The sequence below is a fragment of the Streptomyces sp. NPDC057424 genome, from assembly GCF_042803315.1.
GTDB lineage: Bacteria > Actinomycetota > Actinomycetes > Streptomycetales > Streptomycetaceae > Streptomyces.
The window spans coordinates 56,972-110,397 of sequence record NZ_JBHVCP010000002.1; the positions used below are offsets into that span (position 1 = coordinate 56,972).

A 53,426-nucleotide genomic window follows, 5' to 3' on the forward strand; every position below is an offset into this window, starting at 1 on the left:
TCAGAGGGCTCCCGCAGCAGGTCGGCTACGTCCCGGGCCGCCGCCCCCACACGAACACCCGGTCGCCCTTCCTGAGCACGCCCCACAGCCTCCGCGCGTCACCCACGGTGAGATTGACGCAGCCCATCGAGCCGACGGCGGTGTGGAGAGAGCCGTAGACGCCGTGGAAGGCCTGCCCGCCGCTGAAGAACTGGGAGTACGGCATGGGCGTGTTGTACAGCGTGGACCAGTGGTTCTTGTGCCGCCAGTAGACCTTGTGCCACCCGGCCCGGGTCCGGTACCCGGCCCGCCCGCTGCGGATGGGCACCGCCCCGAACACCACCTGCCGGCCCTTCTGCACCCACATCAGCTGGCGGCCGAGATCCACACAGGCCACGGGATGGGCCCGCACCGGGCAGTTCCCGGCGGCATTCGGATTCCGGCGGGCCGACAGGTACTGCATCCGTGACCACGTGACCGGCCCGGCGAAGCCCATCGCCGGCTTGATCCCCTGCTTCACCTGGAACGCCCGGATCACCCGGCAGTCGCCCGCCGACTGTCTCCCGTCCGCCCGCAGCCCGAGCCACCGCTCGACCTGCCGCTGGTACGGCCCCGTCTTCGCGGTGCAGCTCACCCGCGCGACCGCCTCAGCCAGCGGCACGTACTCGACGAGCGCGTACGTCCCCGCCACCGCGCTCCGCGGCTCGACCGCTTCCTCCTCGGCGGACGGCGTGTACACCACGGGCGGGAGAGCCTGGTCGGGCGTGTCGAGCGACCAGGGCTGCGCGGGCCCCGGCGCGACCCCGGGCACCAGCTCGGCGGGCGGCCCGGGAGCCGGCGGCACGGGAGCGGCCCCGGCGGCGCCGACGGGCAGCACGGCGACGACGGCGAGCAGAAGGGCGACGGCACGCCCGGCGGTACGTCTGCGGGTCATGCGCCCAGACAAGCGCGGGGTACGGTCCGGGCCGGGGTTGCCGCGCGGCGGAGGTCACCCGGAGGCATCAGCCGCACACCCGACGACACCAGTCAGCCATCCACCAGCCCGTTCCGGCACATCCGACGACACCGCTCAGCCACCGACCGGCCCGTCCGGCGCTTGAGGACGAGGCCGTCAGGCCGAAGCGGGGACCCCGGGGGCGGCAGCCCCCGGACCCGGGACGGGAAGGGGCGAAGGGGGCGACCCACCCCCACAGCAACCCCCACCGACCCACAGCCGACGGCCCCGGCCCGACCCACCCCCGGCCCACCCGCCTCAGCCCAGAACATTCCGCCAAGCCTCCGGCACCGCATCGGCCACATCATGCGCCCCCACCGGCGCCCCCTCCGCCGCCAACCGCCCGGCCAGCCCGTGCACATACGCCCCCACACTCCCCGCGTCCACCGCGGACAGCCCCGCCGCCAGCAACGACCCGCCCAGCCCCGACAGCACGTCCCCGCTTCCGGCCGTGGCCAGCCACCCCGTCCCCGTCGGATTCACCCGCACCGCCCCGCCCCCGGAGTCGGCCACCAGCGTCGTGGACCCTTTCAGCAGCACGGTCGCCCCGTACCGCCGCGCCAGCTCCCGCACCGCCGCCAGCCGACCGCCCTCGACCTCCCCCCGCTCCACACCCAGCAGCGCCGCAGCCTCCCCGGCGTGCGGCGTCATCAGCGTCGGTGCCCGCCGCCCCCGTACGACCTCCGCTTCGGCCAGCCGCAGCCCGTCCGCGTCGATCAGCACCGGCACCTCCGCCGCCAGCACCTCCGCCACCGTCGCCGCGTCGTCCCCGGCCCCCGGCCCGACGACCCACGCCTGCACCCGCCCGGCGTGCTTCGGCCCCTGATCCGACACGAGCGTCTCGGGAAACCGCGCGATGACGGCGTCCGCGGCCGGCCCGACGTACCGCACGGCCCCCGCCCCACCGCGCAGCGCCCCCGCGACGGCGAGCACAGCGGCCCCCGGATACCGCGCCGAGCCGGCGGCGATCCCGACCACGCCCCGCCGGTACTTGTCGCTCTCCGCCCGCGGGACCGGCAGCAACCAAGCCACATCCCGGTGCTGCAACGCCTCCAGCTCCGGCTCGGCCGGCAGCTCCAGCCCGATGTCGACCAGCCGCACCGTTCCCGCGTACTCCCGCGCGGGATCGATCAGAAGCCCCGGCTTGTGCGTCCCGAACGTCACGGTCAGGTCGGCCCGCACGGCAACCCCGTGCACCTCCCCGGTGTCGGCATCGACACCGCTCGGCAGATCGACGGCGACCACGGCCCCCCGCGACCGCCCGGCGGCAGCGGCCAACGGCACGGCGTCCGGCCGCAGCCCGCCCTGTCCCCCGATCCCGACGATCCCGTCGACGACCAGGTCCGCGCCCTCGACGAGCGCCTCGCGCCCACCGGCCCCGGCGACCCGGCCCCCGGCCCGCCGCAGCGCCGCGAGCCCGGCAGCGTGGGCCCGCTCCGGCGCGAGCAGCACCGCCGTGACACCGGCCCCGCGCCGGGCCAGCCGGGCCCCGGCGTACAGGGCGTCACCCCCGTTGTCACCGCTGCCGACCAGCAGGACGACCCTGCTCCCGTACACCCGCCCCAGCAGGCCGGCGCAGGCCGCGGCGAGCCCGGCGGCGGCGCGTTGCATCAGCGCCCCCTCCGGCAGCCGCGCCATCAGCTCCCGTTCGGCGTTCCGGACCGTCTCCACGCTGTACGCAGTACGCATGCGGTCGAGTTTCCCGTACGGCCGCTGGGCCACTCCCCCTCACACGCCTCCGGCATGTCCCCCATCTGCGAACCGTGTCGCGTCCATTGACGCTGTGCCGCCCCTTTGCCAGACTCCCGGCCGCGCAGAAAGCGCTTGCGCACTCCCCCACGTTCGACGAAACCGAGGCCCCCATGGGACGCAGAGCCGCATTACTGGCCGCCGCCGGTGCCACCGCCCTCCTCACCGCCGCCGGCACCCTGACCGCCCCCGCCGCAGCCGCCCCCACGCGCGCACTGGCCTGTGGAGACGGCTCCTACCAGGCCGAGGCCGTGCAGAGCGGCGGCAACTGGACCGCCCGGCGCGGCGGCAGCACGGTCCACACCGGCACCGACATGCGCGCGGCCGTCCAGGCGGCCGTCAACAGCCTCACCGCCGGGCGCACATCGAAGGAACGGGTCGTGGTCCGCGGCTCGGGTTCGGTCTCGGCGGGCTCCCGCATCTCGCTGCCGAGCTACACCGTCCTCGACGTCTGCGGCACGATCAACGTCACCGGCAGCGGCTCGGGCGACCAGGCGCCGGTCTACTCGCGCGGCACGCGTGACGTGGAGGTCCAGAACCTCAAGCTCACGGGCACGCCGCTGTACGGCATCTTCCTGCGCAACGTGCAGAACGTGGTGCTCGGCCAGATCGACATGCGCCTCTCCCGCGGCCTGGGCGTCCGCATCGACAACCGCGGCGACACCAGCCAGTGGACGCGCAACGTCCGCATCGACAACGTCTACGTCTCCGGCGCGTCCAGCCACGCGGTGGAGACCTACGGCGTCGACGGCCTCACCATCGGCACGGTGACGGCCCGCAACGTCGGCGAGTCGGGCCTGCTGCTCAACCAGACCATCAACGCCAGGGTGACCAGGGTGGACGCGGAGAACGCCGGTACGGGCACCGGCTACGCCGCCTTCCGCATGGCCAACCGCAACGGCCGGGTCGGCAGCGGCTACCCCACCAACATCCGCGTCGGCGAGGTCATCGCGCGCGGCGGCGGACGCGGCGTGTTCTGCGTCTCGGAGAGCGGCGGGGCCGTCATCGACAAGGTGACGCTGTCCGGTACCGGCAACAACTCGGTCCTGATCGAGAACTGCTACAACGTCAGTCTCGCGGCGCAGAGCGGCACGATCACGGGCGGCGGCGAACTGCGGCTGGCCGCGCGCTCGGAGTTCCCCAACAACAAGGACATCACCATCCAGAACCTGACGGTCACCAACTCGGCCATCAGGGAGAGCCCGTGCGGCGAGAACACGACGTTCCGCAACATCACGCGGGTGAACAGCAGCCAGTCGATCTGCTGACGGAACCCCCGAGACCCCCACGCTCCGAAGCCCCCGGCCCCAGACCGGGGGCTTCGGAGCCTCGTTCCCCCCGGACCACGCCCCAGGCGTATGATCGAGCCGTGTTTTGAACTTGTTCAAAAAGGGGATCGATGAGACATGACCAGCCCGACAGCACCCGAGGACACAGACAGCCCCGCCACCGCCCTGGGCCCTACGGCCCTGGTCCTCGGCGCCTTCTCGGCCGTGGGCACCTGGGCGTTCCTGATCCCGTGGACGGTGCTGGCCGGAGCGCTCGCGGTGACCTTCGGGACGATGGGCCTCCACTACGCCGGCCGGGGAACGGGCCGGCTGTGGTCGGCGGCGGCCGGTACGACCCTGGGCGCGATCGGCCTCATCGGCACGGTCACGCTGATCTGGTCCCTGTCCTAACAGGTGCCCGAGTCGCTTCTCACCCCTCGGCGATGACCACGGCGGAGGCGACGCCCGCGTCGTGACTCAGCGACACATGCCAGGACCGCACGCCGAGCTCGGCGGCCCGGGCGGCCACCGTCCCGGTCACCCGCAGCCGGGGCTGCCCACTGTCCTCGACGCAGACCTCGGCGTGGGTCCAGAGCAGCCCGGGCGGAGCGCCGAGCGCCTTGGCCAGCGCCTCCTTGGCCGCGAACCGCGCGGCGAGCGAGGCGACCCCCCGCCGCTCCCCGCTGGGCAGCAGCAACTCCCGCTCCACGAACAGCCGCTCGGCCAACGCGGGCGTACGCTCCAGTGAAGCCGCGAACCGCTCGATCTCGGCAACGTCGATGCCGACCCCGATGATGCTCATGGGCAGCACCCTACGGGCCGTCCGGCGCCCGCGGGCTCGGCTCCCCGGCGACCAGGTCGGCTTCGTGAGTCGCGGTGACGGCACGGTCGAGAAAGCGGGTGAGCCTGTCCGCGTCGGAACACAGGTGGAGACCGCGGTGGAGGTGCTTCGAGAACTCGACACCGCGCGCCTCCAGGACACGCAGGACCGCTGCGGCCCAGGCCGAGTGGTATCCGGCGGTGAAACCCGCCGCCCACCGCTCGGGGTGTTCGGCCTCCCCCGCCGCGCGTGCGTGCACGAGGGCCAGGTCCTCCAAGGGGACGACTCCGCTCTGTCTGAGCCCCTCCAGCCCGAACCGGAAATCCCCCGCCACCTTGTGCGGGGGAATGCCCAGCGCAAGGCACACAGCCGTAAACCTGTACAGGTCGAGCAGCTCTGAGGGCCCGTCCTGCTGACTGTCCTGCTCGTCGGCCAACGCTAGGCCCGTCCGGGTCCGGTCCCCGGGACCTCCGGGTCCTGGACGAACAGGTCCTCCGCGCGCGCGACGGTGCGGGAACGCTCCAGCCACGCATCAAGACGCCCCAGGTCCGTGCAGGTCGTGATGCGCTCGCGCACGGAGTCCGGTACGGGGATACCGCGCACGTCCAGTACGTACAGGATGCCCTTGGCCTCCCCCTCGGCCTTGCCTTCCGCCTTGCCTTCCGCCTTGCCTTCCGCCTTGCCTTCTGCTTTGCCTTCTGCCTTGCCTTCGAGGTAGGCCGTCTCACGGACCGTCCCCCGGCCGGGGAAGTAGTTGACGAACGACATGATTTCCTTCAGTTTCTTTCCGGCTGGGCTGTTGCCCAGGCTGATTTCCAGGAAGTCGTAGAAGTAGTCGGCGGTTTCAGGGTCCGTTGTGCGCGTCTCATGAAGGGCGGTTGTCAGCGCCTTCAGTATGGCGTCGGAATCGGCACTACGGGCATGCGCCAGGGCGGAGAGTACGGCCAGCGCGAGGTTCTTCGCCGCGGTCCGGGCGTCGGTGATCACCGGCAGGTTCTCCGGCCCGACGACCAGCGGGTGGGTCCGCTGCGCCGTCCAGCCCCGCGCGCCGCAGTCGAAGGGACCGGCCGCCCACTTGGCTGTGACTCTGTCCTGACAGACCACGAGAAGCAGGACGGGCAGGCCGTACTTCGCCTGGAGGAAGGCGACGTAGTACGCCCAGCTCCGCTCCTTGCCCGCGACCTTGCCCGACTGCGACTCGATGGCGAGCAGGAAGTCCTCGCCATCGGACGGGCCGACGCGCAGCACTGTGTCCACGCGTCGCTCCAGCGGCCGGGCCTCCGTCACGTCGGTCGTGACCGCGTCCACGGTCGCCTTCGCGGATAACGGGACACCCAGTACCCCGAACACGGGAGCCAGGATCTCGGGCCGCTCCTGGAAGATGCGGTGCATGCCCTCGTGAGCTGATGTGACCATGTGTGCAACCTAGTTGGATCAAGGGGTGATTTATCCGGGTGAAGGCAGTACGTTCACCCTTTCGAGGGGCGGTAAGACGTTCACGCCGCCGAGGTCAGCTCGCACCACACGTACTTGCCCCGGTTGCCGTCTCTCGTCAGCGGCTGCCAGCCCCACAGGTCGGAACACGCCCGGACCAGCGCGAGCCCCCGCCCCTCCTCGGAGTCGCCGGCCTGCTCGAACGACCCTGGCGGTTCGGGCGGCTCCGGGTCGGCGTCCCACGCTCCGATCCGCAGCACCCCGGCCGACCATCGCACGCGCAGGGCGGCGGGCCCTTTGGTGTGACGTACGGCGTTGGAGACCAGCTCGGCCGCCAGCAGTTCGGCCACATCGCCCAGGCGGATCAGCCCGTGCATCGTGAGGATCAGGCGGAGGGTACGACGACTGACCGTGACGGCACGCAGGTCGTTCGGGATGTACAGGGTGTACTCCCAGGGCTCGTCGGACTCGCGTTCGGGCATGCGTGAACTCCCGTTCTACAGTGAGGGGTTGATGTCACGGGGCGGTGTCATTGCCGCAGCCGTCACGGCAGGACGGGGCGGTGCGCTTCCGGAGCCCCCGGCAATCCGCAGCGTGTGCGTCGCATCACCGACGGTAGGTCTTACTGTTTAAGTTCTGCAACCCGATCGCATACCCTGACACCCGAACGAGTCGCCCTGACAGGCGCATTGAGAGGCAAGCGATGGCATTGAGGAGCGAGCCAACCGCGCGACAGATGCGCCTGGCCCTCGAACTGCGAAGACTCCGCGACGCAGCGGGCCTCACAGCCCGCGAGGCGGCGGCCCTACTCGGGGTCAGCGCCCCGCAGATCAGCCAGATCGAGGCCGGCCTCGCCGGGGTGAGCGCAAAGCGCCTGCGCCGCCTGGCGGCCCACTACGTGTGCACGGACGAGGTCTTCATCGACGCCCTGGTTGCTGTGGCAACCGATCGGACACGCGGTTGGTGGGAGGACTACCGGGGACTGCTGCCCACACCGTTTCTCGCCCTCGCCGAGTTGGAGCACCACGCCACGTTCCTACGGGAGGCTCAGTTCCTGTACATCCCAGGTCCGCTCCAGACTGAGGCCTACGCTCGCGCCGTCTACGCCTACAGGGTTCCCGAACTTCCGGAGGAGGATCGCGAGTTGCGCGTCCGACACCGGATGCAGCGCAAGGTGATCCTCAAAGGCCCTACTCCCAAGCCTTACGAAGCCGTCGTCCACGAGGCGGCCTTGCGCATCATGGTCAGTGACCGCGCCACCTCACGAGCCCAACTCGTTCACTTGCTCGAACTCTCCGAAGCGGCCGACGTCACCGTGCGCGTCATCCCCTTCGACCTGGAGGACTTCGCCGGAGCCGCGAGCGCCATGACGTACGCAGGCGGCGCCGTTCCCAAGCTCGACACAGTCGTACGTGACGGGCCGCAGGGTGCCGCCTTCATCGACTCCGAAGCCCAGCTTGCCGCCTTTCGAACGCTCTTCCGTAAAGTGGAGGCGGTGTCGCTCGACGCCGAGCGGTCCCGCGAATTCATCCACAGGTTGGCGAAGGAACTGTGAGGCGCCCGATGGACACCACCGGCAACTGGCGAAAGTCATCCTATTCAGGGCCTGGCGACGGCGACTCCTGCGTGGAGATCGCCCCGGCCCCCACCCACATAGCCATCCGCGACTCAAAAGCCCCGGCCAGGGCAACCGTCACCGTCCCGACCAGAGCCTTCGCCGCCTTCGTCGACGCCCTCAAGGGCGACTACTCCACCGTCACCGACTTCGCCAGGTTCCGGGGCTGATCCACCTCGTTGCCCCGGGCCGTGGCCAGCTCACAGGCGAACACCTGCAACGGCACGGTCGCCACCATCGGCTGGAGCAGCGTCGGAGTGACCGGGATCCGGACCAGATGGTCGGCGTACGGAACCACCGCCTCGTCCCCCTCCTCCGCGATCACGATCGTCCGCGCACCCCGGGCCCGGATCTCCTGGATGTTGGACACGATCTTGTCGTGCAGCACCGACCGCCCACGCGGCGAGGGCACGACCACGACGACCGGCAGGTCCTCCTCGATCAGGGCGATCGGCCCGTGCTTCAGCTCCCCGGCCGCGAACCCCTCCGCGTGCATGTAGGCGAGTTCCTTGAGCTTCAGCGCGCCTTCGAGCGCCACCGGATACCCCACGTGCCGCCCGAGGAACAGCACCGTCCTCTTCGAGGCCAGCGTGCGTGCCAGCTCCCGTACCGGCTCCATCGTGCCCAGCACCTGCTCCACGGCACCGGCGATCGAGGACAGGTCGCGGATCACCGCCCGGATCTCGTCGCCCCACTTGGTGCCACGCACCTGGCCCAGGTACAGGGCGACCAGGTAGCACGCCACGAGCTGCGTCAGGAACGCCTTGGTCGAGGCGACGGCCACCTCCGGACCGGCGTGCGTGTACAGCACCGCGTCCGACTCACGCGGAATCGTCGAACCGTTGGTGTTGCAGATCGCCAGCACCCTGGAGCCCTGCTCACGGGCGTGCCGCAACGCCATCAGCGTGTCCATGGTCTCTCCGGACTGGGAGATGGCGATGACGAGCGTCTGCGCGTCCAGGATCGGGTCCCGGTAGCGGAACTCGCTCGCCAGCTCCACCTCGCAGGGGAGCCGCGTCCAGTGCTCGATCGCGTACTTGGCGATCATCCCGGCGTGGAAGGCCGTACCGCACGCGACGATGACGACCTTGTCGATCTCCCGCAGCGCCCCCGCAGGGATCCGCACCTCGTCCAGCGTGAGCGAACCGGAACCGTCGATCCGGCCCAGCAGCGTGTCGGCGACCGCCTTGGGCTGCTCGGCGATCTCCTTGAGCATGAAGTAGTCGTAGCCGCCCTTCTCGGCGGCCGAGGCGTCCCAGTCGACGTGGTACGACCGCACGTCGGCCGGGCGCCCGTCGAAGCCCGTCACCGTCACGCCGTCCCGGCGCAGCTCCACCACCTGGTCCTGTCCGAGCTCGATCGCCGACCGTGTGTGGGCGATGAACGCGGCGACGTCCGAGGCGAGAAAGGCCTCGCCCTCACCGACGCCCACCACCAGCGGCGAGTTCCGCCGCGCGCCCACCACCACGTCCGGCTCGTCGGCGTGCACCGCGACCAGCGTGAACGCGCCCTCAAGGCGCCGGCACACCAGCCGCATCGCCTCGGCCAGGTCCGCGCACGACGAGAACTCCTCGGCGAGCAGATGCGCGACGACCTCGGTGTCCGTCTCGGAGCCCAGCTCGTGACCCCGCTCCGCCAGCTCGGCGCGCAGCAGGGCGAAGTTCTCGATGATGCCGTTGTGCACCACCGCCACCCGGCCCGCGTTGTCGATGTGCGGGTGGGCGTTGGTGTCCGTCGGCCCGCCGTGCGTGGCCCAGCGGGTGTGCCCGATGCCCGTCGCGCCGGCCGGGAGCGGCCTGCCGTCCAGCTCCTTCTCCAGGTTGAGGAGCTTGCCGGCCTTCCTGGCCGTCGCCAGCCCGCCGTCGGCCAGGACGGCGACGCCCGCCGAGTCGTACCCCCGGTACTCCAGCCGCTTCAGCCCGGCCATCACGACCTCGAGCGCGGACTGCGGCCCCACGTATCCCACGATTCCACACATGGGCGGCAGCTTAGGGTCGATTCCCGTACCGAACCGGCCGAAGCGTGCCCGAAATCGGAAATTCCCACCAGGGTACGAACCCAGGATCCCTGAGGCGCTTGGCCGGTTTCCTCCCGAAAAGGGGCGAGTAAAGGACCCGCGTGACGGATCCCACCTCACCATCCGTTCGTACGCCCGTAACAATGGACTGTGATCTCTCCGGTCTCCTCGATACCCCGGAGCGCCCACCGGCCCCGCCCGGAGGCGACTCCCTACGTCGACCTCACCCGAGCCGAGTGGAGCGCGCTGCGTGACAAGACGCCGCTGCCGCTGACGGCCGAGGAGGTCGAGAAGCTGCGCGGTCTCGGCGACGTGATCGACCTCGACGAGGTGCGGGACATCTACCTCCCGCTGTCCCGCCTCCTCAATCTCTACGTCGGAGCCACCGACGGTCTCAGAGGCGCGCTGAACACGTTCCTGGGCGAACAGGGATCCCAGTCGGGCACCCCGTTCGTCATAGGGGTGGCCGGCTCGGTCGCCGTGGGCAAGTCGACGGTCGCCCGCCTTCTGCAGGCCCTGCTCTCACGCTGGCCCGAGCACCCACGCGTCGAGCTGGTCACCACCGACGGCTTCCTGCTCCCCACCCAGGAGCTGCAGGCCCGCGGCCTGATGTCCCGCAAGGGCTTCCCGGAGTCCTACGACCGCCGCGCCCTGACCCGCTTCGTCGCCGACATCAAGGCCGGCAAGGACGAGGTCACCGCGCCCGTCTACTCCCACCTGATCTACGACATCGTCCCCGACAAGAGGCTCACGGTCCGCCGCCCCGACATCCTGATCGTCGAGGGCCTGAACGTCCTCCAGCCGGCCCTGCCCGGCAAGGACGGCCGCACCCGCGTCGGTCTCGCCGACTACTTCGACTTCAGCGTGTACGTCGACGCCCGCGTCGAGGACATCGAGCGCTGGTACCTCAACCGCTTCCGTAAGCTGCGCGCGACCGCCTTCCAGAACCCGTCCTCGTACTTCCGCAAGTACACCCAGGTCTCGGAGGAGGAGGCGCTCGACTACGCCAGGACGATGTGGCGCACGATCAACCGGCCCAACCTGGTCGAGAACATCGCCCCCACCCGCGGCCGCGCCGCCCTCGTCCTGCGCAAGGGCCCGGACCACAAGGTGCAACGGCTCAGCCTGCGCAAGCTGTGACAGGGGCGCGGGGAACTGCGCGACGAGTCACGGCCGACCCGCAGCCCCCACCCCCAGCCCGTTCGTCAACCGAGCGCGGACTTCACCGCATCGGCCAGCCGCCCCGCGACGGACCGAGCCTGCTCGATGTCGGCGGCCTCGACCATCACCCGGACCAGCGGCTCGGTCCCGGAGGGCCGAAGCAGCACCCGCCCGGTCGCCCCGAGCTCCCGCTCCGCATCGGCGACAGCCACCGACAGCTCCGCAGACGTCCCCACCCGCGTCCTGTCGACATCCGGCACATTGATCAGCACCTGCGGCAACCGCTCCATGACGGCGGCGAGCTCCCGCAGCGGACGCCCGCTCTGTGCCACCCGCGCCGCCAGCAGCAGCCCGGTCAGCGTCCCGTCCCCGGTCGTCGCGTGGTCGAGGATGATCACGTGCCCGGACTGCTCGCCCCCGAGGGCGAACCCGTGCTCCTTCATCTCCTCGAGCACGTACCGGTCACCGACAGCGGTCTGCACCAGCCGGATGCCCTCGCGCTCCATGGCGAGCTTGAACCCGAGGTTCGACATCACCGTGGCCACGACCGTGTCGGACCGCAGCGCGGAGCGCTCCCGCATCGCCAGTGCGAGCACGGCGAGGATCTGGTCCCCGTCCACCTCCGCGCCGGTGTGGTCCACGGCGAGGCACCGGTCGGCGTCTCCGTCGTGCGCGATGCCGAGATCGGCCCCGTGCTCGACGACGGCGGCCTTGATCTTGTCCAGGTGCGTCGAACCGCACCCGTCGTTGATGTTGAGCCCGTCCGGCTCGGCCCCGATCGTGACGACCTCGGCACCGGCGCGCTGGAACGCCTCGGGCGAGACCCGGGCGGCGGCGCCGTGCGCCTCGTCGAGGACGACCTTCAGCCCGTCGAGCCGGTTCGGCAGGACACTCAGCAGATGCGCGACGTACCGGTCGGAGCCCTCCTCGTACGCGCGCACGCGGCCCACTCCGGACCCGGTCGGCCGGTCCCACGGGGCGCCGGTGCGGTGCTCCTCGTAGACGGACTCGATCCGGTCCTCCAGCTCGTCGGCGAGCTTGTGCCCACCACGGGCGAAGAACTTGATGCCGTTGTCCGGCATGGCGTTGTGGCTCGCGGAGAGCATCACACCGAGGTCGGCACCGAGCTCCCCGGTCAGGTACGCCACGGCGGGCGTCGGCAGCACGCCGACCCGCAGGACGTCCACGCCGGCGCTGGCGAGGCCCGCGACCACGGCGGCTTCCAGGAACTCCCCGGACGCACGGGGGTCACGCCCGACCACGGCGGTCGGCCGGTGCCCCTCGAAGGTGCCCGCCTCGGCCAGTACGTGCGCCGCGGCCACGGAGAGGCCCAGGGCCATCTCCGCCGTCAGATCCACGTTGGCCACACCGCGCACGCCGTCCGTGCCGAAGAGTCGTCCCACAGTGGTGTCCTCCGAATTGCTGAAGAGAATGCGGCTCACATCCCCGAGTACACCCCCTGAGACTGTCCGGGGGCTGTAGGAGTTGTGTAAACGAACCGCCCCGGCAGCACAACCGTGCCGCCGGGGCGATCGATGCAGGAACAGCGGACGCGATTAGCGCTTGCTGTACTGCGGGGCCTTGCGGGCCTTCTTCAGACCGGCCTTCTTGCGCTCGACCGCACGGTCGTCGCGCTTGAGGAAGCCGGCCTTCTTCAGCGGGCCGCGGTTGTTGTCGACGTCCGCCTCGTTCAGCGCACGGGCGACACCGAGACGGAGCGCACCGGCCTGGCCGGAGACACCGCCACCGGAGATGCGGGCGACGACGTCGTAACGGCCCTCGAGCTCGAGAACCTTGAACGGCTCGTTGACTTCCTGCTGGTGCACCTTGTTCGGGAAGTAGTCCTCGAGGGTGCGACCGTTGATCTTCCACTTGCCGGTGCCCGGGACGATCCGGACACGGGCGATGGCGTTCTTGCGACGGCCCAGGCCGGCGGCCGGCTGGGGCTCGCCGAAGCGGGAGGCCATGGACTCCGAGGTGTACTCACCCTCGACGGGGACCTCGGACTCGGTGGTGTAGCTGTCGATGTCGATCTCTTCGAGCGGCTGCTCGGCAGTGGTCTCGGCCACGATGCTCCTCAGATTCTCTTCAGTCTTAGGGGGTGGCCGGACTTACTGCGCGACCTGGGTGATCTCGAACGGCTGCGGCTGCTGCGCGCCGTGCGGGTGCTGGTCACCCTTGTAGACCTTCAGCTTCGAGAGCATCTGACGGCCCAGCGTGTTCTTGGGGAGCATGCCCTTGATGGCCTTCTCGACGGCCTTCTCGGGGTTCTTGTCCAGCAGCTCGTCGTAACGGACCGAACGCAGACCGCCCGGGTAACCGGAGTGGCGGTACGCCATCTTCTGGGTCCGCTTGTTGCCGGAGAGGTGCACCTTGTCGGCGTTGATGATGATGACGAAGTCACCAGCGTCGACGTGCGGCGCGTAGATCGGCTTGTGCTTGCCCCGGAGGAGCGTCGCGGCAGTGGTGGCGAGACGGCCCAGGACAACGTCCTGAGCGTCGATGACGTGCCACTGGCGCGTCACATCGCCGGGCTTGGGGCTGTACGTACGCACGGTTCGTAGCCTTCGCTTCGAGTGAATGGTCCATAACTGGTCACCGAAACGATCACGACAGCCTGGACCGCACTGCGGCGACGCATACCGCGTACGTGGGGTCGCTGGTCATCGGCCCGGTGGACCGGTGTAAGGGCCCGTCCCGTGAGAATGAGCAAGCCAATACACAACGAACAAGCAGAATACCGGGGTACACCACAAGGGTCAAAACGCGGTATCACCGCGGCCGCCCGATCACCGAGGCGAGCAGGACGGCACAGAACGTGACGGCCCTCCGCAGCGTCCGCCGCCGCAGCGGCCGTACATACGGAAACACCGACGAGAGCGCCACGTCGACGGCGACCGCGGCGCACCACCGCACCACGGATCCACCACGGCGCGGTCGACGGTACGCCCCCAGCACCCCCAGCGCCCCCACCACGGCCGACGGCCACACCCCGGCCGCGGGGGAAGGCCACGACACCAGGCACACCAGCAGCAGCACCGCGGGCAGCAGTCGCCCCAACCACCCGGAGATGCCGCTTTTGCCCGTGCGCATGGGAGGAACGCTAGGGGCTGGAGAGCCGATCCTGGCGGACCAGCACACCCCTCGTCCCGTCTAAGATGCGCCCCATGAGCTTTGGGCAGGGGGGACCTCAGTCCCAGTGGGATCCCTGGAAACCACAGTCGCAGCAGCCCTGGAACAGCGGGGGCGGCCAGTCTCCGGACTGGGCAGCGCTCGCTGAAGCCTCCGAGGCCCGCAACAAACGGCGACGGCTGCTGCTGATCGGCGGCGGCGCGTTCGCCACCGTCGCGATCGGCACCGCCGTCGCGGTGGCCGTGGTCTCGGCGGGCGGCGACAACCGGGGGAACCCGGCCTCCCTGCCGTCGACCGACATCCCGAGCCAGTCCGCCTCGGCCCCCTCGTTCGCCCCGACCAGCGCTCCTCCCCCGCTGGACCCGAAGGACTTCATCGCCAGCGCGAAGAAGGACAAGGCCCCGCTCAGCCCGGCCACCTTCTTCCCCGGCACCCAGCTGACCGAGGCCGGGACGCTGTACAAGAAGGGCCCCACCGCCGACACCCGGAACTGCGCCTCGGCGGCCGGCGGCACGCTCCCCAAGATCCTCACGGCGAACGACTGCACCCGCCTGATACGTGCCACCTACGTCAAGGACGGCATCGCGGTGACGGTCGGCGTGGCCGTCTTCGACACCGAGGCACAGGCCGTGAAGGCCAAGGGCCAGACCACCAAGAAGAGCTTCGTGAAGTCGCTCTCCGGCGGCGGTGTGAAGCCCTTCTGCGAATCCGGGGTCTGCCGCACGACCAGCAACTCCTACGGCCGGTACGCCTACTTCACCAATGCGGGCTTCACCAGCGGCAAGGACGTGACGCCCAAGGACACCGCGGTCTTCAAGACCGGGGACGACCTGGCCCAGTTCACGTTCGACCAGATCCGCCGCCGCGGCGAGGTCCAGGCCTCGGCCGCGGCCAACGGATAGGCGGCAGACGGACAGCAGGACGTCAGCAGCAGCCCGCCGACGGCAACGACCGCTTGTTCCGCGCCTCCTTGCTGCGCGCGGCGAGCAGGTCGTCGGCCGGGTAGCCGACCTCCTCCAGCGTCAGCCCGTGCGGCCGAACGACGTGCACGGCCGAGTCCCGTACGCCGGCCGCCAGCACCTTCGCCGGCCAGTCGGCGGGCCGGTGCCCGTCCCCCACGAACAGCAGCGCCCCGATGAGCGAGCGCACCATGTTGTGGCAGAAGGCGTCTGCCCGCACGGTGGCGGTGATGATCCCGTCGTCCCCGCGCACCAGGCTCAGCTCCTGGAGCGTGCGGATGGTGGTGGCGCCCTCGCGCTTCTTGCAGTAGGCGGCGAAGTCGTGCTCGCCCAGCAGCCCCCGGGCGGCCTCGTTCATGGCCGCCACGTCGAGGGGCCAGTCGTGCCACAGCACATGGCTGCGCAGCAGCGGGTCGACACCTCCGGGATTGTCGGTCACCCGGTACGCGTACCGCCTCCAGACCGCCGAGAAACGGGCGTTGAAGCCACTGGGCGCCTCTCTGAGGGCCCAGACCCGTACGTCCCGGGGCAGCCGGCCGGCGAGCCGCTTGAGCAGCTTCTGGTGGTGCTCGGCCCACACCTCACGCGGCAGGTCGACATGAGCGACCTGCCCCCGTGCGTGCACGCCCGCGTCGGTACGCCCCGCGACCGTCAGCTCATAGGTCTCCCGCGACCGTGTCACGGTCCGCAGGGCGTCCTCGATCTCCCCCTGCACGGTCCGCCGCCCACCGGCCTGCTTGGCCCACCCGGAGAACTCGCTCCCGTCGTACGACAGATCGAGCCGGACCCGGACGTGGCCGGGTGCTGCTTCATCACTCACTTCAGGATCCTCTCACCAACACAAAGGCGGGCCCGCCCCCCGTCAGGGGAACGGACCCGCCAACGCCCTTCAGGGGGCGCGGGGAACTGCGCGAGCAGCCCCCGGCGGAACGCTTACGCGTCCTTCGACTCCTCGGCGGGAGCCTCGGCGGCCTCGTCCTTCTTGAGGGCGTCTTCCTTGACCGCACGCTTGGTCGCGGCCTCGGCCTCGCCCGTCGCCTCCTGCGCCACCGTCAGCGCCTCGACCAGCTCGATGACAGCCATGGGCGCGTTGTCGCCACGGCGGTTACCGATCTTGGTGATGCGGGTGTAGCCACCCGGACGGTTCTCGTAGCGCGGGCCGATCTCGGTGAAGAGCGTGTGCACGATGCTCTTGTCCGTGATGACCTGGAGCACCTGACGGCGGTTGTGAAGGTCGCCCTTCTTCGCCTTGGTGACCAGACGCTCGGCGTACGGCCGCAGCTTGCGCGCCTTCGCCTCGGTGGTGGTGATCCGGCCGTGCTCGAAGAGCGACTTCGCGAGGTTCGCGAGCATCAGCTTCTCGTGCGCGGCGCTGCCGCCCATACGGGCACCCTTGGTGGGCTTCGGCATGGTGCTTCTCCTAGGTGTCTGCCCCGGCCGTACCAGGTACCGGGGTCAGTATCCGAGCAGGCGGTCGCCTGTCGGAGATCCGGGGCGTCCCCGAAGGGGCGCCCCGGAAGGGACGCGGGCAACTGCGCGACCAGCCACAGTCAGCCCGCAGTCGAGAACCGATCAGTACTGCTCGGTCTCGACAAAACCGGCGTCGGCGTCGTCATCGGCCCCGAAGGCGTCGGCCGCGGCCGTGGGGTCGAATCCGGGCGGGCTGTCCTTGAGGGCCAGGCCCATGCCGGCCAGCTTCGCCTTGACCTCGTCGATGGACTTCGCACCGAAGTTGCGAATGTCGAGGAGGTCCGCCTCGGAACGCGCCACGAGCTCACCCACGGAGTGGATGCCCTCACGCTTGAGGCAGTTGTACGAACGGACCGTGAGCTCGAGCTCCTCGATCGGCAGCGCCAGATCGGCGGCCAGGGCGGCGTCCGTGGGGGACGGGCCCATGTCGATGCCCTCGGCGTCGATGTTGAGCTCGCGGGCCAGGCCGAACAGCTCGACCAGGGTCTTGCCGGCGGACGCCATGGCGTCACGCGGGCGCATGGCCTGCTTGGTCTCGACGTCGACGATCAGCTTGTCGAAGTCGGTCCGCTGCTCGACACGCGTGGCCTCGACCTTGTACGTGACCTTGAGCACCGGCGAGTAGATGGAGTCGACCGGGATCCGGCCGATCTCCTGGCCGACCTGCTTGTTCTGCACGGCGGAGACGTAACCGCGGCCACGCTCGACCGTGAGCTCCATCTCCAGCTTGCCCTTGCCGTTGAGCGTGGCGAGGACCAGGTCGGGGTTGTGCACCTCGACACCGGCCGGGGGCGCGATGTCGGCGGCGGTGACCAGACCCGGGCCCTGCTTGCGCAGGTACATCACGACCGGCTCGTCGTGCTCCGAGGAGACGACCAGCTGCTTGATGTTGAGGATCAGGTCGGTGACGTCCTCCTTGACGCCCGGCACGGTGGTGAACTCGTGCAGCACGCCGTCGATGCGGATGGACGTGACCGCCGCACCCGGGATCGAGGACAGGAGGGTCCGGCGCAGGGAGTTGCCGAGGGTGTAACCGAAGCCCGGCTCCAGCGGCTCGATCACGAACCGGGAGCGGAATTCGTCGACGACCTCTTCGGTCAACGAGGGACGCTGAGCGATCAGCATGAAGTGAATCCTTCAGTCATGGGCACCCACTATTTGATGCCCTTGCCACCGGGCGGCAGCCCGATATGTGTTGCAGTTACAAGGGTACGGGCGATACAGCCCCGAAGAGCCATACCGCCCGAAAACCTCAAACCAAGCAGCCCGTCCGACCCGGAGGGTCAGACGCGACGGCGCTTCGGCGGACGGCAGCCGTTGTGCGGGGTGGGCGTGACGTCCTGGATCGAGCCGACCTCGAGGCCGGTCGCCTGCAGGGAGCGGATCGCGGTCTCACGACCGGAGCCCGGGCCCTTGACGAAGACGTCGACCTTGCGCATGCCGTGCTCCTGCGCGCGGCGGGCAGCCGACTCGGCGGCCATCTGCGCGGCGAACGGCGTGGACTTCCGCGAGCCCTTGAAGCCGACGTGGCCGGCGGAGGCCCAGGAGATCACGTTGCCGGACGGGTCCGTGATCGAGACGATCGTGTTGTTGAACGTGCTCTTGATGTGCGCGTGGCCGTGAGCGACGTTCTTCTTTTCCTTGCGGCGCACCTTCTTGGCAGCGCCCTGACGACCCTTGGGGGGCATCTATAACTCCTACGGGAGGTGGTCGGTCCTACAGCGAAGACCGTGGACAGTCGTCCGCTGTGGACTACTTCTTGCCCGGCTTCTTCTTGCCGGCGATGGCGCGACGCGGACCCTTGCGGGTACGAGCGTTGGTGCTGGTGCGCTGACCGCGGACGGGCAGACCACGACGGTGACGCAGACCCTGGTAGGTGCCGATCTCGACCTTGCGGCGGATGTCGGCCTGGATCTCGCGACGGAGGTCACCCTCGGTCTTGATGTTGTTGTCGACGTACTCGCGGATCGCGACCAGCTGCTCCTCGGAGAGGTCCCGAACACGGGTGTTCGGGTCCACGCCGGTGGCGGCCAGCGTCTGCTGGGAGAGGGTCCGGCCGATGCCGAACACGTAGGTGAGGGCGATCTCCACGCGCTTTTCGCGCGGGATGTCAACACCGGAAACGCGTGCCATTCAATGGCTCCAGTTACTTGACGGAGGTCTTCCACAGAACCGACTCCCAGCCGCCGTACGAGGTACGAACTGGGTCCCCGGCCTCCGACCGGGGGTGTCAGACCCGAGGGTCCGGGCTCTGCGTATGAACATATTCAGCTTGCGTCGCGCGAATCCCTGCGAGGAATGCAGAGGGATCGGTCGTGCGTCAGCCCTGGCGCTGCTTGTGGCGCGGGTTGTCGCAGATGACCATGACCCGGCCGTGACGGCGGATCACCCTGCACTTGTCGCAGATCTTCTTGACGCTCGGCTTGACCTTCATGGGTGAGGTTCTCCGGGTCAGTGCCACCACCCCGGAAGCCGGGGCGCGGGCAAGATCTACTTGTAGCGGTAGACGATCCGGCCACGCGTCAGGTCGTACGGAGACAGCTCCACCACGACCCGGTCGTCAGGGAGGATGCGGATGTAGTGCATGCGCATCTTGCCGCTGATGTGTGCCAGGACCTGGTGGCCGTTCTGGAGCTCGACCTTGAACATGGCGTTCGGAAGAGACTCGACGACAGTGCCCTCGATCTCGATGGCACCTTGCTTCTTGGCCACGCTTCGCCCTTCGAATCGACTACCTTGATCGACTCCGTGCGAGCGCATGCAGACATGCGGGTGCACCAGAGCCGACGAGTCAGTCTACGTCAGGGCCCTCTGAAACACGAATCGGGGAAGTCTGCCCCGGCGCGGAGAGCTTTAAGCGCCCTGCCAGGGCGCGGGGAACTGCGCGACCGGGCCCCCGCGGCCCGCAGCCGCCGACCGTCGCGACCACCCTCCCCGGAAGGCGCTCAGCCCAGCGGATCGGGAGCTGCCGTGATCCCCAGCTCCGCGAGCTTCGCCTTGCCCGCGTCGGGAGACGTCAGCACCAGCGGGCCCTCCTCCGTCAGGGCGACGGAGTGCTCCCAGTGCGACGACCACGTACCGTCCGTCGTGATGACGGTCCAGTCGTCCTCCAGGACCTCCGTCTTCGGCGTCCCCAGGGACACCATCGGCTCGATCGCGAGGCAGAAGCCGGGCACCAGCTTCGGGCCCTTGCCGCGCCGCCGGTCGACGTAGTTCAGCAGATGCGGGTCCATGTGCATCTCGGTCCCGATGCCGTGGCCGCCGTAGTCCTCGATGATCCCGTACTTGCCGCCGCCGGGCTTGGGCTGGCGGCGGATGTACGTCTCGATCGCCCGGGAGACGTCGACCAGGCGGTTGCCCTGCTTCATGGCGGCGATGCCGGCCCACATCGACTCCTCGGTCACCCGGGAGAGCTCGACCAGCTCCGGGGCGTGCCCGGAGCCCACGAAGGCCGTGTAGGCGGCGTCGCCGTGCCAGCCGTCGATGATCGCGCCGCAGTCGATGGAGATGACGTCCCCGTCCTTGAGGACGACGCCGTCGGACGGGATGCCATGGACGACGACCTCGTTCACCGACGTGCAGATCGTCGCCGGGAAGCCGCCGTAACCGAGGAAGTTCGGCTTGGCGTTGTGCTCGGCGAGGACCTTGCGGGCGACCTGGTCCAGATCCCTCGTCGTGGCCCCGGGCACGGCGGCCTCACGGGTCGCCGCGTGAATGGCGGCGACGACCAGCCCCGCCTCACGCATCTTGGCGATCTGCTCGGGGCTCTTGATCTGCACCATGGGGGCTACGGCCTTTCTGCACCTTCGGCGACAACGAACGTCTTCAACGATACGGGGCCGCACGCCCGGCCCCGCCCACACAGCAGCCGCGGCCCCCGAGGGGAACCGCGGCCGTAGCTGCGTACGGACGACTACTTGTCGTCCTCGCCACGCTTCAGCGCCTCCATGGCGCGTGTCGTGACGTCCTCCACCTTTCCGAGCGCCGAGATCGTGACCACCAGGCCCTGGGCCTTGTAGTAGTCGATGATCGGCTCGGTCTGGGTGTGGTAGACCTCCAGGCGCGTCCGGACCGTCTCCTCGGAGTCGTCGTTGCGCTGGTACAGCTCACCGCCACAGACGTCGCAGACGCCTTCCTTGGCCGGCTGCTTGTACGTCACGTGGAAGACGTGCGAGGAGTCGTTGCGGCAGATGCGGCGGCCGGCGATCCGCTTGACCACCTCGTCCTCCGGGACCTCCAGGTCCAGCACCGCGTCGAGCTGCATGCTCTCGGTCTCGAGCAGCTCGTCGAGCGCCTCGGCCTGCGACACATTGCGGGGGAAGCCGTCCAGCAGGAAACCGTTCTCGGCGTCCGGCTGCTCCATGCGGTCCTTCGCCATCGCGATGGTGACCTCGTCGGGCACGAGATTGCCCGCGTCCATGTAGGACTTCGCCAGTTTGCCGAGTTCCGTCTGCTGGCTGATGTTGGCCCGGAACAGGTCGCCCGTGGAGATGTGCGGGATCGACAGGTTCTTGGCCAGGAACGCGGCCTGCGTTCCCTTACCGGCACCCGGCGGCCCGACGAGGACGATACGCATCAGCGGAGGAACCCTTCGTAATTGCGCTGCTGGAGCTGGCTCTCGATCTGCTTCACGGTCTCGAGACCGACACCCACGATGATCAGGATGCTGGTCCCGCCGAACGGGAAGTTCTGGTTTGCCCCGAAACCAGCCAACGCCACTGTCGGCACGAGAGCGATCAGGCCCAGGTACAGCGAACCCGGCCAGGTGATCCGGTTGAGCACGTACGACAGGTACTCAGCGGTCGGTCGGCCAGCCCGGATGCCCGGGATGAAGCCACCATACTTCTTCATGTTGTCCGCGACTTCCTCGGGGTTGAACGAGATGGCCACGTAGAAGAAGGCGAAGAAGATGATCAGGAGGAAGTACAGGACCATGTGCATCGGGGCGTCCGGAAGCGCGAGATTCTTCTCGATCCAGGTCTTCCAGCCGGAGCTTCCACCGGCGAACTGCGCGATCAGCGCCGGGATGTAGAGCAGGGACGAGGCGAAGATCACAGGGATGATGCCGGCCTGGTTGACCTTCAGCGGAATGTACGTCGACGTACCGCCGTAGGACCGGCGGCCGATCATGCGCTTCGCGTACTGGACCGGGATGCGGCGCTGAGCCTGCTCGACGAAGACCACCAGGCCGATCACGACGAGGCCGATCACGATGACGGTGCCGAACTCGATCCAGCCGCCGGCCAGGGAGCCCTCCTGCTTGATGGCCCACAGGGCGGACGGGAAGGTGGCGGCGATCGAGATGAACATCAGGATCGACATGCCGTTGCCGATGCCGCGGTCGGTGATGAGCTCACCGAGCCACATCACGGTCGCCGTACCGGCGGTCATGGTGATGACCATGGTGACGGTGACGAAGATCGACTGGTCGGGGACGATCTGGCTGGCCACCGGGCAGCCCTGGAACAGCGCGCCGCTGCGGGCGGTGGCGACGAGGCCGGTGCCCTGGAGGATGGCGAGGGCGATCGTCAGGTAACGGGTGTACTGCGTGATCTTCGCCGTACCGGCCTGGCCCTCCTTCTTCAGGGCTTCCAGGCGCGGGATCACCACGGTCAGCAGCTGCAGAATGATGCTCGCCGTGATGTACGGCATGATGCCCAGCGCGAAGATCGTGATCTGCAGCAGCGCGCCGCCGCTGAACATGTTGACCAGACCGAAGAGGCCCTGGTTGGCCTGCGCATTGTCGATACAGGTCTGGACGTTCCGGTAGTCGACGCCCGGGATCGGGATGTGTGTACCCACCCGGTAGACCACGATGATGCCGAGCGTGAAGAGCAGCTTCTTGCGCAGGTCGGGCGTCTTGAACGCCCGGGCGAACGCGGTGAGCACGGTGCCTCCTGCGACCCCCGCGCAACTGCGTCAAGGGTGACGGTCTTGAGGTTCGACGAATAGGTAACGGTCAACTGCCGCTGAGAGTGCCCGAAGTGCAGCACCCAGTGAAAAGTGGGCAGTGCAGGCCACCTTACCGGCGAGACTGCCGCCCTAGGAACGACCAACCGGGGATACCCCATTTGTGGGGTATCCCCGGTCGGGATCGCTCAGGTCATCGAGACGCCTGTGGTGTTCAGACGAGCTCGGTGACGGAACCGCCGGCGGCGGTGATCTTCTCCTTGGCGGAGCCGGAGACGGCGTCGACCGTCACCTGCAGCGCCACGGAGATCTCGCCCTGGCCGAGGACCTTGACGAGGCTGTTCTTGCGAACGGCCCCCTTGGCCACCAGACCCTCGACGGTGACCTCGCCACCCTCGGGGTAGAGCGCGGCCAGCTTGTCGAGGTTCACGACCTGGAACTCGGTCTTGAACGGGTTCTTGAAGCCCTTCAGCTTCGGGAGACGCATGTGGAGGGGCATCTGGCCACCCTCGAAGCGCTCCGGAACCTGGTAACGGGCCTTCGTGCCCTTGGTACCACGACCGGCCGTCTTACCCTTCGACGCCTCACCACGACCGACACGGGTCTTGGCGGTCTTGGCGCCCGGGGCGGGACGGAGGTTGTGGATCTTGAGCGGGTTGTTCTCCGCCATGATCAGTCGACCTCCTCGACCGTCACGAGGTGGCGGACGGTGTGCACCATGCCGCGGAACTCGGGGCGGTCCTCCTTGACGACCTGCGTGTTGATGCCCTTGAGACCAAGGGAACGCAGGGTGTCACGGTGGTTCTGCTTGCTGCCGATGTAGGACTTGACCTGCGTAATCTTGAGCTGCGCCATGATTACGCACCCGCCCCGGCACGCGCACGGAGAAGAGCCGCGGGGGCGACGTCCTCGAGGGGCAGACCGCGGCGGGCCGCGATCTCCTCGGGACGCTGCAGGCCCCTCAGGGCCTCCACGGTCGCGTGCACGATGTTGATCGCGTTGTCGGAGCCGAGCGACTTCGACAGCACGTCGTGGATACCGGCGCACTCGAGCACGGCACGCACCGGACCACCGGCGATCACACCGGTACCGGGCGACGCGGGCTTCAGCAGCACGACGCCGGCAGCCTTCTCACCCTGGATGGGGTGCGGGATGGTGCCCTGGATGCGGGGGACCTTGAAGAAGTGCTTCTTGGCCTCCTCAACGCCCTTGGCGATGGCGGCCGGCACCTCCTTGGCCTTGCCGTATCCGACACCCACGGTGCCGTCACCGTCGCCCACCACGACCAGCGCGGTGAAGCTGAAGCGACGACCACCCTTCACAACCTTGGCGACGCGGTTGATCGCGACGACGCGCTCAACGTACGCGGTCTTCTCGGCGGCAGCTGCGCCGCCGTCACGGCCCTTCCGGTCCCGCCGCTCGCCGCCACCGGCACCGCCACCGCGGCGCTGGGGTCCAGCCATTGGAATTACCTCTCTCTGTCTCCGCTAGCTACGGAACCAGGACTCAGAACTTGAGTCCGGCCTCGCGGGCGGCGTCCGCCAGGGCGGCGATGCGCCCCGCGTACTGGTTACCACCACGGTCGAACACGACGGCCTCGACACCGGCGGCCTTGGCACGCTCGGCGACCAGGGCGCCGACCTGCTTGGCCTGCGCGGACTTGTCGCCCTCGCCACCGCGGATCGAGCTGTCCAGGGTGGACGCCGACGCAAGGGTGTGACCCTTGATGTCGTCGATCACCTGGGCCACGATGTGGCGGTTCGAGCGGGTAACGACCAGACGCGGACGCTCCGCCGTACCGTTGATGTGCTTACGGATCCGGATGTGGCGGCGCTTGATCGCGGCGCGCTTGTAGGCGTCGCCCTTAAGGATCTTCTGTCCGTATGCCATGGCTTACTTACCCGCCTTTCCGACCTTGCGGCGGATGACTTCGCCCTCGTACTTGACGCCCTTGGCCTTGTACGGGTCGGGCTTGCGCAGCTTGCGGATGTTGGCCGCAACCTCGCCGACCTTCTGCTTGTCGATGCCCTCGACCGAGAAACGGGTCGGGGACTCCACCTTGAAGGTGATGCCCTCGGGGGCCTCGACCAGGATCGGGTGGCTGTAGCCCAGGGAGAACTCCAGGTTGGAGCCCTTGGCCACGACACGGTAACCGACACCGCTGATTTCGAGCTTCTTGACGTATCCCGTGGTCACACCGGTGATCATGTTCGCCACCAGCGTGCGGGACAGGCCGTGCAGGGCCTTGCTCTGCCGCTCGTCGTTGGGCCGGAGCACCTGAAGGGTGCCGTCCTCGGCCTTGGCGATGTCGATCGGCGCGATGACGGTGTGGGTCAGTTCGCCCTTGGGGCCCTTGACCGCGACCGTACGGCCGTCGATGGTGACGTCCACGCCGGCGGGAACCGGGATGGGGAGCTTGCCGATACGCGACATTGCTGTCTCTCCTCCGTTCCCGAATTACCAGACGTAGGCGAGGACTTCCCCACCCACGCCCTTCTTCTGCGCCTGCTTGTCGGTCAGGAGCCCGTGCGACGTGGAGATGATGGCCACGCCCAGGCCGCCCAGAACCTTCGGCAGGTTGGTGGACTTCGCGTACACCCGGAGACCGGGCTTGGAGATCCGCTTGATGCCCGCGATGGAGCGCTCACGGTTGGGGCCGAACTTCAGCTCCAGGACGAGGTTCTTGCCGACCTCGGCGTCCTCGACCTTCCAGCCCGTGATGAAGCCCTCCTGCTGGAGGATCTCCGCGATGTGCGACTTGATCTTCGATGCCGGCATCGTCACGGAGTCGTGGTATGCCGAGTTCGCGTTCCGCAGACGGGTCAGCATGTCTGCGATCGGATCAGTCATGGTCATGAATTGGCCTTCGGCCTCTCTCGCCGGGGTTTCCTGGTGCGCCATCCCTCTCCCCGATCCGAGACGGGACGGGTGCGGCGCGGTGGACCTACGGCGTAGTAAGTCGTAAGGGCGGCGGCAGACGCCCAACCCCACAAGCCTAAGGCATGCGAGCTGGACGTCCTGCCGCCCCAGATGCTTACCGAGAGCCCTGCGAATCCCTTATTTGGGGGATTACCAGGAGCTCTTGGTCACGCCCGGCAGCTCGCCACGGTGAGCCATCTCACGAAGGCACACGCGGCAGAGGCCGAACTTGCGGTACACGGAGTGCGGGCGGCCGCAGCGCTGGCAGCGGGTGTAGCCACGCACACCGAACTTGGGCTTGCGAGCAGCCTTAGCGATCAGAGCCTTCTTCGCCATCTCGCTCACGCCTCCTTGAAGGGGAAGCCGAGGTGACGAAGGAGCGCGCGGCCCTCAGCGTCGTTGGTCGCCGTGGTCACCACGGTGATGTCCATACCCCGGGTGCGGTCGATCTTGTCCTGGTCGATCTCGTGGAACATGACCTGCTCCGTGAGACCGAAGGTGTAGTTGCCACGGCCGTCGAACTGCTTGGGGGACAGGCCGCGGAAGTCGCGGATGCGCGGCAGCGCGAGCGACAGGGTGCGGTCCAGGAACTCCCACATGCGGTCGCCACGGAGCGTGACGTGGGCACCGATCGGCTGGCCCTCACGCAGCTTGAACTGCGCGATGGACTTGCGGGCCTTGGTGACGGCCGGCTTCTGACCGGTGATCGTGGTGAGGTCCTTGATGGCACCCTCGATCAGCTTGGAGTCGCGGGCGGCGTCGCCCACACCCATGTTGACCACGATCTTGACGAGACCGGGGATCTGCATGACGTTCTCGTACTGGAACTCGTCACGCAGCTTGCCCGTGATCTCGTCACGGTACTTCTGCTTCAGACGCGGGCTGGTGGTGGTCGTCATCAGATGTCCTCACCCGTCCGCTTGGCAACGCGGATCTTGTTGCCTTCGTCGTCGAAGCGGTAACCGACGCGGGTCACGACCTTGTTGCCGTCCTTCTCCACGACCAGCTGGACGTTGGAGACGTGGATCGGCGCCTCGGTGGTGACGATGCCGCCGGCCTGCGAACCGCGAGCCGTCGGACCGGCCTTGGTGTGCTTCTTGACCCGGTTGACACCCTCGACCAGGACACGCTCGTCGCGCGGGTAAGCGGCGATGACCTTGCCCTGCTTGCCCTTGTCCTTACCGGTGATGACCTGGACCAGGTCGCCCTTCTTGATCTTCATGCTCACAGCACCTCCGGCGCGAGGGAGATGATCTTCATGAACTTCTTCTCGCGCAGCTCACGGCCGACCGGGCCGAAGATACGGGTGCCACGAGGGTCGCCGTCGTTCTTGAGAATGACAGCGGCGTTCTCGTCGAAGCGGATGTACGAGCCGTCCGGACGGCGGCGCTCCTTGACGGTGCGAACGATGACGGCCTTGACGACGTCACCCTTCTTCACGTTGCCACCGGGGATCGCGTCCTTGACGGTGGCGACGATGACGTCACCGACACCCGCGTAGCGGCGACCGGAGCCACCGAGCACACGGATGCAAAGGATCTCCTTCGCACCAGTGTTGTCGGCGACACGCAGTCGCGACTCCTGCTGGATCACGTCTATCTCCTGATTGTCTGCCGGTTCCCGGGGAGAGGCGTGAATGACTCACGCTTCTCCCCGAGCCTGGCGGAACGGTGCCTAGGGGGTCCCCCTAGGAGGGATTACTTGGCCTTCTCGAGGATCTCGACGACGCGCCAGCGCTTGGTCGCGGACAGCGGCCGGGTCTCCATGAGGAGGACGCGGTCGCCGACACCCGCGGCGTTCTGCTCGTCGTGGGCCTTGAGCTTGCTCGTACGGCGGATGACCTTGCCGTACAGCGCGTGCTTGACGCGGTCCTCGACGGCGACGACGACGGTCTTGTCCATCTTGTCGCTGACGACCAGACCCTCGCGGGTCTTGCGGAAACCGCGGTCCGTCTTGGTCTCTTCAGTCACGTTGCTCTCGCTCATCAGGCGCTCTCCACCGTCTCGATGCCCAGCTCGCGCTCACGCATCAGGGTGTAGATCCGCGCGATGTCCTTGCGGACGGCCTTGAGCCGCCCGTGGTTCTCGAGCTGGCCCGTCGCCGCCTGGAAGCGGAGGTTGAACAGCTCTTCCTTGGCCTCGCGGAGCTTCGCGAGAAGCTCCTCGTTGCCCAGCTCGCGCAGCTCCGACGCCTTGGTACCGGCCGACATCACGCTTCACCTGCCTCGCGCTTGACGATCTTGCACTTCATCGGCAGCTTGTGAGCCGCACGGGTCAGGGCCTCGCGCGCGATCTTCTCGTTGGGGTACGACAGCTCGAACATCACACGTCCGGGCTTGACGTTGGCGATCCACCACTCAGGAGAACCCTTACCGGAACCCATGCGGGTCTCGGCGGGCTTCTTGGTGAGGGGGCGGTCCGGGTAGATGTTGATCCAGACCTTGCCGCCACGCTTGATGTGGCGGGTCATGGCGATACGAGCGGCCTCGATCTGACGGTTCGTCACATACGCCGGGGTCAGCGCCTGGATGCCGTACTCGCCGAACGCGACCTGCGTGCCACCCTTGGACATGCCGTTGCGCTTGGGGTGGTGCTGCTTGCGGTGCTTGACCCTACGGGGGATCAGCATGACGGTCAGGCCTCCGTTCCGGTGCTCTCAGCCGGAGCGGCGGACGCGGGAGCCTCGGCCTTGGGGGCCTCGGAACCAGCGGCCTGCTGCGGCTTGCGACCGCGCCGCTCGCCACCACGGCCACCACGGGCCGGGCGGTCGGCACCACCGCGGGCCGGGCGGTTACCCGCACGGGCCGCAGCGTTCTCGGCGCGGACCTCGGCGATGTTCTTGACGTCGCCCTTGTAGATCCAGACCTTCACGCCGATGCGGCCGAAGGTCGTCTTGGCCTCGAAGAAGCCGTAGTCCACGTTCGCGCGGAGCGTGTGCAGGGGCACGCGGCCCTCGCGGTAGAACTCCGAGCGGGACATCTCGGCGCCACCGAGGCGGCCACCGCACTGGATCTTGATGCCCTTGGCGCCGGCCTTCATCGCCGACTGCATGCTCTTACGCATGGCGCGGCGGAAGGAGACGCGGGAGGAGAGCTGCTCGGCCACGGCCTGGGCAACCAGCTGAGCGTCGGTCTCGGGGTTCTTGACCTCGAGGATGTTCAGCTGGACCTGCTTGCCCGTGAGCTTCTCGAGGTCACCGCGGATGCGGTCGGCCTCGGCGCCACGGCGGCCGATGACGATGCCCGGACGAGCGGTGTGGATGTCCACACGCACGCGGTCACGGGTGCGCTCGATCTCGACCTTGGAGATGCCGGCGCGCTCCATGCCGGACGTCATCATCCGACGGATGGCGACGTCTTCCTTGACGTAGTCCTTGTACAGCTTGTCGGCGTACCAACGCGACTTGAAGTCGGTCGTGACACCGAGCCGGAACCCGTGCGGGTTTACCTTCTGGCCCATTACCGGGTTCCTTCCTTGCTGCTGACGACCACGGTGATGTGGCTGGTCCGCTTGCGGATCCGGTAGGCACGGCCCTGGGCGCGCGGACGGAACCGCTTCAGGGTCGGGCCCTCGTCGACGTAGGCCTCGGAGACGAAGAGGCTGTCGACATCGGTGTGGTCGTAGTTGTGCGCGGCGTTGGCGATGGCGCTGTCCAGCACCTTGCCCACCGGCTGGCTCGCGGCCTGCGGGGCGAAACGCAGGACCGCCTGAGCCTCCGTGGCGTTGAGGCCACGGATGAGGTCCACCACACGGCGGGCCTTCATGGGCGTGACGCGGATGTACCGCGCCTGGGCCCTGGCTTCCATGGTTGTCCTTCCAGTGTCTGTCATGGTCATTCCACCCCGCGCTTAGCGGCGCTTCGACTTCCGGTCGTCCTTGACGTGACCCCGGAAGGTGCGCGTCGGCGAGAACTCGCCGAGCTTGTGGCCGACCATCGACTCGGTGACGAACACCGGAATGTGGGTCTTGCCGTTGTGCACCGCGAGCGTGTGGCCGAGCATGGCCGGCACGATCATCGAGCGACGGGACCAGGTCTTGATGACGTTCTTGGTACCGGCTTCGTTCTGCGCGTCCACCTTCTTGATCAGGTGGTCGTCGACGAAGGGTCCCTTCTTCAAGCTACGAGGCATCTCAACCCGTCCTTAGCGCTTCTTGTTCGTCTTGCGGCGGCGGACGATGTACTTGTTCGACGCCTTCTTGGGCGAACGAGTACGGCCTTCCTTCTTGCCCCAAGGGGACACCGGGTGGCGACCACCCGAGGTACGGCCTTCGCCACCACCGTGCGGGTGGTCCACCGGGTTCATGACCACACCACGCACGGTCGGGCGAACGCCCAGCCAGCGCTTACGGCCCGCCTTACCCCAGTTGATGTTGCTCTGCTCGGCGTTGCCGACCTCGCCGACGGTGGCGCGGCAGCGCACGTCGACCAGGCGGATCTCACCGGACGGCATGCGGAGGTGGGCCATCGAGCCCTCCTTCGCGAGCAGCTGCACCGAGGCGCCGGCGGAGCGGGCGAACTTCGCGCCGCCGCCCGGACGCAGCTCGATGGCGTGCAGCGTGGTACCGACCGGGATGTTGCGCAGGGCAAGGTTGTTGCCCGGCTTGATGTCGGCCCCGGGACCGTTCTCGACGCGGTCGCCCTGGCTCAGGCCACGCGGCGCGAGGATGTAGCGCTTCTCGCCGTCCGCGTAGTGCAGGAGCGCGATGCGCGCGGTGCGGTTGGGGTCGTACTCGATGTGCGCGACCTTCGCCGGCACGCCGTCCTTGTCGTGACGACGGAAGTCGATCACACGGTAGGCGCGCTTGTGGCCACCACCCTGGTGGCGGACGGTCACACGACCGGAGTTGTTACGGCCACCCTTGCTGTGCAGGGGGCGGACCAACGACTTCTCCGGCGTGGACCGCGTGACCTCGACGAAGTCGGCGACGCTCGAGCCGCGACGGCCCGGCGTAGTCGGCTTGTACTTGCGGATTCCCATTTCTCAGTCCTCGTCCGATATCGGACGATCCGGACCGCCCTCAGGCGGTCGGACCGCCGAAGATGTCGATACGGTCGCCCTCAGCGAGGGTCACGATCGCGCGCTTGGTGGACGCGCGCTGGCCGAAGCCGGTGCGGGTCCGCTTGCGCTTGCCCTGGCGGTTGATCGTGTTGACCCCGGTGACCTTGACCGAGAAGACCGCCTGGACGGCCTGCTTGATCTGGGTCTTGTTGGCGCTCGGGTCCACGATGAACGTGTACTTGCCCTCGTCGAGGAGCGCGTAGCTCTTCTCGGAGACGACCGGCTTGAGCAGCACGTCACGGGGGTCCGTGAAGGACTTGCTCAGCGGGGTCTCGACGGTGTTCTTGCCCTCGGCGGCGTGGCGGCGCGCCTTGGCGACGCGCGCGGCCTTGGCCTTCTTCGCCGCCTTGGAGGCGATAGCGGGGTGACGGATAGCCATCAGACCTCGCTCCCTTCGGTGTCATTGGCCTTCGGGCCGGACACGAAGGACTCGAAGGCGGCCTGGGTGAAGACCACGTCGTCCGAGACGAGAACGTCGTACGTGTTCAGCTGGCCCGGCTCCAGGATGTGGATCTGGGGCAGGTTGCGGGCGGACAGCCACGCGGCCTCGTCGGCGCGGTCGACGACCAGGAGCAGGTTCTTGCGCTCCGAGATCTTGCCGAACAGCGTCTTGGCAGCCTTCGTCGACGGGTTGTCACCCTCGACGACGCCGGAGACGACGTGGATGCGGTTGTGGCGGGCCCGGTCGGTGAGGGCGTGACGCAGCGCGGCAGCCTTCATCTTCTTGGGCGTCCGCTGCGAGTAGTCACGCGGCACGGGACCGTGCACGACGCCACCACCGGCGAACTGCGGCGCGCGGGTCGAACCCTGACGGGCGCGACCGGTGCCCTTCTGGCGGTACGGCTTCTTGCCACCGCCGCGGACCTCGCCACGGGTCTTGGTCTTGTGCGTGCCCTGGCGGGCAGCGGCCAGCTGCGCGACGACGACCTGGTGGATCAGCGGAATGCTGACCTTTTCGACGTCGAAGATCTCCGCGGGGAGCTCGACGGAACCGGCCTTGTCGCCCGCCGGCGAAAGGATGTCAACAGTGCTCATTACCTCAGGCCCCCTTGGCCGCGGTGCGGACCAGGACGAGGCCGCCGTTCGGACCGGGAACCGCGCCCTTGATGAGCAGCAGACCCTTCTCCGCGTCAACGGCGTGGACGGTCAGGTTCTGGGTGGTGACCCGCTCGTTGCCCATGCGACCCGCCATGCGGAGGCCCTTGAACACACGGCCCGGGGTGGCGCAGCCACCGATGGAACCGGGGGAGCGGTGCTTGCGCTGGGTGCCGTGTCCGGCGCCGAGGCCCTTGAAGTTGTGACGCTTCATGACACCGGCGAAGCCCTTGCCCTTGCTCTTGCCGGTCACGTCGACCTTGATGCCGGCCTCGAACACCTCGGCGGTGATCTCCTGGCCGAGGGTGTACTCGCTGGCGTCAGCGGTACGGATCTCGACGAGGTGGCGGCGGGGAGTGACGTCGGCCTTGGCGAAGTGGCCCTTGAGGGGCTTGTTCACCTTGCGCGGGTCGATCTCGCCGAACGCGATCTGGACGGACTCGTAGCCGTCGACGTCGTTCGTGCGGACCTGGGTGACGACGTTGGGGCCGGCCTTGACGACGGTGACCGGAACAACACGGTTGTTCGCGTCCCACACCTGCGTCATGCCGAGCTTCTCGCCCAGGATGCCCTTGATCTGCTTAGCCATCGTTCAGATCACCGGCCTCAGAGCTTGATCTCGATGTCGACACCGGCCGGGAGGTCGAGTCGCATCAGAGAGTCAACGGTCTTGGGGGTCGGGTCGAGGATGTCGATCAGGCGCTTGTGCGTGCGCATCTCGAAGTGCTCGCGCGAGTCCTTGTACTTGTGCGGCGACTTGATGACGCAGTACACGTTCTTCTCAGTGGGCAGCGGCACCGGGCCTGCGACCGACGCACCAGTACGCGTCACCGTCTCGACGATCTTCTTCGCCGAGCTGTCGATGACCTCGTGGTCGTAGGCCTTGAGCCGGATGCGGATCTTCTGTCCCGCCATGGCTACTAGTAGTCCTGTCTCTCGTAACGCTCTGGAACCCGGCGTTCCAGCCCTTCTGTCCGACCCACGCGGTCGGGCGTGTCGCTCTTCCGCTGACACAGATGCCCCTTGTTCGAACATCCCTGCAGGGATTGCGCACGGCCCATCCGGAACCGCAGGCCGGGGCCTAGAAGGCCACCGGGTGCCTGGCCGGTGCCGCACTAACGCTTCCCGAAAGATTCCCGTACGTCCGCCCCAGCGCTGCCGTGTGGCAGTTAGGGCGACGAGTACTGTGGGACTCGCTTCCGGTCCTCCCGGCGGGAGGCGCGCAGCATCAACACTCGACCGAGCAACTCGGACAGTCTGCCATATGGGGCAGGGGCGACGCCAATCGAGCCGGAGAGAATACCCCGGGGGTGACGTGGGTCAAACGCGGGGCGCGGCGGGGTGCCGTCGAGGGTGCCACGGAAGCCACTCCGGCCCAGCCGATCATCATGCCCCGAGCAGCTCCTCCAGCGTCTGGCCATAGGCCCGGAAACCCGCCCTGCCCGTCTCCGGTGCGTCGGAGTCCGGACGGAGGACGGCGGACAGATGGGTGACGCGCCACATCCTGAACACGTCGGCCGGCGCGCTGCGGTCGGTGGTGTCCGCCAGGTCCGACGCGATCTCGAGGATCTCGGCGATCCGGACCGCTCCCTGCCGGGCTCCTGTCCCGGCCGCGATGACCGCTGTCACCAGTGCCTGCAAGAGAGACGTCAACTGCAGATCCGCGCCCACGCGGCACATACGCCGCACCAGCCGCGGATCCTCCAGCTGCTCGAAGGGCCGCGGAACACCTGTGATCGCCCCGGACCACAGGAGAAGGACCGCCGTCGACACCTGGTGCTCGCGGAGATACCCCAGCTCATCGATGATCGCCATGGCGTCGTCGGTGAAGCGGCAGACGGACCGAATGCCGTCGAGGATCCGGTCCACGTCGTCCCGCCGAAGCGCCACGAAGGCACCCACAGACACGCCCGCGAGCTCCCAGGTACCGGTGAGGTTCACGGCGCCGATCTCCACCACTCCCCCGAGCGGGCCGAAGACGGTGCGTGCGAGCACTTCCCCGGGAACGGGAAGGGTCTCCATTCACTCGCTCCGCCCGCGCACGGCCTGCCAGGCATCCCCGCCCGCGTCCGCGGCCCGCAGCCACAAGTCCTCCAGTCTGTTCCGCACCGTCACAAGCACCCACCGACGCTTGAACCAAGGCGGCAGCCTGCGGAACGGCACGAACGTCAGCGTGTCGTCGATGGCGCCCTCGGCGAGCTCTTTGGGCCCCTCCGCACGCAGCGCGGCGTACAACTCCGGCGTCAACTCCCGGTTGAGCCGCGCCGCCGTACCTGCGGCAGTGAACGCGTACCCCCGCTGATCCGGAACCGGCAACTGCGTCGCCTTGACGATCCGAGGCGACGCCTCCTCCAGTGAGCACTGGAGCGCCAACCCGATCGCAGCTGTACCAAGACAGCTCTCGCCTCGCTCCCACGCGGCATCCCACTCATCGGGGTCGTCCAGGCCCAGCAGGCCTTTGCCGCTGTCCCAGTTCCACTCAGCCGCCATGATCGGTTCCTGCTTGCCCCCTGTCAGGACGATCTTGCAGGAGACCTCCATGCGGTGTGGTCGAGACCGGTCAGGCGTCAGGGCCGACGGGTCCGGCCTCTCGTACCTCGGCGCGACTACCGGTACCAGTCCTCGCCGTCACTTTCCAGCGCGCGGTGCAGGTAGCTCTCAAGGCTCGGCGCGACGAGGTCCCTGCCATCCGTCTCGTGGTCCCACACGAAGACATCGTTGCGCTCCGGCAGGCGAACGAAGGCGAATTGGTCACCCCCACCGTTGTCGCCGAAGAAAATGAGAGAATCGAAGGGCATGTACAGCGAGCGGTACTGTTCATCGCCACGAAACGAAAGGTTGTCGTTCAGAATCCGCTCGGCAGGCCAGATCACATCTGTACCGTATTCGTCCGAGATCCCGTCACTCTCGAGCAGGAACGAACGGAGATCGGCGGGAAGAGACTGCCCGAGGGATTCCTCGATCCGGTCGAGAGTGCCGGAATCCACTGGACTGCGGAGTTCCGCCGACGGAAACTCTTGGATGATCTCGCGCCACATAGGTCCGACCAATCTTTTCGTGCACGACTAACGGATACGCGGACTGAACCAGTTGCCGAGCATATCATCGACACGCGTCACATGATTCAAGACTTCCTGGCGACTTGGGTTCGGGTTCGCCTCATAAAACCTGTTCCACTCGACACGTATCTGACTCAGATGGACTCTGCTGTTAATATCACCCTTCGGTATTCCACGAAGGTTCTCCAGGGAATGTAGCTCATCCGCCGTAAACAGGCCGGGATACCGTTTGAGTACCTGCTGCTCAATTGCGTGATGGACGACAACCTTACCCTTGAGTTCGGGATGCGCCTCGAAGAATGTCTTCTTGTAGCTGTGGCTTGTGGTGCTTCCGACGGACGCTTCGGTGCGCGTGGGCATGTTCGGCCCCAGCACCGTCTCGTTTCGCGCGGCGGCCTGCTTGGCAGCGTCTTCGCAGGGGGTGAGGCCCAGCGGGTCCGCCCATGTCAAGGGGTTATGCACGTAGGTGTCGGGGTTCGGACCCGCCGCCAGGCCCAGAGGGTCTCGGCTGAGATAACGAGCTGTTTCGGGATCGTAGTGGCGAAAGAGGTTGTAGTGCAGACCAGTTTCGGGGTCGAAGTACTGACCGGGGAAACGCAGCGGGGTGTATGCACGCGCGGAGCGGTTCCACATGGTGCTGCCCCAGAGGGTCGACCGTGTGAACCAAGCGATCTCGCCTTCCTCATCCACAAGTTCGGTAGGGGTACCGATGAGGTCGGTCACTATGCCGAAGAAACGCTGATCAATTTCTTGTTGACTGGCATCTTCGTCGAGGATGCGTTCGGTCTGTGCGATGGGATGCTGCCCTTGGTGGTCCCATGTCACAACAACGGCTCGCGGATGGTCAGCGGACCATGTTCTCTGTTCGCACAGCGTTGTGCCGTCCCATACGAAATCGGTGCGCTCCAAGACACCGGCACCGTCCGCGGCGTGCTTTTGCTTGGCGATACGACGCCCTAGCGGATCGTAGACATACGTCCAGCGGGTTCCGTCCGGAGTTGTGACCGCTGTCAAGCGATCCTCGGCATCCCACTCGTAGCGCCAGGTGTCCGGCTTACGCGACAGACGAGTCTTCTGTCGGAGTGTGACGCGCCCCTGTACGTCATACTCGTAACGCACGCTGCCGGCCCTTTCCAGGCGCAGACCGTGATATCTGCGGTCGCCGACCGCCTCCCGCCCCGGGAACCCGGACGGCCAGAACGCGTGCGTCTGGTTGCCCTGTGAGTCGTAGGCATAGCGCTCCGTGCCCTGGGGTCCATGAACCGCTGTTACGCGCCCCGTCGAGTCCGTCTCGTAGCCGCTCTGCGCTCCGTTCAGGTCCTCGATTCCGCTGAGGTACCCGTCGGACCGGTAGCTGTAGCGACGCCGGCTGTGTGTACGTTCGTCGTGCACGAGAGATTGGGTGAGTCTGCGTCCGAGCGGGTCGTACGTGTGGGACAGAACCGCGCGGGCACCGATCCGACGTGCCAGTTCCTGTCCAGCGTCGTCTCGGTCGAAGCGCACGACGTTTCCCGAGCTGACCAGCTCCACGACACTGCCTGCCGTGTCATAGGTCCAGTTGCTCACCGTGCCGCTGGGGGTGGTACGGGTACGACGACGTCCCGCCAGGTCGTAGGTGTGCGTGAGATGGCGGCCGTTCGTCGTCTCGGTGAGGAGCCGCCCTACTCCGTCCCGGGTCATGGCAACCGTGGCTTGCGGCCCCGTTGCCTCTGTGAGGCGGCCGCACAGGTCGTACCGGAAGTTCAGAGTCTTTCCGTCCACGTGCTTGCGGAGCAAGCGGCCGAGATCATCGTGCTCGGTGTGGACGGTCTGGCCCATGGAGTTCGTACGCGCGATGAGCTGCCCGGCAAGGTCATAGGCATATCGAGTGGTAACGCCGTCGAAGTCCGTCTCGGATATCATCCGGCCGGCGGCGTCATAGGCGTACCGCCAGACACCGCCAGTGGGTGCGGTCGCCTGAGTGAGATGCAGATCCGCATCATAGGTATAGGTGAACCGCGCTCCTGACGGATCCGTCCTGGCAGACAGCAAGTCGAAGTGGGTGTATTCGTACGTGGTCACATTACCGGCGGTGTCTTCGTGGCGAATACAATTTCCTTCGCCGTCGTATTCCCACGTTTCAGTGCCGTCGGCGTCCGTTTGCCGGGTCAGCCATCCTTCCACGGACCATTCGAGACGCGTGACGTTGCCCAGCTGGTCCGTCAGCCGAATCGTGCGGCCGAAGCCGTCCCGTTCGTGGTGGACCATGCCGCCGAGCGGATTCGTGATCTCGACCGGGAGCCCTGCCCGGTCAGTGCGGATCGTGGTCGTATGGCCAAGGGGATCGGTGATTCCGCACAGGTGCCCGGCGGCCGTGTAGGCATACCGCATCGTGGCGCCGTCGGGGTCGGTGACAGCCGTACGGTTGCCCCTCTCGTCGTAAGCGCTCAGGACGGACGTACGGTCGGGCAGTCTGACGACCACAGCCAGGCCGAGTGCGTTATAGGTGTACTCAGTGCGAGCGCCGTCAGGACGCACGACCGCCACGCATCGGCCCTGATCGTCGTACTCGACCCGCGTGGTCCGCTCCAGGGGATCAGTGTGCGAGAGCAGGTGGTGGTTGGTGTCGTACAACCTCGTGCTCCGACCACCGAGCGGGTCCAGCTGGGCCACCACCTGCGAGTCGGCGTTGATGACGTAGCGGCTGACGGCCCCGGAGGCACTCGTCACTGTCGTGACCCGATGCCCCGGCCAGTCTTCGTCGATGCCGTCATAGTCGAAGGCGAAGGAGACATGCCCCGCGTCACCGCCTTGAGCCGTGCAGCGTCCATGCTCGTCGTATGTGTAGTGGTACGAGCTGCCGTTGGTGTCCGTCCAGGTCGTGATACGAAGCCCATCGTCATAGGCGAGCCTCAGTGGCACACCGGAAGATCCGACGACTCCGGTGAGCCGGCCGTCCGTGTAGAGGAAACGCTTTATGGTGACGTCGGATCCGTCCTCGCCGACGCCGCGCAGGTGGAGTGCCTGGACTCTGTCGTCGGCCACCGTGAAAGTGACGTGGTATCCGCCGGAGTGCCGCATGGCAAGCGGCGTGCCGTCCGGCCCGTAGTCGAGCGTGATGGTGGTGCCGTTTCGGTCGGAGATGCACCGCAGCAGTGACAGACCGCGTACCGCAGGTGCAAAGGTGCGTGTGTGCCCTGTGTCGTGGTCATGGACACGGAAACCGCCGCCCTCGAGAAGAGTGAGCGGCCATCGAGGTCCCTGTTCCGGATAAGAAGAGGCGCCGGTGGTGGTGGGAATCTGGTAGTCCAGCAACATGCCGTCCTCGGTGACGAAGACGACGCTGTCGTCGGAGATTTCCAGCCGCTGGTCCAGCGTCGAGGCCCAGGTGGGGCCGAACCACCAGCCGCAGCGGTAGTTCGAGGCGGCACGGCGGGTGAACGTGAGAGGCAGCAGGCCGGGCAGTTCCACGTCGGTCTGCTCCATATACATCGCGCCGGTGGCGATGTCGACGGGGTCACCGCATCCGAAAATCTTGGCCTTCAGACGGTTGAAGGTCCCCCCGGCTCCCTGCCCGAGCAGGCTTTTTGCGGTCCTCCCCACCCCCTTGACCCCGAGTGCCATGCCTTTGAGGCCGGTCTTGCCGAAAGCCTTGAGTCCCTTGGCGAGTCCCCCGAGGGTGGTCAGTCCCTTCATGCCCGGTATGCAGTCCAGGGCTGCCAGTCCGACATCCCATAGGGACGCCTGCCCCTTGGAGTATTTGTAGAGGGTGTCAGCGAGCACCACGAGCGCGGCGATCAGCACGATCGCGCCGAGAATCGGACCGCCGATGATCATCGCGACGATCCCGACGACCGCGACGACGACCTTGCAGACCGCGACGATGGTGTCCCAGTTGTCGGTGAACCAGTCGCCGACCTCCTCCCACCACGACCGGTTCTGGATACCCGCGTCGGAGGCCTCGTCGATCTTCGACTTCGCCTCGCGGGCGGCCTCCTCGCGCATCTTGCGCGCGTCCTCGGCCATCTTCTTCGCCGCCGCGAGGGCATCCTGCGCCTCGGACACGTCCGACTGCGCCTTGGACTGGGCGGACTTGGCGTGCTGCACATCCCGCGTGGCGGCGCGGACCTTCGCCTCGTCCGGCTTGTCCGTATCCGACTTGCTGCCCGTCGGGTCGTCCTCGTACTTGTCCGCCTCCTTGGTCGCCCGCGTCATCCAGGAGTCGGCCGAGGTGAGACGGGACTGGGCGGAGGAGAGGTTGTCCCGGGCCTCGCGGCCCTTGCGCAGGGCCTTGTCCGCCAGCGACTGCGCCCGCTCCAGCTTCGGCCAGAAGTCCGCCAGCGCATCCCCGCACATCTCGTAGGACTTCTTCAGCTTCCTGAGGTTCTTCGGGACGTCCGCGAAGTCCTCCTTGAAGACGTCCGCCGACTTGCCCGCCCACTCCAGGAGCGTGCCCTCCCCCGCCATGCCCTTGACCAGACGCAACGCGTCGGAGACGTCGTCGGCGAAGTCGTGCAAGTGCTTCGCGAGTGTGCGCACCCGCTGCGGATCACCAGGCGTCGGATCCTTGTCCAAGTCCAGGACATGCCAGTCCGTCGGCCTGTGGCCCGCCATACCGCAACCCCCGTCACGCGCACATCAACGTCAACAACCGTATGCACACGTGAACTTACAGGGCACAGTCGTTCGAGGAAAAGATCAGCAAGGAAGGTCGTCAGGCGGTCCTCACTGGAGCTGCGACCTGCGAACCCGAACCCAGGAACGCTGACCTCATTCCTCCAGGCATGCCGCCCGTTCCAGGCGGTATGCGAACAACCCGCCTCCGCACCCAGGACGCACCTAAGCTCCTCCAGGCGCTGACACATGTGGCAGCGGGCGGACGCGCAACAGCCCATGCAGACCCGGTCTCAGCTCCCGGAAGCCTGGGCCGCATCGCAGTCTCTGATCGTCCAGGCGGGCGAGCCCGGTTCGGGAGCGGGACGTACCTTCAGGGCCGAGAAGTCGATGGACTCATCGTCGTCGCCGGTCGGCAGTCGGCCCGCCTCGTCCGGGTAGTAGTACAGGCCATAAGTCCAGTGCTCCGGAAGTTCATGACACATGAGATCCGGATAGGGAGAAATGTCGGCATCCTGGTAGCGCTCGTTGATCCTCGCCACGGCCTCGGCGCGGGAGATGGCGAACCTCGACACCATTTCGCTCGCCATGTCTCGGAAATACTCGAGCATGCCGTCGTCGAGGCGCGCCAGGAATTCCGCGGTCATGATGTCGAGGCCCTACTCGTCGGTGAAGGGAGCTGGAGAACGGTTCGGCAGCCCGGTCGCAGAACGACACCCGCTCGATGACCGCTGTGCCGTCGTCCGCCGGCACCTGCCTCTCGAGAGGGTGCCCGAACAGGTACCGCTTCCGGAACCGGTCTCCTCGCCCCGCGACTGTCCCGAGGTGCTGAAGGGCGGCGGGTTCAGCCCTTGACCGCCGAGCTGGCGACGCCCTGGACGAACCAGCGCTGGAAGAACGCGAAGACGATCAGCACGGGCAGGACCAGCAGGACACCGAAGGCGAGAACCTGACCCCAGTCCACCGGTTGCTGGCCCTGGAAGACGCTCATCTGCAGGGGCAGGGGGCGTACCGAGGGGTCGGAGACCATGAGGACCGGCCAGAGGAAGGAGCTCCACTGGATGAGGAAGGTGAGGATCGCGACCGAGGCGTACACCGGCTTGGACATCGGGACGATGATCGCGAAGAAGGTGCGCCAGGGGCCGGCGCCGTCGATGCGGGCGGCTTCCTCGATGCTGGGCGGGATCGCGCGGAAGAAGGTGGCGAACTGGTAGATGGAGAAGGCGTTGGCGATGAAGGGGGCGGCCTGGATGTAGATGGTGTTGCGCTGGTCGTTGAGCATGTAGAACAGCGGGACGGCCACGGCCTCGAACGGGACCATCATGAGCAGCAGGACGAGGGTGAAGACGGCGCCCTGGCCACGCCACCGCAGTCGGGAAAGCCCGTAGGCGGCCATGGAGTTGACGATCAGCCCGCCGAGGACCACGACGGTCGACAGCAGCACCGAGACGCCCATGAAGCGCCAGAAGTAGCCGGTGGCGTCGGAGTTGAAGCTGTTCAGGACGGCGCTGTAGTTGTCCAGGGACAGGTGGGTGGGCAGGAAGCCGGTCAGGCCGCTGAGCACTTCGTCGGAGGGCTTGAAGCTGCCGAGGACCAGGTAGAGGACGGGCAGGACGAAGATGAAGGCCAGCACGCTCAGGACGGCGTAGTCGAGGAAGCGGCGCAGGGGTGTGCGGGTCATGGTCAGTCCTCGTTGCCGGTGCGGACGGCGCGGCGCTGGATGAGGGTCAGGGCGACGACGATCAGGAAGAAGACGACGGTGATCGCGGAGGCCTGGCCGATGTTGTTCTGGTCGAAGGCGGTGGTGACGGCCTGGTACATCACGGTGCGGGTGGCGTCCTCGTCGAGTCCGCCGCCCTTGACGAGGATGTAGACCTGGTCGAAGACGCGGAAGGACAGCACCGAGGTGAGCGTGGCGACGAAGACGAGGGTGCCGCGGATGCCGGGCAGGGTGACGTGGCGGAACTGCTGCCAGCGGGAGGCACGGTCGAGCTGGGCGGCCTCGTAGAGCTCGCCGGGTATCTGCTGGAGTCCGGCGAGGAGGATGACCATCTGGAAGCCGACGCCCTGCCAGATGGACAGCACGATGATCGAGGCCATGGCGGTGAGTCCGTCGCCGAGCCAGTCGAAGGCGCCCCAGTTGCCGAAGCTCACGGCGTCGAGGGCGGAGTTGAGGAGGCCGTCGCCGCTGCGGGCCAGGATGAGCCGCCAGATGACGGCGACCAGGGCCATGGGGAAGATGACGGGCATGAAGAACAGGGACCTGAACAGGCCGATGGCCTTCAGCTTGCGGTTCAGCAGGATCGCCAGGGCCAGTGCCAGGCCGGTCTGCACGGGGACCACGACAGCGGCGAAGGTCAGGTTGTTCAGCAGGGCCCGCAGGAACGGGCCGGACATGTCGGGGTCGGTGAACAGGCGCCGGTAGTGCTCCAGGCCGAAGAAGGTGGGCTCCAGCGGGGAGCCGAGCCGCACGTTGTAGAAGGAGAGCACGACCGCGTAGACGAACGGCACGCCGACGAAGGCGATGAGGCCGCCGAGGGCGGGTGCGGACATCAGCAGTCCGTGCAGCCCATCGCGGTTCCGGTGCCCGGGCCGTTTGGGCTTGGCGGAGGTCGGTGGCGGGGACGGCTCCCGCCCGGCGGGCGTGGCGGGTGCGGGGTTCACGGTGGTCACGGTAGGAGTCCTCTTCCCGGCCGGGAGGGACGGGCATGGTCAGGGTCTGCCCGTCCCTCCCGGCTGCTGGATGCCGGCTACGGCAGCTTGTAACCGGCGTTGTCCGAGAAGTCCTGGTCGATGGCGCGAGCGGCCTTCTCCAGGGCGGTCTTCGGGTCGGCTCCGCCGTAGATGTCGCTCAGCGCCTGGCTGAACTTGGCGGTGACCGTGGGGTATCCGGCGGTGACCGGGCGGGTCACGGCCACGCAGGACTTGTCGATCTGGCTGTCGCCGCAGGGCTTGGCGAGCTGGTCGGCGAAGAGCTGGAGCGGGCTGCCCTGCTTGTACAGCTCACTCTTGGCGAGCACGGACTTGGTCCCGGGAGGGGCACCGTTGGCCTTGGTCATCGCGGTGACGTTGGTGTCGTTCAGGAGGGCGTCGAGGAAGGCGCCGGCGGCCTTGCCGTTCTTGGTGTTGGCGCCGATGCCCCACTGCCAGGAGCCCTGGCCTGTCTTGGGGCCGTTGCCGAAGTCGGGCAGGGGCAGCACGACCAGGTCCTTGCCGAGGGCCTCGCTGTACGCGGGGTACATCCAGTGCCCGACCCAGCTCAGCGCCACGCGGCCCTTGGCGAAGGCGTTTCCGTCGGTGTTGGAGTCGGTGTACTTCTTCCAGCCCTGGAAGGTCTTCAGCGCCGACGCCACCTCCGGGGTGTCCAGGCTCCCTTCGGCCTTGCCCTTCTCCAGGAGCGAGCCGCCGGCCGACCAGACGACCGGGGCGAAGCCGTAGGTGCCCCACTCGGTGGCGTAGCCGTTGTTCTCCTGCAGGTCCAGGCTCTTGCCGTCGGAGTCCTCGGCGGCCAGCTTCTTCACGGCCGCGGTGAACTCCTCCGCGGTCCAGGCGTCCGACACGCTGGTGGGGTACTTCACCCCGGCCGCGTCCAGCAGCTTCTTGTTGCCGTAGATGCCGAGCCCGGAGTCGAACATGCCCAGCCCGTAGTGCCGGCCGTCGATCTCGCCCTGCGCCTTGATGGCGTCCGTGACGTTGGCGAGGGTCTTGGTGGAGACGTAGTCGTCCATCGGGGCGAGCTTCTTGTTGTAGACGAAGTTCGCCATGGTCGGGCCGTCGAACTCCATCACGTCCGGCAGCTTGGAGGCGTCGGTGGTGGTGATGGTCTTGGTGTAGTCGTTGTCGGGGATCAGGGTCAGCTCGGCCTTGATCTTGTCCTGCGAGGAGTTGAAGGACTTCACCGCGTTCTGCATGGCGGTGGCCTCGCTCGCCTGGCCCTGGTGGGCCCAGACGGTGATGGTGCCGGTACCGCTGCCCTCCTCGGCGGAGGTGTCGGCGGTGCCGCCTCCCCCACAGGCGGCCAGCGCGGCCAGGGGAAGGACGAGGGCCAGGGATATCGAGACGGTCCGGCGGGACCTTCTGCTTCCGGCGTTCATGGTGGGTGCCTCCGGTGTGCGGTGCGGGTGAGGGTGGGTGGTGCGGAGGTGCATTGGGGGGATTCGGGATCGCCACGCGCCTTGGCCACGGCGGCGTGGCGATGGATCCGTCATGGGATCCGTCATGTGGACCGCCCTTGCGGCAGTTCGGTGCCGGTGCTCGGCTCCTTGACCGTGAGGGGCAGCAGCTCCCAGGCGTCGACCGCGTAGCCCAGGGGCGCGTCGGTCGCGCCGCGGGCCTGCAGCCGCCACGGGCCGCCGCTCGTCGGGTAGAAGCGCAGGGTGAGCACCTGTCCGGTGATGGTGAGGAAGATTTCGGCGATGGAGTGGTCGACGACCACGCGCAGCTCCACCGGCTGACCGGAGGGACAGGGCATCCGGTAGGAGCCGCCCTGGGCGCGCGTGTCCAGCGAGGCGTGGTCGCGGTCGACGACCAGTTCGCCGGCGGCGGCGTCGAGCCGGATGTCGAGGTACTCGGAGCCGTCCGGGGTGGTGAGCAGCCGCAGACCGGCCGCCGCGGCCGGCTCCAGACGGGCTGTCAGGTCGAAGGCGCTTCCCACGCTGCCGAGTTCCACCGGCTCCGGACCGTGCACGACGCCCTCGGCGTGGACGGCGTGTTCGCCGCGCTGGCCGAGCAGTTCGGCGGCGGGCTGCTGCCGCAGTGTGCCGTCGCCGTCGACGGAGATCTCGCGGGGAAGCGTGAGCAGTCCGGCCCATCCGTCCGCGACCGCCCAGGATTCCTCGCGGGCCTCCGGGGCCCAGCCCCACAGCAGCCACCGGCCGCCCGGTGCGCGCAGCAGCGCGGGGGCGTAGCACTCGGGGCCGTGGTCGGCGAAGACGGGCGAGCCGGCTGTGAAGGTGTTGCCGCGTTCCTCGCCGATCAGGGCGGTGACGCAGCGTGCGCCTTCGTGGTCGTTCCAGGCGCTGAAGATGAGGGCGGCGGGCCGTCCGGACTGGGCCGGGAGGTACTGGGGGCACTCCCAGCCCTCGCCGGTGTGCAGGTCGGTACCGCCGACCGGCTCCTGCCGGCGGGCGTCGAAGAGGCCCAGGTAGGTCCAGGTTTCCAGGTCGGCCGACTCGTACAGCAGAGCCGCGCCGCGGCCGTCCGCGAGGGCGGCGCCGACCAGCATCCGCCAGCCGTCGCCGTCCTGCCAGACGTACGGGTCGCGGTACATGGTGCAGTCCTCGGGCCACTCGGGGATGAGCAGGTCCCCGCGCGAGGTGAAGGTCCGGCCGCCGTCGAGGGAGGTTGCGGTGGTGACCGGCTGATGCTGGGGCGAGCGGTCCCAGCGGTTCGCGGAGTAGAAGGCGATCAGCCGGTCGCCGTCGGAGACCGCGTTGCCGGAGAAGCAGCCGTCGGCGTCCTCGCCGCCCGGGGCGGGGGACAGCGCGATCGGCAGCGGCTCCCAGCTCAGCAGGTCGGGGCTGCGGAAATGGCCCCAGTGCATGTTCGCGTGGGTCGCACCGTAGGGGTTGTACTGGTAGAAGACGTGGTAGTGGCCGTCGTGGAAGACCAGCCCGTTGGGGTCGTTGATCCAGTTGCGGGGCGGGCGCAGGTGCGCGACGGGCCGGTAGCGATCACAGGGCGCGGTGGACACACACGTGCCTTTCGGTATGTACAGAGAGCGTGCGAAGGGCCGTCGGCGGACGGCGCCGGTCACGCTTCCTCGTAGGAGAAGGTGGCCTCCACCGGCACGCGCGGCGCGTCCGGTGGATGGAGTCCGTGGACCCCACCGCGATCACATGACGACGGGTGCGTGGTCCGGCGCGGGGCCGGCGGCGAGTTGCGGTGGCGGCTTGTTGACGGGCGGGGCCGACGCCCGGTCGGTGAGGAGCGCGAGGCTCAGCGCCCTCGCACCGAAGACGCCGAGGAGGGCGAAGGGGGCGAAGAGGCCGAAGAGGTGGTGGAGCCGGAGGAACGCGCGGAGCCCGGCTCGCCCGCGCCAGCCCGACCGGCGGAGGCGCCGGCGGATATCAGCAGGCCGGGGCGGCTCGACGGCTCATTGAAAATCTCAGGGGACATGTGTGTACCCTCACTGTGTTCCAAGTACTGACAGGGATGACGACCGGTCGCAACGGTCGCCTGTCATGGTGTGAATTGCTTCGCCGTCCCGGGGTCAGAGTCGGGGCGGCGAAGCGACCGATGCCCGCGCCACCAGCGGGCAAAGCAGCATCTCGTGCGTGTCCGGACCCGGTGGCCGGCCCGGCGGCTGGGTGAGCGCGAGCAACTGGGCCACGGCCCGTGCCCCCATCTCGTAGTGCGGAAGCTGAACGGTGCTCAGAGCGGGGTAGACGGACTCGCAGACCAGTTCCTGGTTGTCGAATCCGATGACCGACAGGTCGCCGGGGATGGACAGCCCGAGCTCGGCGGCGGCCCGGTATGCACCGGCGGCCATCCGGTCGTTGAAGCAGAACAACGCCGTCGGACGGTGCTCCGCCGTCAGCAGACGCCGGGCAGCCCGGTAGCCCGTCTCCACGTCACCCGGGGTCGTGCCGAACGGCACTGCCGTCTCGGCGGCGACCAGGGACGGGTCGTAGGGGACACCGACCTCGGCCAGCGCCTTGCGGTAGCCCTCCAGGCGGCCCTGCCGGGCGGGAAGGTCGACGGTCTGCACGGTCACGCCGATCCTGCGGTGGCCGTGGTCGGTCAGCTCCCGGACCGCCGCGTAGCCGCCCTGGACCTCGTCGGGCACGACGAACGGGATGGCGGGGTCTTCCGCGCGCGCGTCCAGCAGCACGGTGGGAGTCGAGTGCAGGCTCTCCGGCAGGCGCACGGTGCGGTGGTACATCGCCGCGTACAGCACGCCGTCCACCTGCCGCTGGAGCAGCATCTCGATGCTCGTGCGCTCCAGTTCGGCATCACCGCTGGTGTTGACCAGCAGCAGCACCAGGCCTTCGGCCGCGGCGGCCTCCTGGGCGCCGAGGATCATCCGGCCGGCATGGGGGGTGGTGGCGATCTCGTCGCTGACGAAGCCGATGGTCTGCGACCGCTGCAGCCTCAGCCCGCGGGCGAGGCCGTTCGGCGCGTACCCGAGCTCCTCGGCGACCTTCAGGACCCGCTGCCGCGTCTGTGCGCTGGCCCGCTTGCCCTCGACGCCGTTCAGGATGTGCGACACGGTCGCGGTCGACACACCTGCCGCCGCGGCCACGTCCTTGATCCCGATCCGGCGCGCCATCGCCCCTGCCCAAAGTAGTGGATTCCGGGTTGGTAAATCGTTTAGCCAACCGTGTGCACACGAGAGTGCCCATGGCCGGAGCTCCTGTCAATGGCTCGTTACAAACTCTTAGCCGCCGCGTGTCGGCCGCCAGTTCAATCCGTGAAGCGGAATGTCGACGTGATCGCGTCGAAGATGTCGAAGAACGAGTCCGCGAGGTCGAGGACCTGGCTGCTGCCGGCGACCAGGGCCACCTTGCCCTCCTGGCCCGGAACCGGGATGTACGTCTGCACCAGCACAGCGCGGATCGTGCGGTTGAGCGCGTCGCCGGGCACGGCGATGTCCTCGATGCCGTACGTCCGTGCGGCCGGGCCGACTCCGGGGATGTCGACGGTCGTCACCTTCCGCCAGGAGTCGCCCTCACGCTTGGCCTCCTTGACGGCCAGCTGGCTCGCGATGACGGCCGGGTCGTTCGACAGCGGCTCACCGCGCTCGTTGCGGCCGCCGACCAGGGAGACGGTCACCGAGCCGGTGATCGGCGTGTCCCCGCCGAAGCTCTCCGCCATGCAGCCGCAGTACAGCGCGCCCGACTTCCACGCGTCCGCGGCGGCCTTCTGGAGGAAGTCGACGTACGTGTCCCGGTACTGCTCCAACTCCGGCCGCTGCCGCACCCGTTCGCTCACCATCCGCCGGATCGAGTCGTCCCGCGACTCCGGCCGTACGTCGAACTCCCACCACGACTCCGGCACCTTGATCCGGAAACCGCCCCGCTCGACGGTCAGTGCCTCCATGTAGCGGGCCATGACGCCGGCCTCCCCGTTCGCTCGATCACTCGGTGACTCGGTGACTCGGTCGCTCGGTCGCTCGGTCACTCGGTCACTCGTGCGGACATCGTGCCACCGTGCCGTGTGCCACCGCCGTCCCGGGGCCCGGTCGGCTCACTCCTCCAGCAGCCTGAGCCTCAGGCATGTGTGTGCGCTGGTTCGGGGTTCTGCGGCAGGTCGGGTTCGCGGCGTATCGGGCTCATGAGGAGGATCAGCCAGGAGAGCGCGACGACACCCGTCATGATCCACATGGCCGACCGGTACCCGACCGCGTCACCGATCAGGCCGACATCGGTGGAGTCTGCGTCCAGCACCACGACCGCGATCAGCGGCAACGCCACCACGGTGATGCCGTTGCCCAGCCCACTGACGGTCTCGCCCACCCAGAGCAGGCGGAAATCCCGGTGAGCGAAGACTCCCCATCGTCTTCGGGGCCGGTCCGGTGTGTCATTCGTCGGGTGCACCCGAGGCATCATGCCGTGCGCTCCGGGCCGGGCTTCCGGCCGGAACGAGCTGGTGCCGCATCAGGCACCGTTCGCCTCGTCGATCTCACGCACGCGTACGCGCTCGGCCACCAGGACAGGGGGGCGCTGTCACGCGGTCACGCGCCGTCAGCTCTCTCGCTTCCTGCCCCTCGCCCGGCAGCGGATGCCGCCCCTGCGACCGTCCAAGTCGCCATGCCCCACAGGGAGAGCGCAGAAGTAAGGCCCACCACGAGGCGAACCGTCTCGTCCGGGCCGTTCGTGAGCCAGACGGTCATGCCAGTCGCCCCGGAAGCGATCAACAGGGCCGCCGGTATGCGCAGTCGGGGCTGCTCGAACACCGCCGCCAACGGCAGGAAGTGGAGCCCCACGACAACCGCGATCAGCGGGGGAATGAGCACCGGCACCCCGACGTAACGGCAGACTGCGGCAATGGCGATGATCAGCAGCCACTGGAGCCCGTTGATCTGGTTGAACCGCCGACGTCGGTCAACGGGGAATGGCCCCCCTGCCGAGGAGGGAAGGAAACGGCGCGCGGCGAGCATCAGCCCCACCATGACGGCACAGCCGACTGCGACCAGGACCTGCCGCACTGACCCTTCGAACGCGCTCGAGCCCAGCAGCCACCAGCCGAGCCCGAACAACGCGAGGAACCCCACCCCTGACTTGAACATGATCGAGACCCTAGGCCGAGGAGCAACCCGCCGGTAGAAGGATTCTCAACTTGGCGCGGGCCGTTTCGATCGACGTCCTCATCCGCAGCCGCACAGGGCGAACGTGGTCCGATGCGGTACTAGACGGACGCCACGAAGTCCGACCAGGCCCTCGGCGCGAGCGCGAGGCGGGGGCCACTGGCCTGCTTGGAGTCGCGGACGTGGATCACACCCGTCGTCGTCGCGATCTCCACACAGGAGTCGCCGTCAGGGCCACTGCTGTAGCTGCTCTTGAACCACGCCAGTTCGGAGGCGTCCCCGATCGAGGACTTGCGGATCATGTCTCTCCCAGCAGTTGCTCAATGAAGGCCAGCGACTCCCGTGGTGGAAGGGCCTGAGCTCGGATGGTGCCATACCGCAGTTCGAGGACCCGGATCTGCTTCGGATCGGTGGTCGGCCGCCCGCTGAACGCACCATCGGAACGCCCCACCGCCGAACCGTCCCCGAACTTCAGCACCTCGATCCTCCCGTTCAGGCCGGGATGGGCCTCGCTGCTCGTCGGCATCACCTGAAGCCTGACGTTACGCAACCGCCCCACCTCCAGCAGGCGCTCAAGCTGCTGACGCCAGACCATTGTGCCCCCAACGGGGCGCCGCAGCGCCGCTTCCTCCTGGACGAAGCTGAGCGACGGCGACGGCGACCGCTCGAACACGGACTGCCGTGCCGTACGCGCGGCCACCAGACGCTCCACCTCGTCCGGCGAGTACGCGGGCTGCCAGGACTCGAACAGCGCTCGCGCATGATCCTGGGTCTGCAACAGGCCGTTGATGGTGATGCTTTCGTACACCCCGATCTCAACCGCCTGCCCCTCCAGCTTGGCCAGCTCCCGCACCTTCTTGGGATACCGGACCCTCTTCACGTCCTCCCACGTCGCCGCGATCAGCCCACCCGCCCCCAGCACCTCATCAGCCCTGACCAGATAGTCCTGCCGAGGAATCCGCTTGCCGCCCTCGATCTTGTAGACCAGGTCCTCGCCGTATCCGACCGCCGCCCCGAACTCGGCGGCCCGCATCCCCACCGCCTCCCGCCGCAGCTTCAGTTGCCGCCCGACGGTGGCGATGACCGCGACGCCCCACTCGTCGTCCGGATCCACCTCCCAACCCGGCTCATCCGCCTCGCCCTTGAGCCGACCCGCGTCCGTCTCGACCGCCGTCATCCCGCACCCTTCCGTCGTACGACCGTGCCCAGCGCCCTACCCGTACGCCCGGCTCCGACAGCCCGGACACGACCGGACAAGCTCCGGACAGTCACCGTACGCACCCGCTGAGTCACTGTTCACGGTAAGCGCGGGCCGCCACGCTGAGTGACGTGACGCAGAAATCCCCCGAACCCACCACCACGATCCGCCACTTCAGCATCCAGCTGTCCCCCACCCCACGCGGCGCCCGCCTGGCCCGTCTCCTGGCCGTCGAACAACTGCGCTCCTGGGGACTGCTGTTGGACCCGGCGAGGCAGGTCATCGCAGAGCTGTCGGCCAACGCGGCGCAACACGGCCGCATCCCCGGACGCGACTTCCACCTGCTCCTCTACGTCGTCACCGACACCCTCCGTATCGAGGTCACCGACACCCGCGACGACCGACTGCCGTCACCCCAACTCCCCTTCCCGGACTCCGAGTCCGGCCGCGGCCTGCTCCTCGTCGACGCACTCGCCGACCGCTGGGGCGTCACCCCGGGCCCGCCGCCACGCAAGACCGTCTGGGCCGAACTCACCCTCTGACCACGAAGCACCGGGTTCCGACATCTCGCGCTCCGGTGCCGCGGGCGGTCTCCCTCAAGGACCACGAGGAGGAAAGAACCCGACCAAGCCCCACCCCTCCCGCCCAAGGCCGCCGCCTCACTCACGCGGGTGAACATCGCCGACTCAGCTGGATTCGGGGGCCATTGCCTGCCCTACGCTCAGCGCAACACAACCGCAGACATGCGACGGCCCCCGCCGGGACGGCAATCCCAGTGCGAGGGCCTGACCACCGAGGAAGAAGAGACCTTCCTGACGGATACGCAGAACCCTAGCGTGCCCTCGCACGCCCACACCCCCGCAACCGGGAAGAAGCACCCGAACCGGCGGCACCCCAAGGCCGGCCTGGTGCACGACAACGCCCGCCACACCACCCGCTTCACGGTGATCGGCAACCACCTCGCCCAGCATCCGGAGCTGTCGCTGCTCGCGATCGGGCTGGGCGTGCACATCCAGTCGCTCCCGGCGGGCGCCCGCATCGACATCAAGTCCCTCGCCGCCCGCTTCCCCGAGGGCACGACCCGAATCGCCGCCGCCCTTAGCGAACTGGAATCCCACGGCTACCTGCGCCGCACCCGCGAACGCGTCCCCGACGGCCGGATCATCCACCCGCACGATCTCCTGCAACCGGCCCGGCCACCGTACGGACGGCACCCACACCCCGGTACGGCCGGCGCCCGCCCCGCGGAAGCGGACCCCCGCGAAGCCCCTCCCCTCCGTCCCCGCCTGCCCCTCCCCCGCCCTCCTCCAGCAGGCCACGGACCTCCTCGCGGACCTCCGCCGTCACAACTCCCGCCTGCTCCTCTCCGCCCGCGACACCGCCCACCTGGCGCCCGGTGTCGCCGCCTGGCTCGAACGCGGCGTCACCCCGGCCGCCGTACGCCAGGCCCTGACCGCCGGCCTCCCCCCGGAGGACCTGCGCCGCGCGGCCGCCTTCCTGGCCCACCGCCTCGCGGCCCAGCTGCCGCCACCGCCCCCGTTCCGGGCGCCCGCACCACCGCCGGCCGTCCGTCACCCGTTCCAGACCTGCGACGGCTGCGACCGCGCCTTCCGCGCCCCGGCCCCCGGCCGCTGCCACGACTGCCGGCACGACCAGGCCGAGCTCTACTTGGGAGCGACGTGAGCCGAAAGCAGCCCGCACAGGTCACAGCCTTCCCTCGCGGCGCCGACGGGACAGCCGGGCCGGGGCACTGCCTGGCAGTGGACACGATGAGCGCTCATGCCGACCACGGACATGAGCTGATCCCCCGCCCTCAGCAGACTCCTGACGCCCTGCGCGCGGCCCTCGCCGCCGTCGATCCGGCCCGGCTGGAAGAGATGCAGGCCACCAAGGACGACGCCTTCGCCAAGGCGGTCGCGTGGCAGTCGCTGAGCCCGGTGCAGAGCTGGGTGCTGACCTGGGCCAGGGACATCGAGATCGCCCGGCGCCCCGACCTGTCCACGCGCTACGCCCAGGCGAAGGGCAACCTCGAGCACGAGGACCCTGCCATCGCCCGAGAGGCCCTGCGCGAACTGAGCGCTGTCCTGGACGAAGCCCTGAAGGCAGTCCGCGGGTGAGCTGGAAAAGGGACGGTGACAGCCCTGGCGCTCCTCGTCCTCGGACAGTCTGCGCACAGCAAAGGGGCCCGCACGACCGAAGTCGTACGGGCCCCTTCGAGCCACTCAGGTCAGTAGACCCTCAAGCCAGTCCGAAGACTCACTTGTTGATCTTGGTGACCTGGCCGGCGCCCACGGTCCGGCCACCCTCACGGATGGCGAACTTCAGGCCCTCCTCCATGGCGACGGGCTGGATGAGCTCCACCTTCATCTCGGTGTTGTCACCCGGCATGACCATCTCGGTGCCCTCGGGGAGGGTCACCACGCCGGTCACGTCCGTCGTACGGAAGTAGAACTGCGGGCGGTAGTTGTTGAAGAACGGCGTGTGGCGGCCACCCTCGTCCTTGGACAGGATGTAGGCCTGCGCCTCGAACTCGGTGTGCGGGGTGACCGAGCCCGGCTTGATGATGACCTGGCCGCGCTCGACGTCCTCGCGCTTGATGCCACGGAGGAGCAGACCGACGTTCTCACCGGCCTGGCCCTCGTCGAGGAGCTTCCGGAACATCTCGATGCCGGTGACCGTGGTGGTGGTCTTCTCGGTCTTGATGCCGATGATGTCGACGGTCTCGTTGACCTTCAGGACACCACGCTCGATACGGCCGGTGACGACCGTACCGCGACCGGTGATCGTGAAGACGTCCTCGATCGGCATGAGGAACGGCTTGTCGACGTCGCGCTCCGGCTCCGGAATCGCGGTGTCGACGGCGTTCATGAGCTCGAGGACGGAGTTGCCCCACTCCTTGTCGCCCTCGAGGGCCTTCAGAGCCGAGACCTTGACGACGGGAACGTCGTCGCCCGGGAACTCGTACTCGGAGAGGAGCTCACGGACCTCGAGCTCGACGAGCTCCAGGATCTCCTCGTCGTCCACCATGTCGGCCTTGTTCAGCGCGACGACGATGTACGGAACGCCGACCTGGCGGGCCAGGAGCACGTGCTCCTTGGTCTGCGGCATCGGGCCGTCGGTGGCGGCGACCACGAGGATGGCGCCGTCCATCTGCGCCGCACCCGTGATCATGTTCTTGATGTAGTCCGCGTGACCGGGGCAGTCGACGTGGGCGTAGTGACGCGTCTCGGTCTGGTACTCGACGTGCGCGATGGAGATGGTGATACCGCGCTGGCGCTCTTCAGGAGCCTTGTCGATCTGGTCGAAGGCCGAGGCCTCGTTCAGGTCCGGGTACGCGTCGTGCAGCACCTTGGTAATGGCGGCCGTGAGGGTCGTCTTACCGTGGTCGATGTGACCGATGGTGCCGATGTTGACGTGCGGCTTAGTCCGCTCGAACTTCGCCTTCGCCACTGGGGTCCTCCTGGGGAGTGGTTCTGGTACGCCTTACTCATCGGCGCCAGGTGATCTTTGCTGGAAAGCCCGGGCCCCGGGGCATTCTCACCACGATTGCGGCGGAATGCCCCTCAAGGCTCCGGAGTCAAGCCTACGGCGTGTAGACGCGGTGCGTTACTCGCCCTTGGCCTTCGCGATGATCTCCTCGGCGACGTTCCGGGGAACCTCGGCGTAGGAGTCGAACTGCATGGAGTAGCTCGCACGGCCGGACGTCTTGCTGCGCAGGTCGCCGACGTAGCCGAACATCTCCGAGAGG

General features: G+C 68.1%; 67 protein-coding genes and 1 pseudogene (1 of these 68 cut by a window edge). 9 read left to right on the plus strand and 59 right to left on the minus strand.

Translation table 11 applies throughout. The annotated features are described in order from the left end of the window. Positions 1–25 precede the first annotated feature (25 nt). Both ACFU3E_RS02360 and ACFU3E_RS02365 read right to left on the minus strand, forming a co-directional pair. Positions 26–913, minus strand: coding sequence for a L,D-transpeptidase (locus ACFU3E_RS02360; RefSeq protein ID WP_384150757.1), 888 nt, complete (start codon positions 911–913; stop codon positions 26–28). A gap of 318 nt (positions 914–1,231) precedes the next feature. Continuing rightward, on the minus strand, positions 1,232–2,662 hold the full coding sequence (locus tag ACFU3E_RS02365) for an NAD(P)H-hydrate dehydratase (protein ID WP_384150760.1): 1,431 nt from the start codon (positions 2,660–2,662) through the stop codon (positions 1,232–1,234). A gap of 173 nt (positions 2,663–2,835) precedes the next feature. On the opposite strand from ACFU3E_RS02365, the gene ACFU3E_RS02370 reads away from it, so the two are divergent. Together ACFU3E_RS02370 and ACFU3E_RS02375 are read left to right on the plus strand one after the other, a co-directional pair. Then, positions 2,836–3,990: a hypothetical protein gene (locus ACFU3E_RS02370; RefSeq protein WP_384150763.1), complete on the plus strand. Its 1,155-nt coding sequence runs from the start codon at positions 2,836–2,838 to the stop codon at positions 3,988–3,990. Positions 3,991–4,128: 138 nt separating this feature from the next. Next, positions 4,129–4,401 (plus strand): hypothetical protein, encoded by a 273-nt coding sequence (locus ACFU3E_RS02375; protein WP_384150766.1) that lies wholly within the window; start codon positions 4,129–4,131, stop codon positions 4,399–4,401. Between the two features lie 19 nt (positions 4,402–4,420). On the opposite strand, the gene ACFU3E_RS02380 is transcribed toward ACFU3E_RS02375, so the two are convergent. The 4 genes from ACFU3E_RS02380 to ACFU3E_RS02395 form a co-directional block, all read right to left on the minus strand. Further along, positions 4,421–4,792, minus strand: a complete 372-nt coding sequence (locus ACFU3E_RS02380) for a holo-ACP synthase (protein ID WP_384150769.1) — start codon at positions 4,790–4,792, stop codon at positions 4,421–4,423. 10 nt (positions 4,793–4,802) lie between these two features. Further along, positions 4,803–5,246 carry a hypothetical protein gene (locus ACFU3E_RS02385; protein ID WP_384150772.1) on the minus strand — a complete coding sequence of 148 codons (444 nt, stop codon included), beginning with the start codon at positions 5,244–5,246 and terminating at the stop codon, positions 4,803–4,805. A 2-nt stretch (positions 5,247–5,248) separates the two neighbouring features. Beyond that, positions 5,249–6,202 (minus strand): hypothetical protein, encoded by a 954-nt coding sequence (locus tag ACFU3E_RS02390; protein ID WP_384150775.1) that lies wholly within the window; start codon positions 6,200–6,202, stop codon positions 5,249–5,251. A 104-nt stretch (positions 6,203–6,306) separates the two neighbouring features. Further along, positions 6,307–6,726 carry an ATP-binding protein gene (locus tag ACFU3E_RS02395; RefSeq protein ID WP_384150778.1) on the minus strand — a complete coding sequence of 140 codons (420 nt, stop codon included), beginning with the start codon at positions 6,724–6,726 and terminating at the stop codon, positions 6,307–6,309. 221 nt (positions 6,727–6,947) lie between these two features. Here ACFU3E_RS02395 and ACFU3E_RS02400 point away from each other — a divergent pair, with 221 nt between their 5' ends. Together ACFU3E_RS02400 and ACFU3E_RS02405 are read left to right on the plus strand one after the other, a co-directional pair. Further along, on the plus strand, positions 6,948–7,799 hold the full coding sequence (locus tag ACFU3E_RS02400; RefSeq protein WP_384150781.1) for a helix-turn-helix domain-containing protein: 852 nt from the start codon (positions 6,948–6,950) through the stop codon (positions 7,797–7,799). Positions 7,800–7,807: 8 nt separating this feature from the next. Continuing rightward, on the plus strand, positions 7,808–8,029 hold the full coding sequence (locus tag ACFU3E_RS02405) for a DUF397 domain-containing protein (RefSeq protein ID WP_384150784.1): 222 nt from the start codon (positions 7,808–7,810) through the stop codon (positions 8,027–8,029). Here the strand turns inward: ACFU3E_RS02405 and glmS are convergent. After that, positions 7,990–9,837 (minus strand): glutamine--fructose-6-phosphate transaminase (isomerizing), encoded by a 1,848-nt coding sequence (gene glmS, locus ACFU3E_RS02410; RefSeq protein WP_384150787.1) that lies wholly within the window; start codon positions 9,835–9,837, stop codon positions 7,990–7,992. The two genes, ACFU3E_RS02405 and glmS, sit on opposite strands and share 40 nt — an antisense overlap. 189 nt (positions 9,838–10,026) lie before the next feature. Between glmS and coaA the strand changes: the two genes are divergently transcribed. Beyond that, positions 10,027–11,016 carry a type I pantothenate kinase gene (gene coaA, locus ACFU3E_RS02415; RefSeq protein WP_384150790.1) on the plus strand — a complete coding sequence of 330 codons (990 nt, stop codon included), beginning with the start codon at positions 10,027–10,029 and terminating at the stop codon, positions 11,014–11,016. Positions 11,017–11,081: 65 nt separating this feature from the next. Here the strand turns inward: coaA and glmM are convergent, their stop codons facing one another. The 4 genes from glmM to ACFU3E_RS02435 form a co-directional block, all read right to left on the minus strand. Further along, complete coding sequence (glmM, locus tag ACFU3E_RS02420) at positions 11,082–12,440, minus strand: phosphoglucosamine mutase (protein ID WP_384150793.1); 1,359 nt, start codon at positions 12,438–12,440, stop codon at positions 11,082–11,084. A 153-nt stretch (positions 12,441–12,593) separates the two neighbouring features. Next, on the minus strand, positions 12,594–13,106 hold the full coding sequence (gene rpsI / locus ACFU3E_RS02425) for a 30S ribosomal protein S9 (protein ID WP_384150796.1): 513 nt from the start codon (positions 13,104–13,106) through the stop codon (positions 12,594–12,596). A gap of 42 nt (positions 13,107–13,148) precedes the next feature. Then, positions 13,149–13,592, minus strand: coding sequence for a 50S ribosomal protein L13 (rplM, locus tag ACFU3E_RS02430; RefSeq protein WP_102912031.1), 444 nt, complete (start codon positions 13,590–13,592; stop codon positions 13,149–13,151). 217 nt (positions 13,593–13,809) lie between these two features. Beyond that, complete coding sequence (locus ACFU3E_RS02435; RefSeq protein ID WP_384150800.1) at positions 13,810–14,130, minus strand: hypothetical protein; 321 nt, start codon at positions 14,128–14,130, stop codon at positions 13,810–13,812. Positions 14,131–14,204: 74 nt separating this feature from the next. Between ACFU3E_RS02435 and ACFU3E_RS02440 the strand changes: the two genes are divergently transcribed. Continuing rightward, a complete protein-coding gene (locus tag ACFU3E_RS02440) occupies positions 14,205–15,071 on the plus strand; it encodes a hypothetical protein (protein ID WP_384150802.1) in 867 nt (288 codons plus the stop codon). Between the two features lie 22 nt (positions 15,072–15,093). Here ACFU3E_RS02440 and truA read toward each other — a convergent pair whose 3' ends face one another. The 46 genes from truA to ACFU3E_RS02670 all read right to left on the minus strand — a co-directional run bounded on the left by truA (position 15,094) and on the right by ACFU3E_RS02670 (position 49,657). Further along, the gene (truA, locus tag ACFU3E_RS02445; protein WP_384150805.1) at positions 15,094–15,948 is read right to left on the minus strand and encodes a tRNA pseudouridine(38-40) synthase TruA; all 855 of its coding nucleotides are present in this window, start codon (positions 15,946–15,948) and stop codon (positions 15,094–15,096) included. A gap of 113 nt (positions 15,949–16,061) precedes the next feature. Further along, positions 16,062–16,538: a 50S ribosomal protein L17 gene (rplQ, locus tag ACFU3E_RS02450; protein ID WP_384150807.1), complete on the minus strand. Its 477-nt coding sequence runs from the start codon at positions 16,536–16,538 to the stop codon at positions 16,062–16,064. A 162-nt stretch (positions 16,539–16,700) separates the two neighbouring features. Further along, positions 16,701–17,723 (minus strand): DNA-directed RNA polymerase subunit alpha, encoded by a 1,023-nt coding sequence (locus tag ACFU3E_RS02455; protein ID WP_003966937.1) that lies wholly within the window; start codon positions 17,721–17,723, stop codon positions 16,701–16,703. 158 nt (positions 17,724–17,881) lie between these two features. Continuing rightward, on the minus strand, positions 17,882–18,286 hold the full coding sequence (gene rpsK, locus ACFU3E_RS02460; RefSeq protein WP_003956432.1) for a 30S ribosomal protein S11: 405 nt from the start codon (positions 18,284–18,286) through the stop codon (positions 17,882–17,884). A 64-nt stretch (positions 18,287–18,350) separates the two neighbouring features. After that, positions 18,351–18,731 (minus strand): 30S ribosomal protein S13, encoded by a 381-nt coding sequence (rpsM, locus tag ACFU3E_RS02465; RefSeq protein ID WP_004984507.1) that lies wholly within the window; start codon positions 18,729–18,731, stop codon positions 18,351–18,353. 187 nt (positions 18,732–18,918) lie between these two features. Continuing rightward, entirely contained in the window at positions 18,919–19,032 is a 114-nt protein-coding gene (gene rpmJ, locus ACFU3E_RS02470) for a 50S ribosomal protein L36 (protein ID WP_003974245.1), read from the minus strand. Positions 19,033–19,088: 56 nt separating this feature from the next. Continuing rightward, a complete protein-coding gene (gene infA, locus ACFU3E_RS02475; protein ID WP_003948620.1) occupies positions 19,089–19,310 on the minus strand; it encodes a translation initiation factor IF-1 in 222 nt (73 codons plus the stop codon). 233 nt (positions 19,311–19,543) lie between these two features. Next, positions 19,544–20,380, minus strand: coding sequence for a type I methionyl aminopeptidase (gene map / locus ACFU3E_RS02480; RefSeq protein WP_384150811.1), 837 nt, complete (start codon positions 20,378–20,380; stop codon positions 19,544–19,546). 131 nt (positions 20,381–20,511) lie between these two features. Further along, positions 20,512–21,174, minus strand: coding sequence for an adenylate kinase (locus tag ACFU3E_RS02485; RefSeq protein WP_031141311.1), 663 nt, complete (start codon positions 21,172–21,174; stop codon positions 20,512–20,514). Then, entirely contained in the window at positions 21,174–22,487 is a 1,314-nt protein-coding gene (secY, locus tag ACFU3E_RS02490) for a preprotein translocase subunit SecY (protein WP_384150816.1), read from the minus strand. The genes ACFU3E_RS02485 and secY overlap by 1 nt, the downstream gene beginning before the upstream one ends. Before the next feature lie 235 nt (positions 22,488–22,722). Then, on the minus strand, positions 22,723–23,178 hold the full coding sequence (rplO, locus tag ACFU3E_RS02495) for a 50S ribosomal protein L15 (protein ID WP_031141307.1): 456 nt from the start codon (positions 23,176–23,178) through the stop codon (positions 22,723–22,725). A gap of 2 nt (positions 23,179–23,180) precedes the next feature. After that, positions 23,181–23,363: a 50S ribosomal protein L30 gene (gene rpmD / locus ACFU3E_RS02500; RefSeq protein WP_003974250.1), complete on the minus strand. Its 183-nt coding sequence runs from the start codon at positions 23,361–23,363 to the stop codon at positions 23,181–23,183. Positions 23,364–23,365: 2 nt separating this feature from the next. Continuing rightward, positions 23,366–23,971 (minus strand): 30S ribosomal protein S5, encoded by a 606-nt coding sequence (rpsE, locus tag ACFU3E_RS02505; protein ID WP_164332815.1) that lies wholly within the window; start codon positions 23,969–23,971, stop codon positions 23,366–23,368. Positions 23,972–24,014: 43 nt separating this feature from the next. Continuing rightward, entirely contained in the window at positions 24,015–24,398 is a 384-nt protein-coding gene (gene rplR, locus ACFU3E_RS02510) for a 50S ribosomal protein L18 (RefSeq protein ID WP_003992369.1), read from the minus strand. Positions 24,399–24,401: 3 nt separating this feature from the next. Next, a complete protein-coding gene (gene rplF, locus ACFU3E_RS02515) occupies positions 24,402–24,941 on the minus strand; it encodes a 50S ribosomal protein L6 (RefSeq protein ID WP_030839651.1) in 540 nt (179 codons plus the stop codon). 24 nt (positions 24,942–24,965) lie between these two features. After that, the gene (gene rpsH / locus ACFU3E_RS02520; RefSeq protein WP_030839654.1) at positions 24,966–25,364 is read right to left on the minus strand and encodes a 30S ribosomal protein S8; all 399 of its coding nucleotides are present in this window, start codon (positions 25,362–25,364) and stop codon (positions 24,966–24,968) included. A 213-nt stretch (positions 25,365–25,577) separates the two neighbouring features. Beyond that, positions 25,578–25,763: a type Z 30S ribosomal protein S14 gene (locus ACFU3E_RS02525; protein WP_003948630.1), complete on the minus strand. Its 186-nt coding sequence runs from the start codon at positions 25,761–25,763 to the stop codon at positions 25,578–25,580. 5 nt (positions 25,764–25,768) lie between these two features. After that, positions 25,769–26,326: a 50S ribosomal protein L5 gene (gene rplE / locus ACFU3E_RS02530; RefSeq protein ID WP_384150823.1), complete on the minus strand. Its 558-nt coding sequence runs from the start codon at positions 26,324–26,326 to the stop codon at positions 25,769–25,771. Then, a complete protein-coding gene (gene rplX / locus ACFU3E_RS02535) occupies positions 26,326–26,649 on the minus strand; it encodes a 50S ribosomal protein L24 (RefSeq protein ID WP_053674523.1) in 324 nt (107 codons plus the stop codon). Before rplX ends, rplE begins: the two co-directional genes overlap by 1 nt. Before the next feature lie 2 nt (positions 26,650–26,651). Beyond that, on the minus strand, positions 26,652–27,020 hold the full coding sequence (gene rplN, locus ACFU3E_RS02540) for a 50S ribosomal protein L14 (RefSeq protein WP_041985720.1): 369 nt from the start codon (positions 27,018–27,020) through the stop codon (positions 26,652–26,654). 104 nt (positions 27,021–27,124) lie between these two features. Beyond that, on the minus strand, positions 27,125–27,412 hold the full coding sequence (gene rpsQ, locus ACFU3E_RS02545; RefSeq protein WP_030839660.1) for a 30S ribosomal protein S17: 288 nt from the start codon (positions 27,410–27,412) through the stop codon (positions 27,125–27,127). After that, positions 27,412–27,636: a 50S ribosomal protein L29 gene (gene rpmC, locus ACFU3E_RS02550; protein WP_003974259.1), complete on the minus strand. Its 225-nt coding sequence runs from the start codon at positions 27,634–27,636 to the stop codon at positions 27,412–27,414. Before rpmC ends, rpsQ begins: the two co-directional genes overlap by 1 nt. Continuing rightward, positions 27,636–28,055, minus strand: coding sequence for a 50S ribosomal protein L16 (gene rplP / locus ACFU3E_RS02555; protein WP_003992362.1), 420 nt, complete (start codon positions 28,053–28,055; stop codon positions 27,636–27,638). Before rplP ends, rpmC begins: the two co-directional genes overlap by 1 nt. A gap of 5 nt (positions 28,056–28,060) precedes the next feature. Then, positions 28,061–28,885: a 30S ribosomal protein S3 gene (gene rpsC / locus ACFU3E_RS02560; protein ID WP_030233882.1), complete on the minus strand. Its 825-nt coding sequence runs from the start codon at positions 28,883–28,885 to the stop codon at positions 28,061–28,063. Further along, entirely contained in the window at positions 28,885–29,232 is a 348-nt protein-coding gene (gene rplV / locus ACFU3E_RS02565) for a 50S ribosomal protein L22 (protein ID WP_030839668.1), read from the minus strand. Before rplV ends, rpsC begins: the two co-directional genes overlap by 1 nt. Positions 29,233–29,274: 42 nt before the next feature. Further along, entirely contained in the window at positions 29,275–29,556 is a 282-nt protein-coding gene (gene rpsS / locus ACFU3E_RS02570; protein WP_003992359.1) for a 30S ribosomal protein S19, read from the minus strand. Between the two features lie 12 nt (positions 29,557–29,568). Beyond that, positions 29,569–30,405 carry a 50S ribosomal protein L2 gene (gene rplB / locus ACFU3E_RS02575; protein WP_010036731.1) on the minus strand — a complete coding sequence of 279 codons (837 nt, stop codon included), beginning with the start codon at positions 30,403–30,405 and terminating at the stop codon, positions 29,569–29,571. Between the two features lie 40 nt (positions 30,406–30,445). Beyond that, the gene (gene rplW, locus ACFU3E_RS02580; protein ID WP_010036733.1) at positions 30,446–30,865 is read right to left on the minus strand and encodes a 50S ribosomal protein L23; all 420 of its coding nucleotides are present in this window, start codon (positions 30,863–30,865) and stop codon (positions 30,446–30,448) included. Continuing rightward, a complete protein-coding gene (gene rplD, locus ACFU3E_RS02585; RefSeq protein WP_344459254.1) occupies positions 30,865–31,521 on the minus strand; it encodes a 50S ribosomal protein L4 in 657 nt (218 codons plus the stop codon). Before rplD ends, rplW begins: the two co-directional genes overlap by 1 nt. Positions 31,522–31,525: 4 nt before the next feature. Continuing rightward, complete coding sequence (gene rplC / locus ACFU3E_RS02590; RefSeq protein WP_033308969.1) at positions 31,526–32,170, minus strand: 50S ribosomal protein L3; 645 nt, start codon at positions 32,168–32,170, stop codon at positions 31,526–31,528. 17 nt (positions 32,171–32,187) lie between these two features. Then, positions 32,188–32,496 (minus strand): 30S ribosomal protein S10, encoded by a 309-nt coding sequence (gene rpsJ, locus ACFU3E_RS02595; RefSeq protein ID WP_003948644.1) that lies wholly within the window; start codon positions 32,494–32,496, stop codon positions 32,188–32,190. 471 nt (positions 32,497–32,967) lie between these two features. Continuing rightward, positions 32,968–33,603: a hypothetical protein gene (locus tag ACFU3E_RS02600; protein ID WP_384150835.1), complete on the minus strand. Its 636-nt coding sequence runs from the start codon at positions 33,601–33,603 to the stop codon at positions 32,968–32,970. Next, positions 33,604–34,122 carry a hypothetical protein gene (locus ACFU3E_RS02605; RefSeq protein ID WP_384150838.1) on the minus strand — a complete coding sequence of 173 codons (519 nt, stop codon included), beginning with the start codon at positions 34,120–34,122 and terminating at the stop codon, positions 33,604–33,606. Positions 34,123–34,187: 65 nt separating this feature from the next. Beyond that, positions 34,188–34,619, minus strand: a complete 432-nt coding sequence (locus tag ACFU3E_RS02610; protein WP_384150841.1) for an SMI1/KNR4 family protein — start codon at positions 34,617–34,619, stop codon at positions 34,188–34,190. Positions 34,620–34,646: 27 nt separating this feature from the next. Continuing rightward, positions 34,647–39,194, minus strand: coding sequence for a DUF6531 domain-containing protein (locus tag ACFU3E_RS02615; RefSeq protein WP_384150844.1), 4,548 nt, complete (start codon positions 39,192–39,194; stop codon positions 34,647–34,649). Positions 39,195–39,526: 332 nt separating this feature from the next. Beyond that, positions 39,527–39,880, minus strand: a complete 354-nt coding sequence (locus tag ACFU3E_RS02620; RefSeq protein ID WP_384150847.1) for a hypothetical protein — start codon at positions 39,878–39,880, stop codon at positions 39,527–39,529. Positions 39,881–40,077: 197 nt separating this feature from the next. Continuing rightward, entirely contained in the window at positions 40,078–40,914 is an 837-nt protein-coding gene (locus tag ACFU3E_RS02625) for a carbohydrate ABC transporter permease (protein ID WP_384150850.1), read from the minus strand. Positions 40,915–40,916: 2 nt separating this feature from the next. Continuing rightward, positions 40,917–41,906, minus strand: coding sequence for a carbohydrate ABC transporter permease (locus ACFU3E_RS02630; RefSeq protein ID WP_384150854.1), 990 nt, complete (start codon positions 41,904–41,906; stop codon positions 40,917–40,919). Positions 41,907–41,983: 77 nt separating this feature from the next. Then, positions 41,984–43,327, minus strand: coding sequence for an ABC transporter substrate-binding protein (locus ACFU3E_RS02635; RefSeq protein ID WP_384150857.1), 1,344 nt, complete (start codon positions 43,325–43,327; stop codon positions 41,984–41,986). Positions 43,328–43,449: 122 nt separating this feature from the next. Next, the gene (locus tag ACFU3E_RS02640) at positions 43,450–44,925 is read right to left on the minus strand and encodes a glycoside hydrolase family 32 protein (protein ID WP_384150860.1); all 1,476 of its coding nucleotides are present in this window, start codon (positions 44,923–44,925) and stop codon (positions 43,450–43,452) included. A 519-nt stretch (positions 44,926–45,444) separates the two neighbouring features. Then, positions 45,445–46,503: a LacI family DNA-binding transcriptional regulator gene (locus ACFU3E_RS02645; protein WP_384150863.1), complete on the minus strand. Its 1,059-nt coding sequence runs from the start codon at positions 46,501–46,503 to the stop codon at positions 45,445–45,447. Between the two features lie 134 nt (positions 46,504–46,637). Continuing rightward, the gene (locus tag ACFU3E_RS02650) at positions 46,638–47,285 is read right to left on the minus strand and encodes a hypothetical protein (RefSeq protein WP_384150866.1); all 648 of its coding nucleotides are present in this window, start codon (positions 47,283–47,285) and stop codon (positions 46,638–46,640) included. A gap of 158 nt (positions 47,286–47,443) precedes the next feature. Further along, positions 47,444–47,689, minus strand: a complete 246-nt coding sequence (locus ACFU3E_RS02655) for a hypothetical protein (RefSeq protein ID WP_384150869.1) — start codon at positions 47,687–47,689, stop codon at positions 47,444–47,446. A 218-nt stretch (positions 47,690–47,907) separates the two neighbouring features. Continuing rightward, positions 47,908–48,462, minus strand: a complete 555-nt coding sequence (locus ACFU3E_RS02660; RefSeq protein WP_384150872.1) for a hypothetical protein — start codon at positions 48,460–48,462, stop codon at positions 47,908–47,910. Between the two features lie 119 nt (positions 48,463–48,581). Then, entirely contained in the window at positions 48,582–48,782 is a 201-nt protein-coding gene (locus ACFU3E_RS02665; RefSeq protein WP_384150875.1) for a DUF397 domain-containing protein, read from the minus strand. Further along, complete coding sequence (locus ACFU3E_RS02670; RefSeq protein ID WP_384150878.1) at positions 48,779–49,657, minus strand: helix-turn-helix domain-containing protein; 879 nt, start codon at positions 49,655–49,657, stop codon at positions 48,779–48,781. Before ACFU3E_RS02670 ends, ACFU3E_RS02665 begins: the two co-directional genes overlap by 4 nt. A 152-nt stretch (positions 49,658–49,809) precedes the next feature. Here ACFU3E_RS02670 and ACFU3E_RS02675 point away from each other — a divergent pair, with 152 nt between their 5' ends. From ACFU3E_RS02675 to ACFU3E_RS02685, 3 genes and pseudogenes are all read left to right on the plus strand, one after another. Beyond that, positions 49,810–50,220, plus strand: a complete 411-nt coding sequence (locus tag ACFU3E_RS02675; RefSeq protein WP_384150882.1) for an ATP-binding protein — start codon at positions 49,810–49,812, stop codon at positions 50,218–50,220. Between the two features lie 294 nt (positions 50,221–50,514). Further along, a pseudogene (locus tag ACFU3E_RS02680) lies at positions 50,515–51,361 on the plus strand (helix-turn-helix domain-containing protein). An 86-nt stretch (positions 51,362–51,447) separates the two neighbouring features. Then, positions 51,448–51,795 (plus strand): hypothetical protein, encoded by a 348-nt coding sequence (locus ACFU3E_RS02685; protein WP_384150885.1) that lies wholly within the window; start codon positions 51,448–51,450, stop codon positions 51,793–51,795. Between the two features lie 139 nt (positions 51,796–51,934). Here ACFU3E_RS02685 and tuf read toward each other — a convergent pair whose 3' ends face one another. Both tuf and fusA read right to left on the minus strand, forming a co-directional pair. After that, on the minus strand, positions 51,935–53,128 hold the full coding sequence (gene tuf, locus ACFU3E_RS02690; protein ID WP_033308978.1) for an elongation factor Tu: 1,194 nt from the start codon (positions 53,126–53,128) through the stop codon (positions 51,935–51,937). Positions 53,129–53,284: 156 nt separating this feature from the next. After that, positions 53,285–53,426, minus strand: the 3' end of a protein-coding gene (gene fusA / locus ACFU3E_RS02695; RefSeq protein WP_384150890.1) for an elongation factor G. The gene runs 1,985 nt beyond the window's last position; 142 of the gene's 2,127 nt are visible here — the last part of the coding sequence; the start codon falls outside the window, past its right edge — the gene reads right to left on this strand; its stop codon occupies positions 53,285–53,287.

What these genes read in the sequence shown, in the direction of transcription:
- ACFU3E_RS02360 (WP_384150757.1), bottom strand. Translation starts at nt 913, where the DNA reads ATGACCCGCAGACGTACCGCCGGGCGTGCCGTCGCCCTTCTGCTCGCC.
- ACFU3E_RS02365 (WP_384150760.1), bottom strand. Translation starts at nt 2,662, where the DNA reads ATGCGTACTGCGTACAGCGTGGAGACGGTCCGGAACGCCGAACGGGAG.
- ACFU3E_RS02370 (WP_384150763.1), top strand. Translation starts at nt 2,836, where the DNA reads ATGGGACGCAGAGCCGCATTACTGGCCGCCGCCGGTGCCACCGCCCTC.
- ACFU3E_RS02375 (WP_384150766.1), top strand. Translation starts at nt 4,129, where the DNA reads ATGACCAGCCCGACAGCACCCGAGGACACAGACAGCCCCGCCACCGCC.
- ACFU3E_RS02380 (WP_384150769.1), bottom strand. Translation starts at nt 4,792, where the DNA reads ATGAGCATCATCGGGGTCGGCATCGACGTTGCCGAGATCGAGCGGTTC.
- ACFU3E_RS02390 (WP_384150775.1), bottom strand. Translation starts at nt 6,202, where the DNA reads ATGCACCGCATCTTCCAGGAGCGGCCCGAGATCCTGGCTCCCGTGTTC.
- ACFU3E_RS02395 (WP_384150778.1), bottom strand. Translation starts at nt 6,726, where the DNA reads ATGCCCGAACGCGAGTCCGACGAGCCCTGGGAGTACACCCTGTACATC.
- ACFU3E_RS02400 (WP_384150781.1), top strand. Translation starts at nt 6,948, where the DNA reads ATGGCATTGAGGAGCGAGCCAACCGCGCGACAGATGCGCCTGGCCCTC.
- ACFU3E_RS02405 (WP_384150784.1), top strand. Translation starts at nt 7,808, where the DNA reads ATGGACACCACCGGCAACTGGCGAAAGTCATCCTATTCAGGGCCTGGC.
- glmS (WP_384150787.1), bottom strand. Translation starts at nt 9,837, where the DNA reads ATGTGTGGAATCGTGGGATACGTGGGGCCGCAGTCCGCGCTCGAGGTC.
- ACFU3E_RS02435 (WP_384150800.1), bottom strand. Translation starts at nt 14,130, where the DNA reads ATGCGCACGGGCAAAAGCGGCATCTCCGGGTGGTTGGGGCGACTGCTG.
- ACFU3E_RS02440 (WP_384150802.1), top strand. Translation starts at nt 14,205, where the DNA reads ATGAGCTTTGGGCAGGGGGGACCTCAGTCCCAGTGGGATCCCTGGAAA.
- rplQ (WP_384150807.1), bottom strand. Translation starts at nt 16,538, where the DNA reads ATGCCGAAGCCCACCAAGGGTGCCCGTATGGGCGGCAGCGCCGCGCAC.
- ACFU3E_RS02455 (WP_003966937.1), bottom strand. Translation starts at nt 17,723, where the DNA reads ATGCTGATCGCTCAGCGTCCCTCGTTGACCGAAGAGGTCGTCGACGAA.
- rpsK (WP_003956432.1), bottom strand. Translation starts at nt 18,286, where the DNA reads ATGCCCCCCAAGGGTCGTCAGGGCGCTGCCAAGAAGGTGCGCCGCAAG.
- rpsM (WP_004984507.1), bottom strand. Translation starts at nt 18,731, where the DNA reads ATGGCACGCGTTTCCGGTGTTGACATCCCGCGCGAAAAGCGCGTGGAG.
- rpmJ (WP_003974245.1), bottom strand. Translation starts at nt 19,032, where the DNA reads ATGAAGGTCAAGCCGAGCGTCAAGAAGATCTGCGACAAGTGCAGGGTG.
- map (WP_384150811.1), bottom strand. Translation starts at nt 20,380, where the DNA reads ATGGTGCAGATCAAGAGCCCCGAGCAGATCGCCAAGATGCGTGAGGCG.
- ACFU3E_RS02485 (WP_031141311.1), bottom strand. Translation starts at nt 21,174, where the DNA reads ATGCGTATCGTCCTCGTCGGGCCGCCGGGTGCCGGTAAGGGAACGCAG.
- rplO (WP_031141307.1), bottom strand. Translation starts at nt 23,178, where the DNA reads ATGGCGGAGAACAACCCGCTCAAGATCCACAACCTCCGTCCCGCCCCG.
- rpmD (WP_003974250.1), bottom strand. Translation starts at nt 23,363, where the DNA reads ATGGCGCAGCTCAAGATTACGCAGGTCAAGTCCTACATCGGCAGCAAG.
- rpsE (WP_164332815.1), bottom strand. Translation starts at nt 23,971, where the DNA reads ATGGCTGGACCCCAGCGCCGCGGTGGCGGTGCCGGTGGCGGCGAGCGG.
- rplR (WP_003992369.1), bottom strand. Translation starts at nt 24,398, where the DNA reads ATGGCATACGGACAGAAGATCCTTAAGGGCGACGCCTACAAGCGCGCC.
- rplF (WP_030839651.1), bottom strand. Translation starts at nt 24,941, where the DNA reads ATGTCGCGTATCGGCAAGCTCCCCATCCCGGTTCCCGCCGGCGTGGAC.
- rpsH (WP_030839654.1), bottom strand. Translation starts at nt 25,364, where the DNA reads ATGACCATGACTGATCCGATCGCAGACATGCTGACCCGTCTGCGGAAC.
- ACFU3E_RS02525 (WP_003948630.1), bottom strand. Translation starts at nt 25,763, where the DNA reads ATGGCGAAGAAGGCTCTGATCGCTAAGGCTGCTCGCAAGCCCAAGTTC.
- rplE (WP_384150823.1), bottom strand. Translation starts at nt 26,326, where the DNA reads ATGACGACCACCACCAGCCCGCGTCTGAAGCAGAAGTACCGTGACGAG.
- rplX (WP_053674523.1), bottom strand. Translation starts at nt 26,649, where the DNA reads ATGAAGATCAAGAAGGGCGACCTGGTCCAGGTCATCACCGGTAAGGAC.
- rpsQ (WP_030839660.1), bottom strand. Translation starts at nt 27,412, where the DNA reads ATGAGCGAGAGCAACGTGACTGAAGAGACCAAGACGGACCGCGGTTTC.
- rpmC (WP_003974259.1), bottom strand. Translation starts at nt 27,636, where the DNA reads ATGTCGGCCGGTACCAAGGCGTCGGAGCTGCGCGAGCTGGGCAACGAG.
- rplP (WP_003992362.1), bottom strand. Translation starts at nt 28,055, where the DNA reads ATGCTGATCCCCCGTAGGGTCAAGCACCGCAAGCAGCACCACCCCAAG.
- rpsC (WP_030233882.1), bottom strand. Translation starts at nt 28,885, where the DNA reads ATGGGCCAGAAGGTAAACCCGCACGGGTTCCGGCTCGGTGTCACGACC.
- rplV (WP_030839668.1), bottom strand. Translation starts at nt 29,232, where the DNA reads ATGGAAGCCAGGGCCCAGGCGCGGTACATCCGCGTCACGCCCATGAAG.
- rpsS (WP_003992359.1), bottom strand. Translation starts at nt 29,556, where the DNA reads ATGCCTCGTAGCTTGAAGAAGGGACCCTTCGTCGACGACCACCTGATC.
- rplB (WP_010036731.1), bottom strand. Translation starts at nt 30,405, where the DNA reads ATGGGAATCCGCAAGTACAAGCCGACTACGCCGGGCCGTCGCGGCTCG.
- rplW (WP_010036733.1), bottom strand. Translation starts at nt 30,865, where the DNA reads ATGGCTATCCGTCACCCCGCTATCGCCTCCAAGGCGGCGAAGAAGGCC.
- rplD (WP_344459254.1), bottom strand. Translation starts at nt 31,521, where the DNA reads ATGAGCACTGTTGACATCCTTTCGCCGGCGGGCGACAAGGCCGGTTCC.
- rplC (WP_033308969.1), bottom strand. Translation starts at nt 32,170, where the DNA reads ATGGCTAAGCAGATCAAGGGCATCCTGGGCGAGAAGCTCGGCATGACG.
- rpsJ (WP_003948644.1), bottom strand. Translation starts at nt 32,496, where the DNA reads ATGGCGGGACAGAAGATCCGCATCCGGCTCAAGGCCTACGACCACGAG.
- ACFU3E_RS02600 (WP_384150835.1), bottom strand. Translation starts at nt 33,603, where the DNA reads ATGGAGACCCTTCCCGTTCCCGGGGAAGTGCTCGCACGCACCGTCTTC.
- ACFU3E_RS02605 (WP_384150838.1), bottom strand. Translation starts at nt 34,122, where the DNA reads ATGGAGGTCTCCTGCAAGATCGTCCTGACAGGGGGCAAGCAGGAACCG.
- ACFU3E_RS02610 (WP_384150841.1), bottom strand. Translation starts at nt 34,619, where the DNA reads ATGTGGCGCGAGATCATCCAAGAGTTTCCGTCGGCGGAACTCCGCAGT.
- ACFU3E_RS02620 (WP_384150847.1), bottom strand. Translation starts at nt 39,880, where the DNA reads ATGACCGCGGAATTCCTGGCGCGCCTCGACGACGGCATGCTCGAGTAT.
- ACFU3E_RS02625 (WP_384150850.1), bottom strand. Translation starts at nt 40,914, where the DNA reads ATGACCCGCACACCCCTGCGCCGCTTCCTCGACTACGCCGTCCTGAGC.
- ACFU3E_RS02635 (WP_384150857.1), bottom strand. Translation starts at nt 43,327, where the DNA reads ATGAACGCCGGAAGCAGAAGGTCCCGCCGGACCGTCTCGATATCCCTG.
- ACFU3E_RS02645 (WP_384150863.1), bottom strand. Translation starts at nt 46,503, where the DNA reads ATGGCGCGCCGGATCGGGATCAAGGACGTGGCCGCGGCGGCAGGTGTG.
- ACFU3E_RS02650 (WP_384150866.1), bottom strand. Translation starts at nt 47,285, where the DNA reads ATGGCCCGCTACATGGAGGCACTGACCGTCGAGCGGGGCGGTTTCCGG.
- ACFU3E_RS02660 (WP_384150872.1), bottom strand. Translation starts at nt 48,462, where the DNA reads ATGTTCAAGTCAGGGGTGGGGTTCCTCGCGTTGTTCGGGCTCGGCTGG.
- ACFU3E_RS02665 (WP_384150875.1), bottom strand. Translation starts at nt 48,782, where the DNA reads ATGATCCGCAAGTCCTCGATCGGGGACGCCTCCGAACTGGCGTGGTTC.
- ACFU3E_RS02670 (WP_384150878.1), bottom strand. Translation starts at nt 49,657, where the DNA reads ATGACGGCGGTCGAGACGGACGCGGGTCGGCTCAAGGGCGAGGCGGAT.
- ACFU3E_RS02685 (WP_384150885.1), top strand. Translation starts at nt 51,448, where the DNA reads ATGAGCGCTCATGCCGACCACGGACATGAGCTGATCCCCCGCCCTCAG.